The organism is Streptomyces sp. NPDC058691, assembly GCF_042714775.1.
Classification (GTDB): domain Bacteria; phylum Actinomycetota; class Actinomycetes; order Streptomycetales; family Streptomycetaceae; genus Actinacidiphila.
The window spans coordinates 1-43,830 of the sequence record NZ_JBHXSO010000063.1 but is presented as its reverse complement, the minus strand read 5'-3'; the positions used below and the strand labels follow the sequence as shown (position 1 = coordinate 43,830).

Genomic DNA, 43,830 nt, shown 5'->3' with positions numbered 1-43,830 from the left:
AGCGTTAGGGAAACGCCCGGTTACATTTCGAACCCGGAAGCTAAGCCTTTCAGCGCCGATGGTACTGCAGGGGGGACCCTGTGGGAGAGTAGGACACCGCCGAACAATCTTTCTGGACCCTCGGTCCTGGCCAAGCGCTGGGACCGGGGGTCCTTTTGTTTTTCACGGCGGTGCGCAGTCTCCGGACGGTACGGGAGACTGGCACTACAGCAGTACGAACGACAGGAGTCATGTCGATGTCCAACACGCCCGAAGAAAGGCCGGATCGGCCGGAGCGGCGCGCGCCGCGTCAGGGCGGCGACCGGGGTGGTTTCCGCAGCAGCGGTCCCCGCCGCGAAGGCGACCGGGCCGGCGGTGGATTCCGCCGCGACGATCGCCCCCGTTATGACCGGCCCCGTGAGGACCGGCGGGACGATCGAGGTGGCTTCCGTCGCGATGACCGTCCTGGTGGCGACCGTCCCCGTGAGGATCGTCCGCGTCAGGACCGTCCCGGCGGCGACCGCGGCGGTTTCCGCCGTGACGACCGTCCGCGTCAGGATCGTCCTGGTGGGGACCGTGGTGGTTTCCGTCGTGACGATCGGCGTGATGAGCGTCCGCGTTTCGACCGTCCCCGTGACGACCGTCCTCGTGAGGATCGTCCGCGTCAGGACCGGCCCGGTGGTGACCGTGGTGGTTTCCGTCGTGATGACCGTCGTGATGAGCGTCCGCGCTATGACAGGCCGCGCGAGGACCGTCCTGGTGGGGACCGTGGCGGTTTCCGTCGTGACGATCGGCGTGATGAGCGTCCGCGTTTCGACCGTCCTCGTGAGGATCGTCCGCGTCAGGACCGGCCCGGTGGTGACCGTGGCGGTTTCCGTCGTGATGACCGTCGTGATGAGCGTCCGCGCTACGACAGGCCGCGTGAGGACCGTCCTGGTGGGGACCGTGGTGGTTTCCGTCGTGACGACCGTCGTGATGAGCGTCCGCGCTACGACAGGCCGCGTGACGACCGTCCCCGTGAGGACCGTCCGCGTCAGGACCGGCCCGGTGGTGACCGTGGTGGTTTCCGCCGTGACGACCGTCGTGATGAGCGTCCGCGCTATGACAGGCCGCGTGAGGACCGTCCCCGTGAGGACCGTCCGCGTGATGACCGTGGTGGTTTCCGTCGGGACGAGCGTCCCCGTGAGGACCGGCCGCGCTACGACCGCCCCCGTGAGGACCGGCCGCGTCAGGACCGGCCCGGTGACGACCGTGGCGGCTTCCGCAGGGACGACCGGCGGGACGACCGCCCGCGTGGCCCGCGCAGGGACGACGATCGCGGTGGCCGGCGTCCGTATGTGCAGGGGCGCGGCCGTTTCGCGGACACGCGGGGCCGTGACGACCGTCGGGAGGAGCGGGAGCCGATCAAGCGGCTGCCGATCCCGGATGACGTGACGGGGCAGGAGATCGACCCGAGTGTGCGGCAGGAGCTCATGAGCCTGCCGAAGACTCTGGCCGAAGACGTGGCGCGCAACCTCGTGATGGTGGCCCGGCTGCTCGACGAGGACCCGGACGCGGCCTACGGGTACTCCCGTGTCGCGCTGCGGCTCGCGTCGCGCGTCGCCGCCGTTCGTGAGGCGGCCGGTTTCGCGTCGTACGCGACGGAGCGGTACTCCGAGGCGCTGGCCGAGTTCCGGACCTGCCGCCGGATGACGGGCACGGTCGACCTGTGGCCGGTCATGGCGGACTGCGAGCGCGGCATGGGCCGCCCGGAGCGGGCACTGGAGATGGCGGGCGCCCCCGAGGTGCACAAGCTGGACCGCGCCGGCCAGGTGGAGATGCGCCTGGTGGCCGCCGGGGCCCGGCGCGACATGGGCCAGAACGAGGCCGCGGTCGTCACGCTGCAGAGCTCGGAGCTGGCGTCGAACGCGGTGCACCCGTGGACCGCGCGGCTGCGCTACGCGTACGCCGACGCCCTGCTCGCGGTGGACCGTGAGGACGAGGCCCGCGAGTGGTTCGCCAAGGCAGTGGAGGCCGACCACACCGGCAGCACGGATGCCTCCGACCGTCTGGCGCAGCTGGACGGCGTGGCCTTCGTGGACGCGCTGGACGATGACGACGACTCTGCCGTCCCCGGGGACGACGTGGAGGAGTCTTCCGGCGCCGTCGCGGACGATGAAGACGATGAAGACGACGAAGAGGACGAGGACGACGACGAGGAGGAGGGTGACGAGGACGAAGAGGACGACGAAGAGCCTGAGGCGAAGGCGACGGCGGACGAGCGTCACGCCGCCCCCGCCGAGGAGCCCGAGGTCGACCTGACCGACGAGGCCGATCCTTCCGCCTTCCTCGAGAACCCGTTCAAGGAGCCCTCGCGCGACACCGAGGACTGACCCCCGCGAACGAAAAGGGCGGCACCCGCATCGCGCGGGTGCCGCCCTTCGTCGTTTTTCCGTCAGACCGGTGTCAGGCCGGTGTGCCGTCCGGCTCCAGGCTGCGCAGCACCAGGCCGGAGGCCGGCTTGGGCCCGAACGAGGTCGACTTGCGGGGCATCGTGACGCCCTGGCGGGCGAGTTCGTGGACGACGCTCTCGCGCACCGGGTGGATGAGCACGGCGGTGCCGCCCAGCCGCTCGGCGTGCGACACGGCCGCCTCCGTGTCGTGGATGTACTGGATGTGCTCGGGGTCGTCCGGGATCTCCCAGACGCGGTCCAGCAGCAGGCTGTGCAGCACGGTCGCGTCGAGCCGCCGCCATTCCTCGGGGCGGTCGTGCGGGACGGTGAGGGCGGTCAGGTCGGGATCGGGCCGGTCCAGGAGGTGGAAGCGGTTGTCGCCGCTCAGGACGAAGGCGTTGCCCTCGGCCGTGGCGTCCTCCAGGGCTGCCAGGGCCTGGGGGAGTGCGCCCGGCAGCTCGCGTACCCGGAAGGCCTTGCTCGCGGCTTCCAGGGCCAGGGCGACGGGAAGCTGAGGCAGTACGCGGTGGATGGCGCGGACCCGCAGCGGATAGCGGGCGGTGTCGACGAGCAGGACGAGGCCGTAGTCCCAGGGGCTCGGTCCGGCGTGCTCGGCCTGCAGTCGCAGATAGGTGGCCCAGCGGTGGTGGCCGTCGGCGATCAGCGCCTGATGGCGCGACAGATCGGCGCCGACGGCCGCGATGGCGTCCTCGTCGGTGATCGCCCACAGGCGGTGCCGGATGCCGTCCTCGGTGGTCGTGGCGAGCAGCGGGGCGTCCTGGACGGTGCGCTCGACGAGCCGGCCGGCGGGGCCGTCGTCGCCGCGGTACGAGAGCAGCAGCGGCTCGAGGTTCGCGGCCGTGGCGCGCATGAGGGCGGCGCGGTCGGCGACCGGTCCGGGCATGACGTCCTCATGGGGGAGGACCACGCGCTCCTCGGGCGGGGTCAGCCGCAGGGCGCCGATGAGTCCGCGCTGCAGATGGCCGCCGTCGCGCTGCTCGTAGACGTACAGCGCGGGGGCGGGGTCCAGGGCGAGGACGCCGTCCTTCTGCCACTGGGACAGCGTGCAGGCCGCCTTGAGGTGCCGGCCGTCGGGGGGCTCGGCGCTGGGCAGGATGAGCCGCACGACATTGTGCGGGTCGGCGGTCTCCAGGTGCCGCTGTCCCTCGGGCCGGACGACGACGTCGTACGGTGGCGAGGTGACCGCGGCCAGGCTGCCGACCCGCTCGGGGACGTAGCGGAGCGCGCGGAACGGCGCGAGCCGCAAACCACCCGGTGCAGCGGGTCCGGAAATGCTCATCCGGGAATGCTACGCGGGTCATGCGCGCGGGGAGTGCCGAGTGATCGACAACATACGAGGAGCGACAGGCCGATGACGACCCACCGGATCGTGCCGGACCGCAGCGAGCGGCCCTTGGACCAGGAGTACGACACGGCGCTGCTCGACCTCGACGGGGTCGTCTACGCCGGCGGCGACGCGATCGCGCACGCGGTCGACTCGCTCGGAGCGGCGCGCGGGCACGGTATGCATCTGGCGTACGTCACCAACAACGCGGCCCGCACGCCGCAGGCCGTGGCGGAGCACCTGACCCGGCTGGGCGTGCCCGCGGAGGCGTCGGAGGTCATCACCTCGGCGCAGGCGGTGGCCCGGCTGATCGCCGACCAGGTGCCCGCCGGGGCGCGGGTGCTGGCGGTCGGCGGCGAGGGGCTGGTGGAGGCGCTGCGCGAGCGCGGACTGCGGCCCGTGGACTCCGCCGACGACGACCCCGCGGCGGTCGTCCAGGGCTACTCGCCCAAGGTCGGCTGGGAGCAGCTCGCGGAGGCCGCGTACGCGGTCAACCGGGGCGCGCCCTGGTTCGCGTCGAACACCGACCTGACCATTCCGACCGCCCGCGGCACGGCGCCCGGCAACGGCGCGCTCGTGGAGGTCGTGCGGATCGCGACCGGGGCGACGCCGCAGATCGCCGGCAAGCCGTTGCCTCCGATGCACCGCGAGACCGTCATCCGGACGGGGGCCGAGCGGCCCTTGGTGGTGGGCGACCGGCTCGACACCGACATCGAGGGCGCGCACGCGGGCGGCGTGGACTCCCTGCTGGTGCTGACCGGGGTCACCACGGCGGCGCAGCTGCTCGCCGCGCCGCCCGAGCACCGGCCGACGTACGTGGACGCGGACCTGCGCGGGCTGCTCACGCCGCAGCCCGAGGTGACGGCGGCGGGCGGCGAGGGGGCGTACCGCTGCGGCGACTGGACGGCGCTCGCGGGCGAGGGCGCGCTGCTGCTGGACGGGCAGGGCGAACCCATGGACGGGCTGCGGGCGCTGTGCGCGGCGGCCTGGACGGCGGCGGGGAGCGGGACGTGCACCCTTGACGCGGAGAAGGCCCTGGCCCGGCTGGGCCTGAGTTAGCCGGGCGGGGTCCCGGGCCCGGCCCGGGACCCCGGCTGGAGCCTCGGGAGGCTTCCCGGGCTCAGTGGGGGCTCAGAGGGCTCAGAGGAGCTTGCGCAGCCGCAGGACGTCGCGCAGGGCCGCCTCCAGCTTCACCCGGCCGCTGCCCCACGCCTTCGCGAAGTGCAGTCTGCCGTCGACGAGCGCCACCAGGTCGTCACCGGCCATGGTGAGCCGTATCTGCGCGCGCTCGTCCGGCGTGCCGGGCACGGTGACGACATCCTGGATGCGGCCGCCGGCGAGGCGGCCGACGAAGGTGATGTCGAGGTCGGTGATGCGGCAGCTCAGCGAGCGGTCGAGGGCGGCCGCGCTGTGCACGTCGCCCTCCGCCTTGGCGAGGTTGTCCGACAGCCGGTCGAGTGCGCTGCGGCACTCCTCGATGGTCGCCATCGGTTGTGCGTCTCCCGTTCGGATGCTGACGTGTGCTGATCGACGGTACCGCAGCGGACCCTTGGCAAGGTGCGGGCCGCTACGGGGTAGCGTCATGACCAACGAGAAGCACGGTGACCGGTGAACCCGAAGGTGAGGAGTGAGGGCGATGCGGGACGCGCTGCGGACCTGCCTGCAGATTGCGGGCGGCCTGACCGAGGCCACCCGGCGACGGGCGGTGGGAGCGGCGAGAGAGCTCCTGGACCAGGCGGGGATAGACGTCGAGGAAGTCCAGCGTTCGATCGGCCGGCGCATCCCGGCGGAGGTCCAGACGCTCGCCGACGAGCTGATGACGGCCGGGCGCGCCAACCGGGACCTGCTCGTCGGGCTCATCCGTGAGGAGATCGACAAGGCGATGACCCGGGTCAGCCGACTGGCGGACGACGTCACGCGGGTCGGGGTCGTGCTGGAGACGCTGGAGCGGCGCATCCGCAACCTGGAGGGCGACGGGCGCGGCAAGGCGGCCGCCGGCGCCTCCGGCACGGCGGACCTGGCGGACTCGGTGGACTTGGCGGACACGGTCGACCTGGACGGCGTGGAGGCCGAACCGGGGCTGTACGTGCCGCCGCAGCCGCCCGTGGAGCACGTGCGGGTCGAGGGGGAGGAGCCGTCGGCCGGGGCCGCCGCGCCCACCGCGCGCAAGAACGCGGCCCCCGCGACGTCCCCGGCCGCCCCCAAGGAGGCGGCCGCGCCGTCCAAGACCCCCGTCGCCGCGCCCACCGCGCGCAAGAACGCCGCCCCCGGCGCGGCGCCCGCGGCGCCGAAGCCTGCGGCTCCTGCGGCTGCTGCCGCGAAGAAGGCGGCTCCGGCCGGCAAGACCGCGCCGGCGGCGAAGAAGGCCGCGGCCAAGAAGACGGCTCCCGCCAAGAAGAGTGCCGCGGCCGCCAAGGCCACGCCGGCGGCCACCAAGGCCACCCCCGCGGCCAAGAAGGCCGCCTCTGCGGCCGGTGGCACGTCCGCGGCCAAGGCGGCACCGGCGAAGACCGTTCCGGTCGGCAAGACCGCGCCTGCGGCGAAGAAGGCTGCCGCCAAGAAGACCGCTCCCGCCAAGAAAGCCGCTCCCGCCGCCAAGACGGCTTCCGCCGTGAAGACGCCGGCGAAGAAGACCGCCACGGCGAGTACTCCGGCGAAGAAGACCGCCACCGCGGGCACGGCGGCGAAGACGACCGCCACCGCGGGCACGGCGGCCAAGAAGACCACCGCCAGGAAGACCGCGGCGAAGAAGACCACTGGGACGCGGGAGGCGGGCCGTGACTGAGGCGGGTGCGGTGCAGGCGACGGCTGAGCCGACGGCCGAGGCGGCGTCCGGGCCCGCGTCCGGGCCGGAGGGCCCGCAGCCCCTGGGGGTCGTGGTGGAGGCGACGGGGAATACCGAGGTGGACGGCGTGCTTGTCCGCCTGGAGGACGCCGATGCGCTGCCCACCGAGGACCACATCGAGGTGTACGAGGATGTACACCGTGGGCTGCGTGACGCCCTCACGAGACTCGACGACAACAGGAGCTGAACCTCACGTGGCACGACGCCGACTCGACGCCGAGCTGGTGCGCCGGAATCTCGCCCGCTCTCGGGAGCACGCCGGGCAGCTGATCGCCGCCGGCCGGGTGACCGTGGGCGGGGCCACCGCGACCAAGTCCGCCACACAGGTGGAGACCAGTGCCGCGGTGGTCGTGGCCGAGGACGGCTCGGACCCGGACTACGTCTCCCGCGGCGGGCACAAGCTCGCCGGGGCGCTGGCGGCCTTCGTGCCGCTGGGGCTGGCCGTGGCGGGCCGCCGGGCGCTGGACGCCGGGGCGTCGACGGGCGGGTTCACGGACGTACTGCTCCGCAACGGCGCCGCGCACGTCGTCGCGGTGGACGTCGGCTACGGCCAACTCGCGTGGTCGCTGCAGAGCGATGAACGCGTCACCGTCAAGGACCGTACCAACGTACGCGAGTTGACGCTCGAGCAGATCGACGGACAGCCGGCCGACATCGTCGTGGGCGACCTGTCCTTCATTCCGCTCGGGCTCGTGCTGCCCGCCCTCGTCCGCTGTTCCGCGCCCGACGCGGACCTTGTCCTCATGGTCAAGCCGCAGTTCGAGGTCGGGAAGGAACGGCTGGGCAGCGGCGGCGTCGTGCGCAGCACTCAACTGCGCGCCGAAGCCGTACGCCAGGTCGCCGGACAGGCGGCCGGACTGGGACTGGGGGTGCTGGGCGTGACCGCGAGCCCGTTGCCGGGACCGTCGGGGAATGTGGAGTACTTTCTTTGGCTGCGTGCCGGGGCACCCGAGCTGGACCCGGCCGACGTCGACCGCGCCGTGGCGGAGGGGCCCCGTTGAGCGAGACACTTCAGACGCAGGAGCGCACCGTCTTCCTGCTGGCGCACACCGGCCGGCCGGCCGCCATCCGCAGTGCGGAGCGGGTCGTGCAGGGCCTGCGGCGCTGCGGCATCGGCGTGCGGGTGCTGGCCGAGGAGGCCGAGGACCTCACTCTGCCGGACAGCGGCGCGGTGCAGCGGGTGCAGGAGATCGGTCCGGAGACCGTCGAGGACTGCGAGTTGATCATCGTCCTCGGCGGTGACGGCACCCTGCTGCGCGGCGCGGAGTTCGCCCGCGCCTCGGGCGTGCCGATGCTGGGCGTCAACCTGGGCCGCGTCGGTTTCCTCGCGGAGGCGGAGCGGGACGACCTGGACAAGGTCGTCGACCGGGTCGTCACGCGCGACTACGAGGTCGAGGAGCGCATGACGATCGACGTCCTGGTGCGCAACGACGGCCGCGTCGTGCACACCGACTGGGCGCTCAACGAGGCGTCGGTGGAGAAGCAGGCGCGCGAGCGGCTGCTGGAGGTCGTCACGGAGGTGGACGGCCGTCCGGTCTCCCGGTTCGGCGGCGACGGAGTGGTCATGGCGACCCCGACCGGATCGACGGCGTACGCCTTCTCGGCGGGCGGCCCGGTGGTCTGGCCGGAGGTCGAGGCGCTGCTCATGGTGCCGATCAGCGCGCACGCGCTGTTCGCCAAGCCGCTGGTCACCTCGCCGAGGTCGGTGCTCGCCGTCGAGGTGCAGCCCAAGACGCCCCACGGGGTCCTGTGGTGCGACGGGCGGCGGTCGGTGGACCTGCCCGCGGGGGCGCGCGTCGAGGTCCGGCGGGGCGCCGTACCGGTGCGGCTGGCGCGGCTGCACCACGCCTCGTTCACCGACCGGCTGGTCGCGAAGTTCGCCCTTCCGGTGGCGGGCTGGCGGGGCGCGCCGCACTGAGGAGTGAGGCCCGTCGCGCGGCGGGCCGTAAACCTCGTATGGTCGTATCCGTGTTGGAGGAAATGCGGATCAGGTCGCTGGGAGTCATCGAGGACGCCGTGGTGCAGTTGTCGCCCGGCTTCACGGCGGTGACCGGCGAGACCGGCGCGGGCAAGACCATGGTCGTCACGAGCCTCGGGCTGCTCCTGGGCGGCCGTGCCGACCCCGGTTTGGTCCGGATCGGCACGAAATCGGCGTCCGTCGAGGGACGGATCACGCTGAGTGCCGACGCGCCCGCCGCGGTGCGGGCCGAGGAGGCCGGTGCCGAGCTGGACGACGGCGCGCTGCTCATCAGCCGTACGGTCTCGGCGGAGGGCCGCTCCAGGGCGTACGTGGGCGGCCGTGCGGTGCCCGTGGGGCTGCTGGGCGAGCTGGCGGACGAGCTGGTCGCCGTGCACGGCCAGACGGACCAGCAGGGGCTGCTGCGGCCCGCGCGCCAGCGCGAGGCGCTGGACCGTTACGCGGGTGACGCCGTCGCCGTGCCGCTGGCCAAGTACGGCGCCGCCTACCGGCGGCTGCGCGAGGTCGCGGGCGAGCTGGACGAGCTGACCACCCGGGCCCGGGAGCGGGCCCAGGAGGCCGACATGCTGCGCTTCGGCCTCGACGAGGTCGCGGCCGCCGAGCCGCTGCCGGGCGAGGACGCGGAGCTGGCCGCCGAGGCGGAGCGGCTTGGCCACGCCGAGGCGCTCGCCTCGGCCGCCACCCAGGCGCACGCCGCCCTGGCGGGGAACCCCGAGGACCCCGAGGGCGTCGACGCCGGGATGCTCGTCGCGGGCGCCCAGCGCGCCCTGGAGGCCGTGCGCTCGCACGACCCGGAGCTCGCCGTGCTGTCCGACCGGATCGGCGAGATCGGCATCCTGCTCGGCGACGTCGCCGGGGAGCTGGCCGGTTACGCCGACAACCTGGACGCCGATCCGCGGCGGCTGGCCGTCGTGGAGGACCGGCGCGCCGTCCTCGCGCACCTGACGCGCAAGTACGGGGAGAACATCGACGCCGTCCTGGCGTGGGCGGCGGCCGGCGGCGCGCGCCTCGGCGAGCTGGAGGGCGACGACGACCGGATCACGGAGCTGACCGTCGAGCGGGACGCCCTGCGGGCCGAACTCGGCGACCTGGCGCAGGCGCTCAGCGACGCCCGCGCGGAGGCGGCGGACCGTTTCGCCGGGGCCGTGACAGCGGAGCTCGCCCAGCTCGCCATGCCGCACGCCCGGGTCACGGTCGCCTTGCGGCAGACCGAGGACCCCGAGGGCGTCGTGGTGGGCGGGCGTCCGGTCGCCTTCGGCGCGACCGGCGCCGACGAGGTGGAACTGCAGCTCGCGCCGCACCCGGGCGCACCGCCCCGGCCGATCTCCAAGGGCGCCTCCGGCGGTGAGCTCTCCCGCGTGATGCTCGCGGTCGAGGTCGTCTTCGCGGGGTCCGACCCCGTGCCCACGTACCTCTTCGACGAGGTCGACGCCGGCGTCGGCGGCAAGGCGGCCGTCGAGGTCGGCCGCCGCCTGGCCAAGCTGGCGCGGACCGCGCAGGTCGTGGTCGTCACACACCTGCCGCAGGTGGCGGCGTTCGCCGATCGCCAACTGCTCGTCGAGAAGACCAACGACGGCTCCGTGACGCGCAGCGGGGTGCGCGTGCTGGAGGGCGAGGAGCGCGTGCGCGAGCTGTCGCGCATGCTCGCCGGCCTGGAGGACTCCGAGCTGGGGCGCGCCCACGCGGAGGAACTGCTCGCGGCGGCCCGCGAGGCCCGCTGAGCCGCTTCGCGGCGGGACCGGGGCCGGCGGTTCTTTGCCGCCCGGTCTCTGGCGGCTGGGGTTCTGTCTGCCGCGGCCGTCCCGCTTCGACGGGATGCCGTGGCGGCGCGATCTGCCGGCCGTGCCGGTAGGGGCCTTGGGCGGGGTACCGCGTGCCGCCCTGACGCGGTTTTGCAGGCCGGCGGCGGTTCGGGCGGGTGATGACCGCGCTCGGTGGCGTGCTGCCCGCGCAATGCGCGCGTCGTAGGGCGGCGGCGGGGTGGGCCGTGGGGCTCGGTCGCCCGGTGTGTTCGGTGGTGCGCACTATGTGCCGCCGGTTTCGGCCGGGTCGGTGGTTGGAGTGGCGGCTTCTGGTCGCAGCGAGGGTCTGCGTCGGCCGTCCGGGGCCGGTCCGTGCCTTGGGCGCGGTGCCGCGTGTCGCATGCCGCCCGGGCGCTGCGGAGGCGAGTTCTGCAGGCCGGGGGCCGGGGACGGGTCGGGCGGTGCGGCTTGGTGTGTTCGGCCCGCGGTGTGGTCGATGTGGCGGGGTGGGCCGCGGGGCTCGGTCGCTTGGTGGTGCGCATCATGTGGCGCCGGTTTCGGGCGGGTCGGTGGTTGGCGTGGCGGTTTCTGGTCGCAGCTGGGGTGCGCGTCGGCCGTCCGGAGCCCGTCCGGGCCTTGGTCGATGTGCCGTGCGCCGCATGCCGCCCGGGCGGTCTGCTTCGACGGCGTCGGGCGCTCTGGGGGCGGGTTCTGCAGGCCGGAGGCCGCTGCCCGGTTCGGGCGGGCGACGACCGCACTTGCCGGCGTGCTGCCCCGGCCGGCAGGGGCTGGGTGGGACAAGCCGGGAGGCAGGCGGCGTCCGCCGGTGGCGCCGCCCTGCACGGGGGCTGAACTGACAGAGCTGTGGCCCAGGGGCAGGAAGACTGCGCGCGTCGTCGGCCGCCCGGGGACGGGTGGGGCGGGCGGTGGGGCCCGGTTCGCCTGGTTTGTTCGGGATGGTTTGTTCGGCCCGGGTCCGTGGTTCGACCGCCGGGCGGCGACGGGACAGCGGTGTGTCGCCGCCACGGGGCCGGTTTGGTGTCCGTGGCGTCGGGCGGTGCGGAAGAGCGATCCGGGTGGTAGGCGGCGGGCGGGCTTCCCGAGCCAAGCGGCCCGGTGAGCTGGCCGTTTTCGCGATGGGGCCGGGCCGGCCCGGCACGGGTTGGGGCACGATGACGCACTCGTAAGGGTGGTCCCGCGGACGTGCGACCGGGCGCGCGCTGCCCGGCGCTCCCTGGATGGCGGATCGGCCTGGCATCCTGGAGGGCAGCACACTGCAAACCCCTTCGCCCGATGCCGAGTCAGGAGCCCGACCGCGCGTGAGCAGTACTCCGAGCCCTCTGCATGGGCAGCTGCACGCCGTCCATGTGCTGGGTGAGACGGGGCGGGCCCATGTGGCCTCGGTCGCGGGCGGGTTGGTGGCGCGCGGGGTGCAGGTGACGGTCTGTGGGCCGGGCGCGGCCGAGGAGCGGTACGGATTCGCCGCGGCCGGGGCGCGGTTCGCGCCGGTGGAGGTCACCCGCCGTGCCGCGCCGCGCGCGGACGCGGCGGTGGTGACCGCGCTGCGGGCGGCCTGCGCCGGAGCGGACGTCGTGCACGCGCATGGGCTGCGGGCCGGCCTGCTGGCCACCGTGGCGCTGGGCGGGCGGCGCACCCCGCTGGTGGTGACCTGGCACGGCGCGGTCTTCGCGGAGGGCGCGCGCAAGCCGCTGCTGCGGCTGCTGGAGCGGCGCGTGGCGCGGGCCGCGTCCGTGGTGCTGGGCGCGTCCTCGGACCTGGTGGACCGGGCCCGTGCGGTCGGCGCCCGGGACGCCCGGCTGGCGCCGATCGGCGTGCCGCTGCCGCCGGTGATCGCCGCGACACCCGAGGCGGCCGCCGAGGCGGAGCGGCGCCGCCAGAAGGCGCGGGACGAATTCGGCGCCGGGGAAAGACCGTTGCTGCTCGCGGTCGGCCGCCTGGAGCCGCACAAGGGGTACGGCCAGCTGCTCGACGCCGTGCACGGCTGGACGCGGGTGGACCCGCAGCCGCTGCTGGTGGTCGCGGGTGAGGGGTCGCTGCGTCCGGAGCTCCAGCAGCGGATCGACACCGAGCGGTTGCCGGTGCTGCTGCTCGGCCTCCGCGACGACGTGCCCGAACTGCTGGCCGCCGCCGACGCGGTGGTGCTGCCCTCCCGCTGGGAGGCCCGCTCGGTCATCGCCCAGGAGGCCCTGCACGCGGGGGTCCCGCTGATCGCCACGGCCGTCGGAGGTACGCCCGAACTCGTCGGCGAAGCAGCGGAGTTGGTGCCCTACGGCGACCCGAAGCGGCTCGCCGACACCGTCGTGCGCCTGCTCGGCGATCCGGCGCGGCGGTCCGTGCTGACCGCCGCCGGTCCCATGCAGGCAGGCACCTGGCCGACCGAGGATGACACGGTCGCCCAAGTGCTCAGCATCTACGACGAGTTGTCCTCGCGCTGAACGGGCAGGCGGCGTTCAGCCGCCGTACGCGCCGCTCGCCGTCAGCCGCAGCGCGGTGTCGATCAGCGGGACATGGCTGAACGCCTGCGGGAAGTTGCCGACCTGACGCTGCAGCCGCGGGTCCCACTCCTCCGCCAGCAGGCCGAGGTCGTTGCGCAGGGCCAGCAGCCGCTCGAACAGCCGGCGCGCTTCGTCGACCCGGCCGATCATGGCGAGGTCGTCGGCGAGCCAGAAGGAGCAGGCGAGGAACGCGCCCTCATCGCCGGGGAGGCCGTCGAGGTTCTCGCCACCGGGCGGGGCGTCGGTCGGGTAGCGCAGCACGAAGCCGTCCTCGGTGGACAGCTCCCGCTGGATCGCCTCGATGGTGCCGATGACGCGCTTGTCGTCCGGCGGCAGGAAGCCGACCTGCGGGATGAGCAGCAGCGACGCGTCCAGTTCGCGCGAGCCGTAGGACTGCGTGAAGGTGTTGCGCTCCTTGTCGTAACCCTTCTCGCACACATCCCGGTGGATCTCGTCACGCAGGTCGCGCCAGCGCTCCAGCGGGCCGTCGACCTCGCCGGACTCGATGAGCTTGACAGTGCGGTCGACGGCGACCCAGGCCATGACCTTGGAGTGCACGAAGTGCCGGCGCGGGCCGCGGACCTCCCAGATGCCCTCGTCCGGCTCGTCCCAGTGGTCCTCCAGGTACGTGATGAGCCGGATCTGCAGCAGAGAGGCGTAGTCGTTGCGGGCGAGGCCGGTCATGTGGGCCAGGTGGAGCGCCTCGGTGACCTCGCCGTAGACGTCGAGCTGCAACTGGTGGGCCGCGCCGTTGCCGACCCGGACCGGGGTCGAGCCCTCGTAGCCGGGCAGCCAGTCCAGCTCGGTCTCGCCGAGTTCGCGCTCGCCGGCGATGCCGTACATGATCTGCAGGTTCTCCGGGTCGCCGGCGACCGCGCGCAGCAGCCACTCGCGCCAGGCGCGGGCCTCGTCCCGGTAGCCGGTGCGCAGCAGGGACGACAGGGTGATCGCCGCGTCGCGCAGCCAGGTGAAGCGGTAGTCCCAGTTGCGGACGCCGCCGATGTCCTCCGGCAGGGAGGTGGTCGGCGCGGCCACGATGCCGCCGGTGGGCCCGTACGTCAGCGCCTTGAGGGTGATCAGGGAGCGGACCACGGCGTCCCGGTAGGGGCCGTGGTAGGTGCACTGGGCGACCCACTCGCGCCAGAAGTCCTCGGTGGCCTCCAGCGAGGACTCGGGGTCGGCGAGCGGAGGAGGCTCCTTGTGCGAGGGCTGCCAGCTGATCGTGAAGGCGACCCGGTCGCCGGGCGCCACGGTGAAGTCGGCGTACGTGGTGAGGTGCTCGCCGTAGGTCTCGACATCGGTGTCGATCCAGACCGAGTCCGGGCCGGCGACGCCGACGGTGCGGTCCCCGACCTTGTGCACCCACGGCACGACCCAGCCGTAGCTGAAGCGCATGCGGAGCGCCGAGCGCATCGGCACGCGGCCCCGCACGCCCTCGACGATCCGGATCACCTGGGGGGCGCCGTCACGGGGCGGCATGAAATCGATCACACGGACCGTTCCGCGGGGGGTGTCCCACTCGGACTCCAGCACCAGGGAGTCTCCCCGGTAGCGGCGCCGGGTGGCGGTCGGCGGCTGCGAGCCGTGCGGGAAGGCGGGGCCGAGCCGCCAGTAGCCGTGCTCTTCGGTGCCGAGCAGGCCCGCGAAGATCGCAGGGGAGTCGAAGCGGGGCAGACACAGCCAGTCGACCGTGCCGTCCCGGCACACCAAGGCGGCGGTCTGCATATCGCCGATGAGTGCGTAATCCTCGATACGCCCGGCCACGTAGGTCTCCAGTCGAACGACGGCGGCGCCCCGTGGGACTGGGGCGGTGATTGCGGTCTGTGGATCTTTCGACGAGCTCTTTCCCGGGAGCAGGCGGGGTGGTGCCGTGCCGGTTCACTCGCATCGAATCGATGTGTCCGAGCAGGATACGACGACAACGCGAGCGGTGCGGAAGCCCCGACCGAGCCTGCTGGGCCGGTCGGGTGCATTTTGTCGTACCAATGTCCCGGCGACCTCCCTTTTCGTCAGAGAGCCGCCCCCCGCGACTGGTGCGCGTCACTGATACCCTGGTAGCCCGTGGGCCGGTGGCCTGAACCACTGAACCGCCGCGACGACACCACCCCTCTTCACCGCCATGGTGCCGTCCCGACCACCACCTCGCGACCACGGGAGCCCCCTCTTGGCACTGCCGCCCAAATCCACGACGACCAAGCACCTCTTCGTCACCGGGGGTGTCGCCTCCTCGCTCGGCAAGGGCCTGACGGCCTCCAGCCTGGGGGCGCTGCTCAAGGCCCGGGGCCTGCGGGTCACCATGCAGAAGCTCGACCCGTACCTCAACGTGGACCCGGGCACGATGAACCCCTTCCAGCACGGTGAGGTGTTCGTCACGGACGACGGCGCCGAGACCGACCTGGACATCGGTCACTACGAGCGCTTCCTGGACGTGAACCTCGCGGGCTCGGCCAACGTCACCACCGGCCAGGTCTACTCCTCGGTGATCGCCAAGGAGCGCCGCGGCGAGTACCTCGGCGACACCGTGCAGGTCATCCCGCACATCACCAACGAGATCAAGTCCCGCATCCGGCGCATGGCGACCGAGGACGTGGACGTGGTCATCACCGAGGTCGGCGGCACCGTCGGCGACATCGAGTCGCTGCCCTTCCTGGAGTCCGTCCGCCAGGTCCGGCACGAGGTGGGCCGGGACAACGTCTTCGTGATGCACATCTCGCTGCTGCCCTACATCGGCCCGTCGGGCGAGCTGAAGACCAAGCCGACGCAGCACTCGGTGGCCGCGCTGCGCAGCATCGGCATCCAGCCCGACGCGATCGTGCTGCGCGCCGACCGCGACGTGCCGACCTCCATCAAGCGCAAGATCTCGCTGATGTGCGACGTGGACGAGGAGGCGGTGGTCGCCGCCATCGACGCCCCTTCGATCTACGACATCCCCAAGGTGCTGCACACCGAGGGCCTGGACGCCTATGTCGTCCGCAGGCTGAACCTGCCGTTCCGCGACGTGGACTGGACGCAGTGGGACGACCTGCTCAAGCGGGTCCACGAGCCCGAGCACGACCTGAAGGTCGCGCTGGTCGGCAAGTACATCGACCTGCCCGACGCGTATCTGTCGGTGACCGAGGCGCTGCGCGCCGGCGGCTTCGCCAACAATGCCAAGGTCAACATCAAGTGGGTCACCTCCGACGACTGCAAGACCCCGGCCGGCGCCGCGCGCCAGCTCGGCGACGTCGACGCGATCTGCGTGCCCGGCGGCTTCGGCGACCGCGGCGTGGAGGGCAAGGTCTCGGCGATCACCTACGCACGGGAGAACGGCATCCCGCTGCTCGGGCTGTGCCTGGGCCTGCAGTGCGTGGTCATCGAGGCGGCCCGCAGCCTCGCCGGCATCACGGACGCCAACTCCACGGAGTTCGACCCGGCCACCGCCCACCCCGTGATCTCCACCATGGCCGAGCAGCTCGACATCGTCGCCGGCCAGGGCGACCTGGGCGGCACCATGCGGCTCGGCCTGTACCCGGCCAAGCTCGCCGAGGGCTCCATCGTCCGCGAGGTGTACGGCGGCGAGCCCTACGTCGAGGAGCGCCACCGCCACCGCTACGAGGTCAACAACGCCTACCGGGGCGAGCTGGAGAAGAAGGCCGGTCTGCAGTTCTCCGGCACCTCGCCGGACAACAAGCTGGTCGAGTACGTCGAGTACCCGCGCGAGGTCCACCCCTACCTCGTCGCCACCCAGGCGCACCCCGAACTGAAGTCCCGGCCGACGCGCCCGCACCCCCTGTTCGCGGGTCTGATCGCGGCCGCCGTCAAGCGCCGCCAGGGCTGATCGATACGGTGGCCGTGGTGGGCCGGCAGCCCGGCCCGCCCCGGCACCACGTACGGAGGGCACAGCATGCTGCAGGACACCCCTGAGGAATGGCGGACCACGGCCACCGCCACCCCCTTCACCGGGAACAAGACCGGCGTCCGCACCGACGAGGTCGTCATGCCCGACGGCGGCGTCGCGAAGCGCGACTACCAGGTGCACCCGGGCTCGGTGGCCGTGCTGGCCCTGGACGACGAGGACCGGGTTCTGGTCCTCAAGCAGTACCGGCACCCCGTGCGGATGAAGCTGTGGGAGATCCCCGCCGGACTGCTGGACATCCCCGGCGAGAACCCGCTGCACGCCGCTCAGCGCGAGCTGTACGAGGAGGCGCACGCCAAGGCCGAGGACTGGCGGGTGCTGGTCGACGTCTACCCCTCGCCCGGCGGTTCCGACGAGGCGGTGCGCGTCTTCCTCGCCCGCGGGCTGTCCGAGGTGGAGGGCGAGCGCTACGAGGTGTCGGAGGAAGAGGCCGACATGGAGCTGGCCAGGGTCGCGCTGGCCGATCTCGTGCGCGGCGCCCTCGCCGGCCGTCTGCACAACAACTGCCTGATGATGGGCGCGCTGGCGGTGCAGGCCGCACGCGCCGGGGACGGTCTGGACGCCCTGCGGCCGGCGGAGGCGGAATGGCCCGCGCGGCCGTTCGACGCCTGACATTCCCGGCCCCGGGGCACTCGCGGGACCGCGTGGCCCGGACGATCCGGTAGGACCATCGGATCGTCCGGGAGGGTGATCATTGGGGCCGCCCGCCGCGTCGCGCGCGGGGGCCGGACCCGCCCGGTGAACTAGGCTCATGCCGTTCTCATTCAGAACGGGAGTGGGCCCGTGGCGGATCACGTGCTGGACGCCGACGCATCGGTGGCGGCTTCTGACGACGGCCTCCGGGAGCCGCCGGTACAGACCCCCGCCCCCGGCACGCTCCCGCCCGACGTGCCCCATTTCGTCGGCCGCCGCCGTGAGCTCGAGGAGCTGCGGGCCGACATCGACCGGCCGGGCCTGGCGACCCTGCGCGGCCGGAGCCCCGACGGCAGCCGGGTGCTGCTGGTGGCCGGCCGGCCCGGCTCGGGCCGCACCTCCCTGGCGCTGCGTCTCGCCCACGATGTCGCCGGTCGCTACCCCGACGGGCAGTTCTTCGTCCGGCTCAGCGACAACGAGGGCGAACCCGTGCCCCCCGAGCAGTCCGCGCGGGCCCTGCTGCGGGCGCTGGGGGTGGGCGCGGAGCCGGGCGCGGAGGGCGGGGAACTGTCCGCGGCGCTGCGCACCGCACTGACCGGGCGCCGGGCGGTGCTCGTGCTGGACGACGTGGTCGACCCCCGGCAACTGCTCGACCTCCTCCCCAAGGGCTCCGGCAATCTGTTCGTGGCCACCTCGGAAGGGCCGCTGGCCGGCGTGCCCGACGTACGGCCCTGCACGCTGGGCGGCCTCGACCCGGCCGCCTGCGTGGACCTGCTCGCGCAGGCCGTCGGACGGGTCCGGGTCACCAACGACCCCAAGGCCGCAGAGGCGCTGGCCCACGAGTGCGGCGGCCATCCCGCGGCGCTGCGGCTGATCGGCGCCTGGCTCGCCACCCAGCCCCGCACCTCCGTGGCCGACGCGACCCGCCGCCTGCACGACATCCGGGCCGAGCCTCCGGCCCCGGCCCCGGCCCCGGCCCCGGCCCCGGCCCCTGCCCCGGTCCCGGCCCGCGACTCCGCGCCGGGCGGCCCGACCTCCGGTGACGGGGTGCTGCGCGAGGACGTCGGCCGCCGCGGTGCCGCGGACGCCCTGCCGGTGGACGAGCGGGCCCGGGTGGTGCCCCGCACCGCCCCGACCGCGGCCCCCGCTTCCGCTCCCGCCGGGGCGGTCACGACCGCGGCCGCGCCGCGCGCCACCGCCCCGCCGGAACTGCTGCGCGCCTTCCGCTTCGTGTACGGGGCGCTCGCCCCCGCCGTGGCGCGGATGCTGCGGTTGCTGGCGCTGGCCCCCACGGGTCTGGTGGACGCCCAGATCGCCTCCGCCCTCGCGGGCTGCTCGGTGGGCGACGCCGAGGGGACGCTGGAGAACCTGGCGGGCTGCGGGCTGCTGCACGCGGAGCCGGCCGTGGACCCGCTGCCCCGGCAGTACCGGGTGCCGGGCTGGCTGACCCCGTCCCTGCGCGAGCTGCTGCGCGGCACCGACAAGCCCTCCGAGACGCAGCTCGCGCGCGCCCGGATGCTGGAGCGCACCGTACGGCTGCTGCACGCGTGCCGGCTGAGCCTGGAGGACGCCGGCACCGAACCGGACGGGCTGCCGAAGTCGCTGCGCTTCGCGGACCGCCCGGCCGCCGCCGCGTGGCTGCGCGACCGGCTGCCGGTCCTGCTGGCCGCCGCGCGGCTGGCCGTCGCCGACGGCGAACTCGACACCCTGGCCCGGCGGCTGATGGCCGCTCTCGTACGCGCGCTGGCCGCGGATCCCGGCGGCGGGGAGAACGCGGCGGAGCGCTACCAGTTGCACCACCTCGTCCTGGACGTCGCCGAGCGGCGCGGACTGCATCGCGAGAAGGCCGCGGCGCTGCTCAACATCGGCGACCTCGACGTGGAGGGCGTCCGCCCGCTCGACGCCCTCGACCGCTACCGCGCCGCGCTCGTCGCCGCCCGCGAGGCGTTCGACGGGGACGCCGAGGGCCGTGCCCTGGAGGCCATCGCCGGCACCTACCTGGAGCTGGACGATCCGCAGCGCGCGTCCGACTGGTACGGCAGGGCGCTCGCCCTGCGCCAGGCGCGCGGCGAGCTCGCGCACGCGGCCCGGCTGCACGGCAGGCTCGGCGCGCTGCACACGTACGCCGCCCGGTACGGGCCCGCGCTGCGTGAGTGGCGGGCCGCAGTGGCCGCGCACCGGCGGCTGAAGGACCTGCCGGCCCAGGCCCGGGCACTGACCGAGGTGGCCCGGGTGCAGGAGTACGCGGGGCATCCCGAGGACGCGCTGCGGACCTGCCGCGACGCCCTGTACTGGGCCCGGCAGGCGGGGGAGCAGCGGCTGGAGGGCGCGGTGCTGCTGCGGATGGCCGACACCCTCGACCGGCTGGGCGACCCGGCGGGCGCGCGGCTGCAGCGGGCGGCGGCCCGGCGGCTGCTCCCGGCCTCCGAGATCCCCCGGACACCGGATGCCGAGGAGGGCTGACGTCAACGGGGGCAAGGGTTGACCGGTCGCAACCTACGAAACTGCTAATGCCTTCGGAGAAAGTAGTCACTTTGTAAGGCTGGACAGCGAGTCTTCCTTCACTACACTTGGTCGCACCGTGAACATCGCGGCCAGGTCCGGCGTACCCTGACATCGGCTGGTTTCGGCTGTATTCGACTGCGTTCAGCTGTTATTGCCAGACACGTCAGATGTCGGAGACCTGTGCAGTGGCAAACCCGACGCTCCCCACACAAGGACCGTGATCGACGTGAAGGTCGGCATCCCCCGCGAGGTCAAGAACAACGAGTTCCGGGTGGCCATCACCCCCGCCGGCGTGCACGAGCTCGTCCGAGGCGGCCACCAGGTCTTCGTCGAGCAGGACGCCGGCCTCGGCTCGTCCATCCCGAACGAGGAGTACGTGGCCGCCGGTGCCGCGATCCTCCCCACCGCCGACGAGGTGTGGGCGACCGCCGACCTGCTGCTGAAGGTCAAGGAGCCGATCGCGGAGGAGTACCACCGGCTCCGCAAGGACCAGACGCTCTTCACCTACCTGCACCTGGCCGCCTCCCGCGAGTGCACCGACGCCCTCCTGGAGTCCGGCACCACCGCGATCGCGTACGAGACGGTCGAACTGGCCAACCGCCAGCTGCCGCTGCTCGCCCCGATGTCCGAGGTGGCCGGCCGGCTCGCCCCGCAGGTCGGCGCGTACCACCTGATGCGCTCGGCCGGCGGCCGGGGCGTGCTCCCCGGCGGCGTCCCGGGTGTGGCCCCGGCGAAGGCCGTCGTCATCGGCGGCGGCGTCTCCGGCTGGAACGCCGCGCAGATCGCCATCGGCATGGGCTTCCACGTCACGCTGCTCGACCGCGACATCAACAAGCTGCGCGAGGCGGACAAGGTGTTCGGCACCAGGGTGCAGACCATCGTCTCCAACGCCTTCGAGCTGGAGAAGGCGGTCCTGGACGCGGACCTCGTCATCGGCGCCGTCCTCATCCCGGGCGCCAAGGCGCCCAAGCTGGTCACCAACGAGCTGGTCTCCCGCATGAAGCCGGGTTCCGTGCTCGTCGACATCGCCATCGACCAGGGCGGCTGCTTCGAGGACTCGCGTCCCACCACGCACGCCGAGCCGACCTTCGCGGTGCACAACTCGGTCTTCTACTGCGTGGCCAACATGCCCGGCGCGGTCCCCAACACCTCGACGTACGCGCTCACCAACGCGACGCTGCCCTACATCGTGGAGCTGGCCAACCGCGGCTGGCGCGAGGCGCTGCGCCGGGACGCGGCGCTGGCCAAGGGCCTCAACACCCATGAGGGACAGGTCGTTTACGGCCCGGTCGCCGAGGCGCACGGCATGGAGTCGGTGGACCTGGCGTCGCTGCTGGCGTGATCGTCGGCTGAGTCGACTGATCGACTTTTTGGTCCGGCGTCAACGCGCCGCCCCTTCGGTACTCACGGCCGGGCCTTGCGAGTTCAGGGCCCGGCCGTTGGCGTGGAACCATACCGTTTTGCCGATTCGTCCCTCTGCGAAACATCCGCGACGACCCCGTTACACCCTTGACAGCGGCGCGTTCGGTTGCCGACACATCGTGCCGTGTCCGGTGGATTGTGTTGCTGTGAACCACCGACACGCCATAGAGTCGCCAACCGTCGGCATGCTGCAACGCTGACCTATTGAGAAGTTTCCTGGTCACCAAGGAGGTAAGACGACTTGTGAATGAGTCGACATTTGCTCCCGGGGGTGGTCAGCCAGGAATGACCGTTCAGGCCGAGGGCTCCTCGCGGCTCGAGGCGGTGGGCTCCGTGGCCGTCCGCACCTTCGAGGCGCGCCGGCCCGGACAAGGCAACCAAGGCAACGAGGCACACACCCCGAATCCCATGGCGCACTACGAAGAAGAGCTGCAGGACGGCCAGTTCTACGACCCCGACGCCGAGTACGAGCCCGACCCGGAGTACGCGGCCACCCTCGCGCCCGACGCGGCCCGTCAGCGGCGCGAGCGCGTCGGCCCCACCGGCCGTCCGCTGCCGTACTTCCCGATCCCGGGGCCGCTGACCGACCACGGTCCGGCGAAGATCATCGCCATGTGCAACCAGAAGGGCGGCGTCGGCAAGACGACGTCGACCATCAACCTCGGTGCCGCACTGGCCGAATACGGCCGCCGGGTGCTGCTGGTCGACTTCGACCCGCAGGGCGCGCTGTCCGTCGGACTCGGCGTCAACCCGATGGAACTGGACGTCACCGTCTACAACCTGCTGATGGAGCGGGGGCTCTCGGCCGACGAGGTGCTGCTGAAGACCGCGGTGCCCGGCATGGACCTGTTGCCCAGCAACATCGACCTGTCCGCCGCCGAAGTGCAGTTGGTCAGCGAGGTGGCCCGCGAGTCCTCCCTGCAGCGCGCCCTCAAGCCGCTGCTGCCGGACTACGACTACGTCATCATCGACTGCCAGCCGTCGCTGGGCCTGCTGACCGTCAACGCGCTGACCGCCGCGCACCAGGTGATCGTGCCGCTGGAGTGCGAGTTCTTCGCGCTGCGCGGTGTGGCGCTGCTCACCGAGACCATCGAGAAGGTCAGGGAGCGGCTCAACCCCGAGCTGGAGCTGGACGGCATCCTCGCCACGATGTACGACTCGCGGACCGTGCACAGCCGTGAGGTCCTGGCGCGTGTCGTCGAGGCCTTCGACGATCACGTCTACCACACCGTCATCGGCCGGACCGTGCGCTTCCCGGAGACCACGGTCGCCGGCGAGCCGATCACCACGTACGCGTCCAACTCGGTCGGCGCCGCCGCCTATCGCCAGCTCGCCAGGGAGGTGCTCGCCCGGTGTCACGCCGAGTGAGTCTCCCGGGGGCCGACGAACTGTTCCGGACCACCGGGGGGCGGGGGCTCCAGGCCTCGACGCCGCGGCAGCACGCCAACGGTGAGACTCCCGGCGACAGCGCGGACCGCCCCCTGAGGCCCGTCCCGGCCCCCGCAGGCCCTTCGGCGGCGGAGGAACCGGAGGCCGCCGAGGAGGCGCCGGTACAGGAGTCGGCGGCCCCCGCCGAGGCCGCCGAGCACACCGGCCGGGAGAGCGAGACCGCCCCGGCCGCGCGTCCCGTCCCGGAACAGGCCTCCCCGGCCGGCCAGCCGGGCCGCCGCACCCTCCAGCCGCCCGCGGGGTCCCCCGGGGCGGCCCCGGCCGCCCCGCAGCCCGTGCAGCCGGCCCAGCAGCAGCCGCGCCGCAAGTCCGGGCGGGCCCCACGGCGGCCCAGCGGCCGCGAGCGCCACGACGAGAAGATCACGGTCTACGTCTCCGCCGAGGAGCTCATGGACCTCGAACACGCCCGCCTGGTCCTGCGTGGGGAGCACGGCCTCGCCGTGGACCGGGGCCGCATCGTCCGCGAGGCCGTCGCGGTCGTCCTCGCCGACCTGGAGTCCCGCGGCGACGCGAGCATCCTCGTCCGCCGCCTCCGAGGCCGCTGACACCTCCGGCGCGATACGGTGCCGTCCTCCGCACGGCCCCGCAGCACGACCTGGACCTGAATGCCCTCCGACGACTCCGCCAGCTCCTCCCGCTCCCGCCGCCTCCTGGGCCGCGGTCCCGGTGCCGCACCGCCGCCCCCGGACGCGGAGCCCCTCGCTCCCGTGGCCCCGGCAGCCTCCGACGTATCCGCGGACGCTGCCCCCGCGCCTGCCCCCGCCCCCGCCGTGCCGGCCGCTGTGGAACCCGCGGAGCCGGCCGCCGCGCTCCCGGCGCCCGCCGCGGCCCCTGACGACGCCCCCGAGGCCCTGTCCACCGCTCCGGCGCACCCCGAGCCCGACGTCGCCCCACAGGCCCCCCACAAGGCGCTGGGCGGCTCGCCGGAGGCGCCGCCCGAGGAGGGCGACGGGAAGTTCACCGTGCGGCTGGCGAACTTCGAGGGGCCCTTCGACCTTCTGCTCCAGCTGATCTCGAAGCACAAACTGGACGTGACCGAGGTGGCGCTGTCGAAGGTCACGGACGAGTTCATGGCGCACATCCGCGCCATGGGGCCGGACTGGGACCTGGACCAGACGACGGAGTTCCTGGTCGTCGCCGCGACGCTGCTGGACCTCAAGGCGGCGCGCCTGCTGCCCGCCGCCGAGGTGGAGGACGAGGAGGACCTCGCGCTGCTGGAGGCGCGGGACCTGCTGTTCGCGCGGCTGCTGCAGTACCGCGCGTACAAGCGGATCGCGGAGATCTTCGCGGAGCGCCTGGAGGCGGAGGCACTGCACCATCCCCGGACCGTGGGGCTGGAGCCGCAGCACGCGGAACTGCTCCCCGAAGTGGTGCTGAGCATCGGCCTGGAGCGCTTCGCGCAGCTCGCCGTCAAGGCGATGCAGCCCAAGCCGAAGCCGCAGGTGTACGTGGACCACATCCACGCGCCGCTGGTGAGCGTCCGGGAGCAGGCCGAGCACGTGATCGCGATGCTGCGCGAGCGCGGGGAGGCCAGCTTCCGCGAGCTGACCTTCGACGCGCCGGACACGCTGACGGTGGTCGCGCGCTTCCTGGCGCTGCTGGAGCTGTACCGCGAGAAGGTGGTCGCGCTGGACCAGGAGGAGGCCCTGGGGGCGCTCCAGGTCCGCTGGACCGGCGGCGAGAGCGCACCGGACCAGCCGCTCGTCACCGAAGAATTCGACCAGGACCCCGCGGCGAGGAAGGACGGGAAGGATGACTGACGAATCCGCGGAGGCGGCCGTCCCCGGGGAGCGGACCCGGGAGCAGGCCGGGGAACAGGCTCGGGAGGCGCCCGCCGGGCTGCTCTCGCCGGCCGACCTGGAGCTGCGCCCCGCGCTGGAGGCGGTCCTGATGGTCGTGGACGAGCCGGCCACCGAGGAGACCCTCGCCAAGGTGCTGGACCGCCCGCGCCGCGAGGTCGCCGCCGCGCTGCGCGGGCTGGCCGAGGAGTACACGGAGCAGAACCGCGGCTTCGACCTGCGGCTCGTCGCGGGCGGCTGGCGTTTCTACACCCGTCCCGCCTTCGCGCCGGCCGTGGAGAAGTTCGTCCTGGACGGCCAGCAGGCCCGGCTGACGCAGGCCGCGCTGGAGACCCTGGCGGTCGTCGCGTACCGCCAGCCCGTGTCCCGTTCGCGGGTCTCGGCGGTGCGCGGCGTCAACTGCGACGGCGTGATGCGCACCCTGCTGCAGCGGGGTCTGGTCGAAGAGTGTGGGACGGAACCCGAGACAGGTGCGATCCTGTACAGGACGACGAACTATTTCCTGGAGCGAATGGGCCTGCGCGGCCTGGACGAGTTGCCCGAGCTCGCGCCCTTCCTCCCGGAGGCGGACGCCGTCGAGGCGGACTCCCTGGAGGGCGTCCCCTCATTCGACCCGGACTCGACGACGGAAACTTGATGCGAAGCAGTAGCGGCAGCGGCAGGAACAGCGGTGGCAACCGGAACAACCGGGGCGCCGGTGGTGGCACGCCCGGGTCGAGGTCCGGGGGTGGGCGCGACGACCAGCAGAAGCGCGCGGGCCGGCCGCGTCCGGAGGAGCGCCGCTACGACGTCGGCGGCGGCGCCCCCGGCGAGGCCGGGAAGGGCAGGGGCGGCGCGGGCAGGCCCGGCGGCGCCTCCGGCAAGCCCCGCAAGTCCGTTCCGGCGCGCCCGCGGGAGCTCGACGCGCAGATCGAGGAGCGGAACCGGGCCCGGCACGACAAGCCCAAGCTGAACCTGCCCAAGACCTTCCCCGGCGCCGAGCAGGAGGGCGAGCGGCTGCAGAAGGTGCTGGCCCGGGCGGGCATGGGCTCGCGCCGCGCGTGCGAGGAGCTGATCGAGCAGCGCCGGGTCGAGGTCAACGGCACGATCGTCACCGAGCAGGGTCTGCGCGTCGACCCGGAGAAGGACGAGGTGCGCGTCGACGGGCTGACCGTGGCCACGCAGTCGTACCTGTTCTTCGCGCTGAACAAGCCGGCCGGTGTGGTCTCCACGATGGAGGACCCGGACGGCCGCCAGTGCCTCGGCGACTACGTCACCAACCGTGAGACCCGGCTCTTCCATGTCGGACGGCTGGACACCGAGACCGAGGGCATCATCCTGCTCACCAACCACGGCGAGCTGGCCCACCGCCTCACCCACCCCCGCTACGGCGTGCAGAAGACCTACCTCGCCGCGATCAACGGGGTGCTGCCGCGCGACATCGGCAAGCAGCTGAAGAACGGCATCGAGCTGGAGGACGGCTACGCCCGCGCCGACAACTTCCGCGTCGTGCAGCAGACCGGCAAGAACTACCTCGTCGAGGTGACCCTGCACGAGGGCCGCAAGCACATCGTGCGCCGCATGCTGGCCGAGGCCGGCTTCCCGGTGGACAAGCTGGTGCGCACCAGCTTCGGCCCGATCGCGCTCGGCGACCAGAAGTCCGGCTGGCTGCGGCGGCTGACCAACACCGAGGTCGGCATGCTCATGCGCGAGGTCGATCTCTGATCCTGGCCCCGGCCCCGGGATGCGTCGTCGGATCCTCTGATCGACTGCTCATCCCATAAAGACTTTCCCGCAGGCCCCGCCTCCGGGAAGGATGGGGCGATGACCATCCACGCCGAGCGGCTGCGCGAGGCCGGGCTGCCCGAACTCACCCCGGTACTCGCCCGGCAGGGGCACCAGCTGCTGTTCGCCACCGTCTCCGGGGCGCATCTGTACGGCTTCCCCTCCGACGACTCGGACGTGGACGTGCGCGGCGTCCACCTCCTGCCGTTGGCCGAACTCATAGGGCTGCGGGAGGGGGAGGAGACACAGACCCGCATGTGGGAGCAGGACGGCCTCGAACTCGACCTGGTCACCCACGACCTGCTGAAGTTCGCGCGCCTGATGCTGCGCCGCAACGGCTACGTACTGGAGCAGCTGCTGTCCCCGCTGGTGGTGCACACCAGCGGGGTCCACGCGCAACTGGTCGACCTCGCGCCCGGCGTCATCACCAGCCGGCACGCGCACCACTACCGCGGCTTCGGCCGCACGCAGTGGGAGCTGTACGAGAAGACCGGCGAACTCAAGCCGCTGCTCTACACGTTCCGCGTCCTGCTCACCGGCATCCACCTCATGCGCACCGGCGTGGTCGAGGCCCATCTGCCGACGCTGCTGGACCACCTTGACGCGCCGGAGTACGTCCGCGACCTCATCAGGGACAAGTCCTACGCCGAGCACGGCCTCGCCATGGACCTCGACCCGCGCCGCGTGCGTGCCGACGTCGAGGCCCTGCAGGCCACCCTGGACGACGCCGAGCAGGCCTCCCGTCTGCCCGCGGAGCCGGCCGCGTACGACGCGCTGCACGACCTGGTGGTCCGCACCCGGCTGGCGGCGGCGTGAGGCGGCCGGCCGCCGGGGCGATGGCGGGACTCGCCATCGGCGACGCGCTGGGCTTCCCGACCGAGTTCAACACCGTTCCCGCGATCCTCGCCAAGTGCGGGCCTTGGCGCTCCATGGAGCTGCCCCGCCCGGCCTTCGTCACCGACGACACGCAGATGACGCTGGCCTTCGGGCGCGGCCTGCGCACCGCGATGGACCGCGGCCCGCTGACCCCGTCCCGGCTCGCCCGGCCGGTGCGGGAGGAGTACGTCGACTGGTACCACTCGCCCGACAACAACCGGGCCCCCGGCCGCACTGCCTGGTCGCCTGCGAGAAGCTGAACCACCAGGACCTGCGCTGGCAGGAGGCCAGCCAGACCGGATCCAAGGGCTGCGGGGCCAACATGCGGGTCGCCCCCGCGGGTCTGGTTCCAGGACTCACGCCGGGCGAGCGGGCCGGCGCCGCCCAGTTGCAGGCCGCGCTGACCCACGGGCACCCCACCGCGCTCGCGGCGAGTGACCTGACCGCGTACGCCGTGCACGTGCTCGCCCAGGGCGCGGCGCCCGGCGAACTGCCCGCGCTGCTGCGGGCGTACGCGAGCGAGAACCGCGGGACGTACCAGGAGTGGTGGCTCGGCGACCTGTGGCGGTTCGCGCACGACCACACCCCCACCGACTTCGCCCGCCGTGGCTGGGACGAGTGCCTGGGGGTCCTGGACCGCCTGGACGCGGCGCTCGCGGCGCCCGACCCGGAGGCGGACCCGTGCCTGGCCACGGGGGCGGGCTGGATCGCCGAGGAGGCCATGGCGACCGGACTGCTGTGCTTCCTGCTCTTCCCTGAGGAGCCGCTGACGGCGGTGCGCCGGGCCGCGTGCACCTCCGGGGACTCGGACTCGATCGCGTGCCTCACGGGGGCGTTCGCGGGCGCCCACCTCGGCCTGGCGGCGTGGCCCCCGGAATGGGTGGCGCGGATCGAGTACCGCGAGGAGCTAATGGCGCTCGGTGACCTCTGGGACGGCGGCACCGGCTGACGTCCGGCGGACGCGGACGAGGAAGTCCTCGACGCGGGCACGGTCAGGCTCGGCGGGCAGCGGGGAGCGCGCCGCCGCGGCGGCCGCCTCCTCGTGGAGGCGGTTCATCCAGGACTCGGCCTCCGGCCAGGGGACGTCACCGCGCTTGACGTCCAGCAGGCGTGCCCGCAAGTCGCCGACGTCGACGCGCAGTTCGCCGGTGCGCAGCAGGTCGCGCGCGGAGACCAGCAGGCGCAGCAGGTGCATCACGTGCTTCCACCGCGGCGCGCCGTGGTTGCGCAGGTCCGCCTCCAGCTTCCCGCGCTGGCCCAGGGCGTAGCGGGTGAACGTCTCGTGGACCTGCCGGGAGAGGAACGCGCCGCGCAGGTCCAGCAGTTCGCGCCCGGTGGCGTCGGCGTGCTCGACGAGCGGGGAGTGCAGGCACTCCAGGACGTTGGGGTTGGCGCGCAGGGCCAGTTCGCAGAAGCGCTCCAGCTCCCAGGAGAACTGCTCCGGCGCGGGGCCGTCGACGTGCGTCGGGGGCTTGGCGAAGCGCCAGAACAGTTCGGTGGGCGCGACGAAGACCCCGCGGCGGTCGGTGTCGCTGCCGTCGGTGGCCAGGCCGAAGGCCCGGGAGCCCATGACGCAGGCGTAGACGGTGTGGTGGCGTACGAGGTCGTGGTCGCGCATGGGGCGCGATCGTACGCGTCAGGCGAGCCGGACCTCACCCGCTTTCACGGTGACCTGCCGGGGATCGAGCGGCCGCGGGGCGGGACCGGCGGCCACCGAGGCGTCGGCAACCTTGAACCTGCTGCCGTGGCAGGGGCAGTTGATCGTGCCGCCGGAGACGTCCTTCACGACGCAGCCCTGGTGCGTGCAGACCGCGGAGAACGCCTTGAACTCACCTGCGGCCGGCTGCGTCACCACGATCTTCCGGTCGGCGAGGACCGTGCCGCCGCCGACGGGCACCTCGGACGCGCGCACCAGTACCTCGCCCCCGCCCCCGCCTCCGGCCGATGCCGCCGGCGGCGACCCGGCGGCGTCGGCCGGCGTGTTCTCGTCGCCGTACTTGGCGCACCCCGCCAGGGCCGCCAGGGACAGCAGCAGAGCGCGCCGCCTCATGTCGTGATTCCGTTGGTGCGGAAGAACCAGAGCGCGGAGGTCAGCCACAGCACGGTCAGCACGGTGAAGACCAGCCCGCCGACGACCGGCAGCAGCCACCCCGGCAGCCGTTCGGCGCGCAGCAGCAGCATCTTGGCGCTGAAGGCACCGAAGAAGAAGCAGCCCAGCAGCGAGTGCCACAGCACGCGGGCGCTGTAGGTCTGGTAGCCCAGCGCGTAAAGGCAGTGCACGGCGACGGGGACCGACAGCAGGAACGCGATCCGCCCCGACCAGCGGTGCAGCGCCCCGGTCCAGGAGGGCGCGCGCAGGCCCGGCACCTTGCCGTACATCGCCAGCGCGGAGCCCAGCTGGACGAGGGCGAAGGCGAAGGCCGAGGTGGCCAGCCACGACTTGACCGCGCCCGTGCTGGAGAAGCCCGCAAGGTTGAAGGCGGTGCCCGCGGGATCGTGCAGTCTGCCGTAAGCGCCCAGCCCGACCGCCACCGCGGCGGCGGTGAGGGCGGGCACGAGGTACACGGCTGCGGCACGGAGACCCGCGCCGCGTTGCGGTGGCACCGGGAAGGACGTGGTGGCGGCGTTCGGGTCCACGCTCATGGGACGCTCCTGCTCCTGCCTGCGGTCAGGGGATGGGCCGTGCGGTGAGCCGCTCGCCGTCGACGGTCACCGCGCCCGACCCGGTGTCGATACGAGGCGCGGCGGACGGCTCGCCGTCGCGCGAGACGATCCCGACCTGTGCGCCGCCCTGGAGCACGATCCAGCCGCCGACGACCTTGGCGCCGCGCACGGAGGCCGTCGCCCGGTACAGGCCGGAGGGCTTGACCGCCTTCCGCGCCTCGAAGGGCTGCCGCAGGCCGGTCAGCCTGACGTCACCGCTGATCGTGGCGCCCCGCAGGGTGCCCTCCAGGCGGGCGCCGTGGCCGTCGGTCAGCCGCAGGGCGCCGTCGTCTCCGACGTCGCCGCGCAGCCACGCCTCCTTGGTGCGGCCGTCGCAGACATAGGCGACCGCCTTGCCCATGCGCAGGGCGACCGCGACGCTCGCCGCGCCGTCCGCGGTGCGGCCGGCGTAGTCGGCGTCGGGCGGCGCGCTGCGGGGGGAGGCAGTTGAGGGTGTCGAGGGAGTCGGCGCCGAGGGCGACGGCGTGGACGACACAGGGGGCGTGCGGGACGCCCTGGGTGACGGTGCGGGCGCGGGTGAGGACGACGTGGAGGGTGCCGAGGAGGCCACGTCCCCCGTCGTCGCGTTGAGCGACAGCATGATCAGCGCCAGGGCCAGCCCGGCGAGAAGCGTGTAGAGCGGTCCGGAACGCTGCATGTCCGCCTCCCCCGCGGCCGTGCGGCCAAGGCACCATGCAAGCGGACATCACGCCCCGCGTCCAGGGCGTATTCGGACATAACGGCGCCTACGACCACACCGCGAGCGCCACCGCCCGGCCCTCCTCGTCCCGGCGCACCTCCAGCATCCCGACCACCGCGCTGCGGTTGACGCGCCCGTACACATGAGGGAAGCGCGTCTCCGTCGGTACACCCGGCGGCGGCACCGGTTCCGCCTCCTCCCACAGCACGCGGGCCTCCAGTGCCTGCTCGTCGATCAGCAGCACCATCAGCGGGCCCGGCGTGCCCCGGTAGAAGGCGTCGGCGACCGCGAGCGCCACGTCCTCGTCGGGCGAGCAGTGGACGAAGCCGTCCTCGGCGAGCGACGAGGGGGCGTACGGCCGGTCCGGGTCGCGCAGCCAGTCGTCCAGGGGAACGAGGTGGTAGATCATGCCCAAGTTGTACCGCGCCCGTCTCGCGGGACGGGCGTGTCCACCGCGTCCGGGCCGCCCCGACTACGCTGACGAGGTACGCGCGGGGTCGAGGACACAGGGAGCAGGGACGTGGCGGTACGAGCGGTCCGCGGGGCCGTCCAGCTGGAGCGGGACGACGCGGAGCACATGCACGGACAGGTGGCGGAACTGCTCACCGCGATCCTGGAACGCAACGACATCGCGGTGGACGACCTGATCAGCGTCTGGTTCACGGCCACCCCCGACCTGCACAGCGACTTCCCGGCGGTCGCCGCGCGCAAGCTCGGCATCACCGATGTGCCGCTGATCTGCGCGCAGGAACTCGACATCACCGGCGCGATGCCCCGGGTCGTCCGGATCCTCGCGCACGTCGAGAGCGATCTCACCAAGGGCGAGATCTCCCACGTCTACCTCGGCGCCGCCGCCGCCCTGCGCAAGGACATCGCCCAGTGAGGACCGCTCTCGTCATCGGCACCGGCCTCATCGGCACCTCCGCCGCGCTCGCGCTGGCCGCGCGCGGTGTGGAGGTGCACCTGGAGGACCACGACCCGCACGCCGCCCGCACCGCGGCCGCCCTCGGCGCCGGCACCGACGAGCCGCCCGCCGGCCCGGTCGACCTGGCCATCGTCGCCGTGCCGCCGGCCCATGTGGCCACGACCGTCGCCGAGGCGCAGCGCCGCGGCCTGGCCCGCGGCTACCTCGACGTCGCCAGCGTCAAGGCCGGGCCGCGGCGCGACCTGGAAGCCCTCGGCTGCGACCTGGCCTCGTACATCGGCACCCACCCCATGTCCGGCCGCGAGCGCTCCGGCCCGCTCGCCGCCACCGCCGACCTCTTCGAGGGCCGCCCCTGGGTGCTCACCCCGACCCCGCGGACCGACACCGAGGTCCTCAACCTGGCCCTGGAACTGGTGGCCCTCTGCCGCGCCGTGCCGGTGGTCATGGACGCCGAGGCGCACGACCGCGCCGTCGCGCTCGTCTCGCACACCCCGCACCTGGTCTCCAACATGGTCGCCGCGCGCCTCCAGCACGCCGAGGACAGCGCGGTGCGGCTGTGCGGCCAGGGCATCCGCGACGTCACCCGCATCGCCGGCTCCGAGCCCGGCATGTGGATCGACATCCTCTCGGCCAACCCCGGGCCGGTCGCCGACGTCCTCGCCGAGATCGCCGCCGATCTGACCGACACCGTCGAGTCGCTCCGGGCCCTGCAGTCCGCGGACGACGCCAAGCGCCGGGACGGCGCGGGCGGCATCGAGGACCTGCTGCGCCGCGGCAACGCGGGCCAGGCCAAGGTCCCCGGCAAGCACGGCTCCGCCCCCAAGGCCTACGAGGTCGTCGCCGTCCTCATCGGCGACCAGCCGGGCGAGCTGGCCCGTCTCTTCGCCGACGCCGGGCGCGCGGGCGTCAACATCGAGGACGTCCGCATCGAGCACTCCACCGGCCAGCAGGCCGGCCTCGTCCAGCTCATGGTCGAGCCCGCGGCCGCGGCCCGGCTGTCCGCCGCACTCCGCGAGAAGGGCTGGAATCTGCGGGCCTGAGCCCGGCCCGCGCGGGCGGTCCCGGTGGCCGGGGGACAAACGTGGTACGGAGCCGAATGGGTGGCCCGGTAACCTTGTGGGGATGGCGTTCGCCAGCAGCACCCGCTCCGCGTACAAGGAAGGTCCCCCGACTGTGTCGAATCCGGTGATCGTCGCGATCGACGGCCCCTCGGGCACTGGCAAGTCCAGCACTTCGAAGGCGGTCGCGGCCCGGCTCGGGCTGAGCTACCTCGACACCGGTGCCCAGTACCGGGCGATGACCTGGTGGATGCTGAGCAACGGTGTGGACGTGGACGACTCCGCGGCGGTGGCCACGGCCGCCGAGAAGCCGGTGATCATCTCGGGGACGGACCCGTCCGGGCCGTCGATCACGGTGGACGGCGTGGACGCGTCGGGCCCGATCCGCACGCAGGAGGTCACCGGTGCGGTGAGTTCCGTGAGCGCGGTGCCGGAGGTGCGGACCCGGCTGGTGGAACTGCAGCGCTCGGCGGCCTCGGGCGCGCCGGCCGGCATCGTCGTCGAGGGCCGGGACATCGGCACCACGGTGCTGCCGGACGCCACCCTCAAGATCTTCCTCACCGCGTCCCCGGAGGCCCGTGCCGCCCGCCGCGGCGGCGAGCTGACGGCCGCCGGCAACACGGTGGACCTCGCGGCCACCCAGGCCGCCCTCGTCCGCCGGGACGCGGCCGACTCCGGCCGCAAGACCTCCCCGCTGACGAAGGCGGAGGACGCCGTCGAGGTCGACACCAGCGACCTCACCCTCGACCAGGTCATCGATCGCATCGTCGCCCTGATCGGGGAGAAGCGGGACGCTTCGTGAGTGGCACATCCGCGGTTCCGGGGCCGAAGGGCGTGGCCGTCGGCCGCCGCCTCGGCATCGGGATCATCAACGGCCTGTGGCGCCCCCGGGTGCTCGGCGCCTGGCAGGTGCCCGCCTCGGGCCCGGTGATCCTCGCCGTGAACCACGCGCACTACGTGGACGGTCCGGTGCTCATGGGGACCTCCCCGCGACCGGTGCACTTCCTGATCAAGAAGGAGGCGTTCATCGGGCCGCTGGACCCGTTCCTGCGCGGGATCGGCCAGCTTCCGGTGGACCGGCACAGCACCGACCGTACCGCCGTGACGGCCGCCCTCGGCGTGCTGGAGCGCGGCGGGGTGCTCGGGATCTTCCCGGAGGGCACCCGGGGCGAGGGCGACTTCGCCGAGCTGCGAGCGGGCCTGGCCTACTTCGCGGTGCGCTCCGGCGCGCCCATAGTGCCGGTCGCGGTGCTCGGCACGACCCGGCCGGGCCGGCTGATCCGCGGCCTGCCGCCGCTGCGCGCCAAGGTGGACATCGTCTTCGGCGAGCCCTTCGAGGCCGGGGACGGCAGCGGACGGCGCACCCGCACCGCACTGGACGCCGCCACCGTGCGCATCCAGAAGCACCTGACCGCCCATCTCGACCACGCCCGGCGCAGTACGGGCCGCGTGTCGTAGCGCCGCCCTGATCCACACTGGGGCAGACGGCCCCCGCCGGGCCCCGCACATTTGACGATCGACGGAGAAGCTTTCATGGACATCGAGAACGAGTACGGCGAAGTCGGCGCGCTCGGCGACGCCGAGTACGCCGAGTTCATGGAGCTCGCCGCCGAGGAGGGCTTCGACCTCGACGACGTCGCCGGCGACCTCGCGGCGGCGGGCCACGGCCCGCTGCCGGTGCTCGCCGTCGTCGGCCGCCCGAATGTCGGCAAGTCGACTCTGGTGAACCGGATCATCGGCCGCCGCGAGGCGGTCGTCGAGGACCGCCCCGGCGTCACCCGCGACCGCGTCTCCTATGAGGCCACCTGGAACGGCCGCCGCTTCAAGGTCGTCGACACCGGCGGCTGGGAGCAGGACGTGCTCGGCATCGACGCGTCCGTCGCGGCGCAGGCCGAGTTCGCGATCGAGGCTGCCGACGCGGTGGTCTTCGTCGTGGACTCCACGGTCGGCGCCACCGACACCGACGAGGCCGTCGTCAAGCTGCTGCGCCGGGCCGGCAAGCCGGTCGTGCTGTGCGCCAACAAGGTGGACGGCCCCTCCGGCGAGGCGGACGCGGCGATGCTGTGGAACCTGGGCCTGGGTGAGCCGTTCGCGGTCTCCTCGCTGCACGGCCGCGGCACCGGCGACCTGCTGGACGCCGTCCTGGAGGCGCTGCCGGAGGCGCCGATGCAGACCTTCGGGAACGCGCTGGGCGGCCCGCGCCGGGTCGCGCTCATCGGGCGCCCGAATGTCGGCAAGTCGTCACTGCTCAACAAGGTGGCGGGCGAGGAGCGCGTCGTCGTCAACGAGATGGCCGGCACGACCCGCGACCCGGTCGACGAGCTGATCGAGCTCGGCGGCAAGACCTGGAAGTTCGTGGACACCGCCGGTATCCGGCGCCGGGTCCACCTCCAGGAAGGCGCGGACTACTACGCCTCACTGCGCACGGCCGCGGCCCTGGAGAAGGCCGAGGTCGCCGTCGTCCTGATCGACGCCAGCGAGACGCTGGCGGAGCAGGACACCCGGATCATCTCGCTGGCCGTCGAGGCCGGCCGCGCCATCGTCATCGCCTACAACAAGTGGGACATGATGGACGAGGAGCGCCGCTACTACCTGGAGCGCGAGATCGAGAAGGATCTCGTCCAGATCCAGTGGGCGCCGCGGGTGAACGTCTCCGCCCTGACCGGGCGGCACATGGAGAAGCTCGTCCCGGCCATCGAGACCGCCCTCGCCGGCTGGGAGACCCGGGTCCCCACCGGCCGTCTCAACGCCTTCCTGGGCGAGCTGGTCGCCGCCCACCCCCACCCGATCCGGGGCGGCAAGCAGCCGCGCATCCTCTTCGGCACCCAGGCCGGCACCAAGCCCCCGCGGTTCGTGCTCTTCGCCTCGGGCTTCCTGGAGGCCGGTTACCGCCGCTTCGTCGAGCGGCGGCTGCGCGAGGAGTACGGCTTCGAGGGGACGCCGATCCAGGTGTCGGTCCGGGTCCGCGAGAAGCGCGGCCGCAAGAAGTGACCTCAGAGCCCGGGGGCCTGGCTCACAGGCCCCCGAGGCGGTTGTTCGCCGCGCCCGGGGGGAGGGCCGCCGGCCCCTGCAGGTTCGTGCGGTGCCGTCCCGCCCGGTAGGCGGCGGATGACGGCAGGTGGCGCGGGCCGAAGCCGTTGAACTGCAGTTCCTCCTCGCCCGTGCGGTCGCCGGGGAGGGTACGGAAAAGCCTGCGGTACTCGGAGTAGAGCGCGTCGTAGATCGGCGTGCCCTCACTCGTGGACGCCTCCTGCGCGGTGCGCATGGGGGGGATCGGGCTGCGGTACGGGGCTCGTGAGGAAGCGTCAAAGGTGTGCACGTCGTGCCAACGATGAGGAAATGTCGCGGGATGCGGTTCGTACGGATGAATCACGCATATGCACCCGCACAGGCCAAAGGCGCGTACGGACTTCCGTACGCGCCTTGACGGGGGGCCGGTTGGCTCAGGTGCCGGAGAGGGGCATCGTCGCCGCGACGAGGACCCCGCGCCCGCACGCCCGTTCCAGTGCCTCGCGCAGCAGGTCCTCGCGCGGCTGCTGGCCGATGGTGCCGTGCGGGGCGGCGTAGACGTACACCTCGTTGGACTTGTTGACGGCCGCGCGCCACCCCTCGCTCACCGCGAGCGGCTGGTGCGCCTGCCACCACGCGCCGGCCGTGCCGGGCTGGAGGATCGCGTGCAGCTGGCCCATGGCGAGCAGCACGGACCAGCCGGGCAGCGGGGCGGGCGGTGTGGTGAGGCCGCCGACGGGCATGAAGCCCTGCTCGATCAGGATCGGCAGGAAATCGTCGCCGAGGCCGTTCTCGCCGGGCCGGGCGATCGGGCCGGTGGGCTCGATGACCAGGGCCGGGCAGACCTGGTCCTTGACCAGGATCAGGCCGCAGGTGATGCCGAGCACCGCCTGGCGCGGCGTGGCGCCGGCCTCCGCGGCCCCGGGCGCCTCACTGCCGGAGATGCTCTGCACGGCGCCCTGCAGTTGCTCCTCCGAGACCGGGACGACCTGGGAGGGGATGCAGGTGGCGTGCGCGAAGGCGAGCACCGCGGTCTCCTCGCCGACGAAGAGCACGGTGCTGGTGCGCTCCGTCGAGGTGTCGCCGGGCGTGCGGCAGGAGGTGCAGTCATACGTGCCCGGCGCGCCGGCGCCTGCCAGCAGGCGAGCCGCCTCCTCATCGCCGATCTCGGCTCGTACCTCGTCGCTGACGTCGAGCATGGGCGGCACGAAAGCCTCCTTGGAATGTACGGCTACGGGCTCCTCTGCCGGGCTTCGCCCGGCACATAGTGACAACGGCCGATCTGTGGCGGGAGTCACGGCTTACCTCGCTCGCACTCCTCTTGCTGCGTGCACAGGGTGAACGGCCGTGCGGAGCCGGTCACTCCTTGTCCAACGATGGCCCTTCCCGGGCCCCGTGTGCATGTGAAAGACGTCACACGGCGCGTATTCCCTGTGCTGACATGCACTGATAAAGACGGATCAATCAGGTGTCCTGAATGCGCTCTTACTCCAGGTAACCGTCAACTGGCCTGCAGGAAAGGGGATTTGTTTGGTGGCAGGGGGTTGCGCTGCCTAGATTTGCCCGCCGTGTGCAGAGAGCACCACCCGGGAGAGCTCGCACGGAGGGTGACGGCGGATCAGCAAGCCGCCGTTCAGCGAGCGCGGGGGACGGGGCACCGCGTCCAATGCGCGGGGTCGTTCGTCCGCCGAGGCGCCGTACGTCATGTACGGAGCCATGGGGGAACCCCGGGTCCGTGGAGAGGGATTCCATGGCCGTAAACGCCAAGTACCGACAGACCGCACTGCTCGCCGGCGCCGCCGCGCTGACCCCGCTGGCCCTCCTGGCCGCCGCGGGGCCCGCCAAGGCCGCCGACAGCGGGGTCTGGGACCGCATCGCGAGCTGCGAGAGCGGCGGGAACTGGCACATCAACACCGGCAACGGGTACTACGGAGGGCTCCAGTTCTCCGCCGGTACCTGGCGCGCCTACGGCGGCACCGCTTACGCGGCGACCGCGGCAGGGGCGAGCCGGGAGCAGCAGATAGCCGTCGCCACCAAGGTGCAGCGGTCGCAGGGCTGGGGAGCCTGGCCGACCTGCTCCGCCCGCGCTGGGGCGTACGGCAGCGCGCCGGGCGGCGGTTCGGCCCCGGCGGCCCCCGCGGCGCCCCAGGCCCGGCCCAAGGCCGCCACGGCGCCCGAGCACTCCGCCCCGCGGCACAGCGACCGCGGGCACCAGCGGGCCGAGGGGCACGGCAACTACCGTGTCCGGCCCGGTGACACGCTCAGCCGCATCGCGGCCGAGCACGGCATCGGCTGGAAGAAGCTGTACGCGGTCAACGCGTCGGTGATCGGCGCCGATCCGAACCTGATCTACCCCGGTCAGCGGCTCTCCGTCTGAGGCCGCGGATCCCGTAAGCGCCACGCCCACCCGGTCGTGCTCCGACCGGGTGGGCGTCGTGCCCACCGGGCGCGGCGGACGACGGCCCCCGCCGGGCTGTCCCTAGCGTGCCCCCCATGTCCCCCACGTCCCCCCGTCGCCGCGCCGTGGTCGGCGCTCTCACCCTGCTTTTCCTGTGGCCCGCCCTGGTGACCGGGCGGGCTTTCGCGTATCCGGTCGCGCACGCCCCGGTCTGGCAGGACGTGGCGCAGTGCGAGTCGGGCGGCCGCTGGGACACCAACAGCGGCAACGGCTTCTACGGCGGCCTGCAGATCTACCAGCCCACCTGGGTCTCGTTCGGCGGGCTGGACTTCGCCGACCGGGCCGATCTGGCCTCCGCCGACGACCAGATCACCGTCGCCGAGGCGATCCTGCGCAGCCAGGGCTGGCAGGCCTGGCCGAACTGCTCGCGCCGGCTCGGGCTCTACGGCCGTGCCCACGCCGTCCAGCCCGGGGACACCCTGCAGAGCGTCGCGGAGCGCTTCTCCGTCCCCGGCGGTGCCGCCGAGCTGATCCGTCTCAACGGGACCGCCGTCACACCCGACCCGCTGTCCCCGCTCTCCCCGGGGATGCTGGTCCGCCTGCCCTGAACCCGGCCGTGCCCGCCCGCGGCCGCCTTACCGCCCTGGGTACTCGAGGAGAACAAAAGGTTGCGCCGAGCCGTCTACCAGATTCGTCACGGCTCTGGAACAAAGATGTGATGACGGACAACTCGGCACCCCGGATCACGGTCTTGTTGCACACGGCGGGCGGACTGTCCGCCGCAGCCGCGACGACGACGGGGACGCATGCGCATCTCATTCCTGATCCACAACGCGTACGGCATCGGCGGGACGATCCGCACGACCTTCAACCTGGCGGCCGCCCTGGCCGAGCAGCACGAGGTGGAGATCGTCTCGGTCTTCCGGCACCGGGCGAAGCCGACGCTGGAACTGGACCCCGCCGTGCCGCTGCGCCACCTGGTCGACCTGCGGAAGAAGAGCGAGACGTACGACGGCGAACACCCGCTCGCCCAGCGGCCCGCCGTCGTCTTCCCGCCCTCGGAGGCCCGCCACCGGCAGTACAGCGCGCTCACCGACGAGCGGATCGGCGCCCACCTCGCGCGGCTCGACGCGGACGCCGTGATCGGCACCAGGCCCGGCCTGAACGCCCACATCGCCCGGCAGGCGCCGCGCCGGGTGGTGCGGGTCGCCCAGGAGCATCTGACCCTGGACACCCACTCCGTGCGGCTGCGGCTCGCACTGCGCCGCCTCTACCCGCGCCTGGACGCCGTCATCACCACCACCGAGGCCGACGCGGACGCCTACCGGCGCAGACTCGTGCTCCCCGGGGTGGTGGTGCGGGGCATCCCCAACAGCGTCCCCGACCCCGGGATCGCCCCCGCGGCGCTGGACGCCAAGCACGTGGTCGCCGCGGGCCGGCTCGCGGCGGTGAAGCGCTACGAGGACCTGATCCGCGCCTTCGACAAGGTCAGGGCGGAGCGCCCCGACTGGAGCCTGCGCCTGTACGGCGGCGGTGACCGGCGCGAGTCGCTCGCCCGGCTCGTCGAGGAGCTGGAACTGGGCGGGCACGTCACGATGATGGGACCGGTCTCACCGATCGAGCCCGAGATGGCCAAGGGCTCCGTCCTCGCCGTCTCCTCCGCGATGGAGTCCTTCGGCATGACCATCGTCGAGGCCATGCGGGTCGGCCTTCCCGTGGTCAGCACCGACTGCCCGCTCGGCCCAGGGGAGATCATCGAGCACGGGGTGGACGGCCTGCTGGTGCCGCCCCGCGACACCGACGCCATGGCCGCCGCACTGCTCCGGCTGATCAACGACGACGAGGCCCGCAAGCGCATGGGCCGCGCCGCCCTGGTCAAGGGCGGCCACTACGATCCGCACCGCATCGCCGGGATGTACACCGACCTGCTTCAGCGACTGCTGGACCGCCGGGCCGGCGCCGCGGGCCGGGTGCGCGGCGCCGGCCGGCACGCCGGCGGCCTGGCGCTGGCCGCGGCGTACGCGGGCAACGACGTCGCCAGGGGCACGGCCCGGCGGGCCCGTACGCTCGCGAAGCGGGCGGCGGGACGTGCGGGACGGGCGGCGGCGAAGTAGCGCCCCCGTCACCGCGGGCCGGGCTGCGCGTCCCGCTCCCGGACCGCCGGGTGGTGGAGGTCGAAGGCGGGGGACTCGGAGCGGATCCGGGGGAGCGCCGTGAAGTTGTGCCGCGGCGGCGGGCAGGAGGTCGCCCATTCCAGGGAGCGGCCGAAGCCCCACGGGTCGTCGGCCTCCACCTTTGTGCCGTGCCGCGCGGTGTGCCAGACGTTGTAGAGGAACGGCAGCGTCGAGATGCCCAGCAGGAACGCCCCGATCGTCGAGACCGTGTTGAGCGCGGTGAAGCCGTCCGCCGCCAGGTAGTCGGCGTACCGCCGGGGCATCCCCGCCACCCCCAGCCAGTGCTGGACCAGGAAGGTGGTGTGGAAGCCAACGAACAGCGTCCAGAAGTGGATCCGCCCCAGCCGCTCGTCGAGCATCTTCCCGGTGAACTTGGGCCACCAGAAGGAGAAGCCGGCGAACATCGCGAACACCACGGTCCCGAAGACCACGTAGTGGAAGTGGGCGACGACGAAGTACGAGTCGCTGACCTGGAAGTCCAGCGGCGGCGAGGCCAGGATCACGCCTGTCAGGCCGCCGAACAGAAAGCTCACGAGGAAGCCCACCGCCCACAGCATCGGCGTCTCGAAGGAGAGCGAGCCGCCGACCATCGTGCCGATCCAGTTGAAGAACTTCACCCCGGTCGGCACCGCGATCAGGAACGAGGTGAAGGAGAAGAACGGCAGCAGCACCGCGCCCGTGACGAACATGTGGTGCGCCCACACCACCATCGACAGACCGGTGATGGCCATCGTCGCGCCGATCAGGGTGGCGTAGCCGAAGACCGGCTTGCGCGAGAAGACCGGGAGGATCTCGGTGATGATGCCGAAGAACGGCAGCGCGATGATGTAGACCTCCGGATGCCCGAAGAACCAGAACAGGTGCTGCCACAGCAGCGCCCCGCCGTTCGCGGGCTCGAAGACCAGTGACCCGAAGCGCCGGTCCGCCTCCAGCACGAGCAGCGAGGCCGCCAGCACGGGGAAGGCCATCAGGACCAGTACCGAGGTGAAGAGCACGTTCCAGGTGAAGACCGGCATCCGGAACATCGTCATGCCCGGTGCCCGCATCCCGACGATCGTCGCCACGAAGTTGACGGCGCCCAGGATCGTCCCGAAGCCCGCCAGCGCGAGTCCCATGATCCACATGTCGGCGCCGATCCCGGGCGAGCGGGTCAGGCTGTTCAGCGGCGCGTAGGCGAACCACCCGAACGACGCGCCGCCGGTGGGGGTGAGCAGGCCGCCCACCACGATCAGCCCGCCGAAGAGGAACAGCCAGTACGACAGCATGTTCAGCCGGGGGAAGGCGACGTCGGGGGAGCCGATCTGCAGCGGCATGATCTCGTTCGCGAATCCCGCGAAGGTGGGGGTCGCGAAGAGCAGCAGCATGATCGTGCCGTGCATCGTGAACAGCTGGTTGAACTGGTCGTTCGTGATCAGCTGCAGTCCCGGGCGGGCCAGTTCGGCGCGCATCAGCAGGGCCATGGCGCCCGCCGCGAGGAAGAAGCCGAACGAGGTGATCAGGTAGAGGTGCCCGATCTTCTTGTGGTCGGTGGTGGTCAGCCAGTCCACCAGGAGGCGCCCCGGGCGCCGCGGCGTCCGCACCCGCTCGTCGGTGGCCGGCGCCGCGTACGTCCCCATCCGCGCGCTCCCTCGTGGTCGGAGTTGCTGCCGGTGTGTGCACGGTAGCCCGGGGTAAGCGTCATGGTGGCGCGCCTCGCCCACCCGCCCCGGACGCAACCGCCGGGGCGTGCCGAGGCCGGCGGGTGACCGTGGCGGACCGTTTTCGGGCGGCTTCACGGCACCGTTGAGCACGAGGTCGAACGAAAGTACGATAAAGGTGTCATGCCGTAGCGCAGCGAGGGGGGCACCCCGTGACGCACCCGGACTTCCACCGCGCGCTCGCCTGCGCGCTCGCGGCCGCCCGGCGCGGCTTCCCGGTCATCCCGCTGTCCCGCACCAAACTGCCCGCCGTACGGTCGCCGCACCGCGGTGAGACCGGCGGCGGGATGTGCCGACGCCAGTGCGGTCGGTTCGGCCACGGGGTGCACGACGCCTCCACCGACCCCGTGCGGATCGGCGAGCTGTTCGCGGCGGCCCCCTGGGCCTCGGGGTACGGGATCGCCTGCGGTCGCGCGCCGCACTATCTGATCGGCCTCGACCTGGACCGCAAGGGCGGGGCGGACGGCTTCGCCGACCTGGTGGACCTGGCGGCGCGCCAGGGCTTCGCGGTGCCGTGGACGCGAACGGTGCTCACCCCGAGCGGCGGACGGCATCTGTGGCTCACCGGCCCGGCGGAGGTCGTCGTCCCCAACTCCGTGAGCCGGCTCGGCCGTGGCATCGACGTGCGGGGCAGCGGCGGCTATCTGGTGGGACCGGGCTCGGTCACCGTCGCCGGCCGCTACCGATGGGACCCGCCGACGGCGTCCATGCCGCCCGCCGCCGTGCCGCGGCGGCTGCTGCGGCTGCTCATGACGCCCTCGCCGAAGCCGTGGGCGGCGCGCGCGGGGGCCGCGAGGGCCGGGAGGGCGCGGGGCGCGGGCGCGGACACCGCGGGCCCGCTGATCCGCTTCGTCCTCGGCTCGCTGGAGGGGGAGCGCAACGAACGGCTGTTCTGGGCCGCCTGCCGGGCCTACGAGAACGGCCACGGTGAGGACGTGGCGGCCGAGATGGTCGGCGCGGCCGTCCGTACCGGCCTCCCGGAGCGCGAGGCGGCCGCCACGGTGGGCTCGGCGCGCAGACATGTCCTGCGGGGGTCTGGCGGCTCAGGCGCCGCGGGAGCACGCTGACGGCATGACCTCCACCGTATCGAGTGCCGGCCGGGTCGCGATCACCGAGGACGCCGCGGGGCTGCTGCGGCGCCTGGCGGACGAGCACGGCCCGTTGATGTTCCATCAGTCCGGCGGCTGCTGCGACGGCAGTTCGCCGATGTGCTATCCGCAGGGCGAGTTCCTCACGGGGGACTCCGACGTGCATTTGGGCGACCTCGGCGTCCCCGGCATCGACCCGGTGCCGGTGTGGATGTCACGGGACCAGTTCGCGTACTGGAGCCACACTCATCTGACGATCGACGTGGTGCCGGGGCGCGGCAGCGGCTTCTCGCTCGAGGCGCCCACCGGCAACCGGTTTCTCATTCGGTCGCGGTTGCTGACGGACGATGAGCTGGCCGCCCTGGGGATGTGATGTGAGGGAAGTGTGAGGGCCGTTTCCGGTAATTCCGGGATCTCCGGACGCGGTGATATCGGCGGCGGATGGCGTGAATTCAAGAGGCGATTGGAAAAGCGGGTGCGGATCGCATGAACGGTGCACGCCAAACGGGACTCGGCATTCTGTGACAGAAGTGTGACGATGGCGCGTCGGCGTGTCTTCCGTCACGGCTCGTATGCGCCTACGGTGGCTCACATGGCTACCGATCCGGGCGGCACGCCCCACGCATCGCATCCCCAGGACCCGCCGGACGCCTATGTAGGCCTCGCGGCGGACGAGGCCGAGCGCCGTGCCACGGAGCGTGGCTGGACCTCCGTCCGCTCCCTGCCGCCGGGCGCGATCATCACCATGGAGTACCGCGCGGGGCGGCTGAACTTCACCGTCGACGGCGGCCGGGTCACCCGCTGCTGGTCAGGCTGACGCGCGCCGGCGACCCCGCGTACGGCGATGGCCCCGGCCCCCTGAAAGGGTTGCGGGGGCAATCGCCGTACAGGCCGGGGG

41 protein-coding genes, 1 rRNA gene and 1 pseudogene are annotated in these 43,830 nt (G+C 72.9%); 32 read left to right on the top strand and 11 right to left on the bottom strand.

Going from position 1 to position 43,830, the window contains the following annotated elements:
* From rrf to ACFWVC_RS32565, 3 genes are all read left to right on the top strand, one after another.
* Positions 1-105: ribosomal RNA gene (rrf, locus tag ACFWVC_RS32575) — 5S ribosomal RNA — on the top strand; the annotation flags it as partial.
* A gap of 279 nt (positions 106-384) precedes the next feature.
* On the top strand, positions 385-1,413 hold the full coding sequence (locus ACFWVC_RS32570; RefSeq protein WP_384295998.1) for a hypothetical protein: 1,029 nt from the start codon (positions 385-387) through the stop codon (positions 1,411-1,413).
* Positions 1,392-2,351, top strand: a complete 960-nt coding sequence (locus ACFWVC_RS32565; protein WP_384296005.1) for a hypothetical protein — start codon at positions 1,392-1,394, stop codon at positions 2,349-2,351. The genes ACFWVC_RS32570 and ACFWVC_RS32565 overlap by 22 nt, the downstream gene beginning before the upstream one ends.
* Positions 2,352-2,424: 73 nt before the next feature.
* Here ACFWVC_RS32565 and ACFWVC_RS32560 read toward each other — a convergent pair whose 3' ends face one another.
* Positions 2,425-3,711, bottom strand: a complete 1,287-nt coding sequence (locus ACFWVC_RS32560) for a DUF1015 domain-containing protein (RefSeq protein WP_384295996.1) — start codon at positions 3,709-3,711, stop codon at positions 2,425-2,427.
* Positions 3,712-3,783: 72 nt separating this feature from the next.
* Here ACFWVC_RS32560 and ACFWVC_RS32555 point away from each other — a divergent pair, with 72 nt between their 5' ends.
* On the top strand, positions 3,784-4,815 hold the full coding sequence (locus ACFWVC_RS32555; RefSeq protein ID WP_384295992.1) for an HAD-IIA family hydrolase: 1,032 nt from the start codon (positions 3,784-3,786) through the stop codon (positions 4,813-4,815).
* 81 nt (positions 4,816-4,896) lie between these two features.
* Here ACFWVC_RS32555 and ACFWVC_RS32550 read toward each other — a convergent pair whose 3' ends face one another.
* Positions 4,897-5,244 carry a sterol-binding protein gene (locus ACFWVC_RS32550; protein ID WP_384295990.1) on the bottom strand — a complete coding sequence of 116 codons (348 nt, stop codon included), beginning with the start codon at positions 5,242-5,244 and terminating at the stop codon, positions 4,897-4,899.
* Positions 5,245-5,392: 148 nt separating this feature from the next.
* Between ACFWVC_RS32550 and ACFWVC_RS32545 the strand changes: the two genes are divergently transcribed.
* From ACFWVC_RS32545 to ACFWVC_RS32520, 6 genes are all read left to right on the top strand, one after another.
* The gene (locus ACFWVC_RS32545) at positions 5,393-6,541 is read left to right on the top strand and encodes a histone (protein ID WP_384295988.1); all 1,149 of its coding nucleotides are present in this window, start codon (positions 5,393-5,395) and stop codon (positions 6,539-6,541) included.
* Positions 6,534-6,788 carry a hypothetical protein gene (locus tag ACFWVC_RS32540; protein ID WP_384295985.1) on the top strand — a complete coding sequence of 85 codons (255 nt, stop codon included), beginning with the start codon at positions 6,534-6,536 and terminating at the stop codon, positions 6,786-6,788. The genes ACFWVC_RS32545 and ACFWVC_RS32540 overlap by 8 nt, the downstream gene beginning before the upstream one ends.
* 7 nt (positions 6,789-6,795) lie before the next feature.
* Positions 6,796-7,602: a TlyA family RNA methyltransferase gene (locus tag ACFWVC_RS32535; RefSeq protein ID WP_384295982.1), complete on the top strand. Its 807-nt coding sequence runs from the start codon at positions 6,796-6,798 to the stop codon at positions 7,600-7,602.
* Positions 7,599-8,519 carry an NAD kinase gene (locus tag ACFWVC_RS32530; protein ID WP_384295980.1) on the top strand — a complete coding sequence of 307 codons (921 nt, stop codon included), beginning with the start codon at positions 7,599-7,601 and terminating at the stop codon, positions 8,517-8,519. Before ACFWVC_RS32535 ends, ACFWVC_RS32530 begins: the two co-directional genes overlap by 4 nt.
* Positions 8,520-8,557: 38 nt before the next feature.
* Positions 8,558-10,300 (top strand): DNA repair protein RecN, encoded by a 1,743-nt coding sequence (gene recN / locus ACFWVC_RS32525; RefSeq protein ID WP_384295977.1) that lies wholly within the window; start codon positions 8,558-8,560, stop codon positions 10,298-10,300.
* A gap of 1,340 nt (positions 10,301-11,640) precedes the next feature.
* A complete protein-coding gene (locus ACFWVC_RS32520; RefSeq protein ID WP_384295974.1) occupies positions 11,641-12,777 on the top strand; it encodes a glycosyltransferase family 4 protein in 1,137 nt (378 codons plus the stop codon).
* A gap of 15 nt (positions 12,778-12,792) precedes the next feature.
* Here the strand turns inward: ACFWVC_RS32520 and ACFWVC_RS32515 are convergent, their stop codons facing one another.
* Positions 12,793-14,601, bottom strand: a complete 1,809-nt coding sequence (locus ACFWVC_RS32515; RefSeq protein WP_384295970.1) for a glycoside hydrolase family 15 protein — start codon at positions 14,599-14,601, stop codon at positions 12,793-12,795.
* A gap of 406 nt (positions 14,602-15,007) precedes the next feature.
* Between ACFWVC_RS32515 and ACFWVC_RS32510 the strand changes: the two genes are divergently transcribed.
* The 11 genes and pseudogenes from ACFWVC_RS32510 to ACFWVC_RS32460 all read left to right on the top strand — a co-directional run bounded on the left by ACFWVC_RS32510 (position 15,008) and on the right by ACFWVC_RS32460 (position 28,129).
* Positions 15,008-16,654, top strand: a complete 1,647-nt coding sequence (locus ACFWVC_RS32510; RefSeq protein WP_384296001.1) for a CTP synthase — start codon at positions 15,008-15,010, stop codon at positions 16,652-16,654.
* A gap of 66 nt (positions 16,655-16,720) precedes the next feature.
* Positions 16,721-17,344: an NUDIX domain-containing protein gene (locus ACFWVC_RS32505; RefSeq protein WP_384295967.1), complete on the top strand. Its 624-nt coding sequence runs from the start codon at positions 16,721-16,723 to the stop codon at positions 17,342-17,344.
* A 171-nt stretch (positions 17,345-17,515) separates the two neighbouring features.
* A complete protein-coding gene (locus ACFWVC_RS32500) occupies positions 17,516-19,828 on the top strand; it encodes an NB-ARC domain-containing protein (protein ID WP_384295965.1) in 2,313 nt (770 codons plus the stop codon).
* A 268-nt stretch (positions 19,829-20,096) separates the two neighbouring features.
* Entirely contained in the window at positions 20,097-21,212 is a 1,116-nt protein-coding gene (ald, locus tag ACFWVC_RS32495) for an alanine dehydrogenase (protein ID WP_384296000.1), read from the top strand.
* Positions 21,213-21,577: 365 nt separating this feature from the next.
* Positions 21,578-22,660 (top strand): ParA family protein, encoded by a 1,083-nt coding sequence (locus ACFWVC_RS32490; RefSeq protein ID WP_384295963.1) that lies wholly within the window; start codon positions 21,578-21,580, stop codon positions 22,658-22,660.
* Positions 22,645-23,286 carry a hypothetical protein gene (locus tag ACFWVC_RS32485; RefSeq protein WP_384295961.1) on the top strand — a complete coding sequence of 214 codons (642 nt, stop codon included), beginning with the start codon at positions 22,645-22,647 and terminating at the stop codon, positions 23,284-23,286. The genes ACFWVC_RS32490 and ACFWVC_RS32485 overlap by 16 nt, the downstream gene beginning before the upstream one ends.
* A 60-nt stretch (positions 23,287-23,346) precedes the next feature.
* Entirely contained in the window at positions 23,347-24,501 is a 1,155-nt protein-coding gene (locus ACFWVC_RS32480; RefSeq protein ID WP_384295959.1) for a segregation and condensation protein A, read from the top strand.
* Positions 24,494-25,177 (top strand): SMC-Scp complex subunit ScpB, encoded by a 684-nt coding sequence (scpB, locus tag ACFWVC_RS32475; RefSeq protein ID WP_384295957.1) that lies wholly within the window; start codon positions 24,494-24,496, stop codon positions 25,175-25,177. The genes ACFWVC_RS32480 and scpB overlap by 8 nt, the downstream gene beginning before the upstream one ends.
* Positions 25,177-26,244 (top strand): pseudouridine synthase, encoded by a 1,068-nt coding sequence (locus ACFWVC_RS32470; protein ID WP_384295955.1) that lies wholly within the window; start codon positions 25,177-25,179, stop codon positions 26,242-26,244. Before scpB ends, ACFWVC_RS32470 begins: the two co-directional genes overlap by 1 nt.
* A 99-nt stretch (positions 26,245-26,343) precedes the next feature.
* The gene (locus ACFWVC_RS32465; RefSeq protein ID WP_384295952.1) at positions 26,344-27,120 is read left to right on the top strand and encodes a DNA polymerase beta superfamily protein; all 777 of its coding nucleotides are present in this window, start codon (positions 26,344-26,346) and stop codon (positions 27,118-27,120) included.
* A gap of 20 nt (positions 27,121-27,140) precedes the next feature.
* Positions 27,141-28,129, top strand: a pseudogene (locus ACFWVC_RS32460) (ADP-ribosylglycohydrolase family protein).
* Here the strand turns inward: ACFWVC_RS32460 and ACFWVC_RS32455 are convergent.
* The 5 genes from ACFWVC_RS32455 to ACFWVC_RS32435 all read right to left on the bottom strand — a co-directional run bounded on the left by ACFWVC_RS32455 (position 28,088) and on the right by ACFWVC_RS32435 (position 30,992).
* Positions 28,088-28,798, bottom strand: a complete 711-nt coding sequence (locus tag ACFWVC_RS32455) for a DNA polymerase beta superfamily protein (RefSeq protein WP_384295950.1) — start codon at positions 28,796-28,798, stop codon at positions 28,088-28,090. The pseudogene ACFWVC_RS32460 and the gene ACFWVC_RS32455 overlap by 42 nt on opposite strands.
* An 18-nt stretch (positions 28,799-28,816) precedes the next feature.
* Positions 28,817-29,230 carry a Rieske (2Fe-2S) protein gene (locus ACFWVC_RS32450; protein ID WP_384295948.1) on the bottom strand — a complete coding sequence of 138 codons (414 nt, stop codon included), beginning with the start codon at positions 29,228-29,230 and terminating at the stop codon, positions 28,817-28,819.
* The gene (locus tag ACFWVC_RS32445) at positions 29,227-29,823 is read right to left on the bottom strand and encodes a DUF6529 family protein (protein WP_384295945.1); all 597 of its coding nucleotides are present in this window, start codon (positions 29,821-29,823) and stop codon (positions 29,227-29,229) included. The genes ACFWVC_RS32450 and ACFWVC_RS32445 overlap by 4 nt, the downstream gene beginning before the upstream one ends.
* 25 nt (positions 29,824-29,848) lie before the next feature.
* Positions 29,849-30,541 carry a hypothetical protein gene (locus tag ACFWVC_RS32440; RefSeq protein WP_384295942.1) on the bottom strand — a complete coding sequence of 231 codons (693 nt, stop codon included), beginning with the start codon at positions 30,539-30,541 and terminating at the stop codon, positions 29,849-29,851.
* A gap of 88 nt (positions 30,542-30,629) precedes the next feature.
* Positions 30,630-30,992 carry a DUF952 domain-containing protein gene (locus ACFWVC_RS32435; protein ID WP_384295939.1) on the bottom strand — a complete coding sequence of 121 codons (363 nt, stop codon included), beginning with the start codon at positions 30,990-30,992 and terminating at the stop codon, positions 30,630-30,632.
* 111 nt (positions 30,993-31,103) lie between these two features.
* On the opposite strand from ACFWVC_RS32435, the gene aroH reads away from it, so the two are divergent.
* The 5 genes from aroH to der all read left to right on the top strand — a co-directional run bounded on the left by aroH (position 31,104) and on the right by der (position 35,557).
* Positions 31,104-31,466 carry a chorismate mutase gene (gene aroH, locus ACFWVC_RS32430; protein WP_384295936.1) on the top strand — a complete coding sequence of 121 codons (363 nt, stop codon included), beginning with the start codon at positions 31,104-31,106 and terminating at the stop codon, positions 31,464-31,466.
* A complete protein-coding gene (locus ACFWVC_RS32425; protein ID WP_384295932.1) occupies positions 31,463-32,548 on the top strand; it encodes a prephenate dehydrogenase in 1,086 nt (361 codons plus the stop codon). Before aroH ends, ACFWVC_RS32425 begins: the two co-directional genes overlap by 4 nt.
* A gap of 82 nt (positions 32,549-32,630) precedes the next feature.
* Positions 32,631-33,368 (top strand): (d)CMP kinase, encoded by a 738-nt coding sequence (gene cmk, locus ACFWVC_RS32420; RefSeq protein WP_384295928.1) that lies wholly within the window; start codon positions 32,631-32,633, stop codon positions 33,366-33,368.
* Positions 33,365-34,024, top strand: coding sequence for a lysophospholipid acyltransferase family protein (locus ACFWVC_RS32415; RefSeq protein WP_384295924.1), 660 nt, complete (start codon positions 33,365-33,367; stop codon positions 34,022-34,024). The genes cmk and ACFWVC_RS32415 overlap by 4 nt, the downstream gene beginning before the upstream one ends.
* 75 nt (positions 34,025-34,099) lie before the next feature.
* On the top strand, positions 34,100-35,557 hold the full coding sequence (gene der / locus ACFWVC_RS32410) for a ribosome biogenesis GTPase Der (RefSeq protein WP_384295919.1): 1,458 nt from the start codon (positions 34,100-34,102) through the stop codon (positions 35,555-35,557).
* A 22-nt stretch (positions 35,558-35,579) separates the two neighbouring features.
* On the opposite strand, the gene ACFWVC_RS32405 is transcribed toward der, so the two are convergent.
* Positions 35,580-35,831, bottom strand: a complete 252-nt coding sequence (locus tag ACFWVC_RS32405) for a hypothetical protein (protein WP_384295915.1) — start codon at positions 35,829-35,831, stop codon at positions 35,580-35,582.
* Between the two features lie 178 nt (positions 35,832-36,009).
* On the bottom strand, positions 36,010-36,783 hold the full coding sequence (locus ACFWVC_RS32400) for a hypothetical protein (protein WP_384295913.1): 774 nt from the start codon (positions 36,781-36,783) through the stop codon (positions 36,010-36,012).
* Between the two features lie 542 nt (positions 36,784-37,325).
* On the opposite strand from ACFWVC_RS32400, the gene ACFWVC_RS32395 reads away from it, so the two are divergent.
* The 3 genes from ACFWVC_RS32395 (at position 37,326) to ACFWVC_RS32385 (ending at position 40,087) form a co-directional block, all read left to right on the top strand.
* On the top strand, positions 37,326-37,952 hold the full coding sequence (locus tag ACFWVC_RS32395) for a transglycosylase family protein (RefSeq protein ID WP_384295909.1): 627 nt from the start codon (positions 37,326-37,328) through the stop codon (positions 37,950-37,952).
* A gap of 116 nt (positions 37,953-38,068) precedes the next feature.
* Entirely contained in the window at positions 38,069-38,581 is a 513-nt protein-coding gene (locus ACFWVC_RS32390) for a transglycosylase family protein (protein WP_384295906.1), read from the top strand.
* Positions 38,582-38,779: 198 nt separating this feature from the next.
* Positions 38,780-40,087 carry a glycosyltransferase family 4 protein gene (locus tag ACFWVC_RS32385; RefSeq protein ID WP_384295903.1) on the top strand — a complete coding sequence of 436 codons (1,308 nt, stop codon included), beginning with the start codon at positions 38,780-38,782 and terminating at the stop codon, positions 40,085-40,087.
* A gap of 8 nt (positions 40,088-40,095) precedes the next feature.
* Here ACFWVC_RS32385 and ctaD read toward each other — a convergent pair whose 3' ends face one another.
* Positions 40,096-41,763, bottom strand: coding sequence for a cytochrome c oxidase subunit I (gene ctaD, locus ACFWVC_RS32380; protein ID WP_384295900.1), 1,668 nt, complete (start codon positions 41,761-41,763; stop codon positions 40,096-40,098).
* A gap of 233 nt (positions 41,764-41,996) precedes the next feature.
* Between ctaD and ACFWVC_RS32375 the strand changes: the two genes are divergently transcribed.
* The 3 genes from ACFWVC_RS32375 to ACFWVC_RS32365 all read left to right on the top strand — a co-directional run bounded on the left by ACFWVC_RS32375 (position 41,997) and on the right by ACFWVC_RS32365 (position 43,749).
* A complete protein-coding gene (locus tag ACFWVC_RS32375) occupies positions 41,997-42,911 on the top strand; it encodes a bifunctional DNA primase/polymerase (protein ID WP_384295896.1) in 915 nt (304 codons plus the stop codon).
* Positions 42,912-42,915: 4 nt separating this feature from the next.
* Positions 42,916-43,305 (top strand): DUF779 domain-containing protein, encoded by a 390-nt coding sequence (locus tag ACFWVC_RS32370; protein WP_384295893.1) that lies wholly within the window; start codon positions 42,916-42,918, stop codon positions 43,303-43,305.
* 219 nt (positions 43,306-43,524) lie between these two features.
* Entirely contained in the window at positions 43,525-43,749 is a 225-nt protein-coding gene (locus ACFWVC_RS32365; RefSeq protein WP_384295889.1) for an I78 family peptidase inhibitor, read from the top strand.
* Positions 43,750-43,830: the final 81 nt, after the last annotated feature.

Excerpts from the sequence above, each read along its gene's own strand:
- ACFWVC_RS32570 (WP_384295998.1), top strand. The coding sequence starts at position 385 with ATGACCGGCCCCGTGAGGACCGGCGGGACGATCGAGGTGGCTTCCGTC.
- ACFWVC_RS32560 (WP_384295996.1), bottom strand. The coding sequence starts at position 3,711 with ATGAGCATTTCCGGACCCGCTGCACCGGGTGGTTTGCGGCTCGCGCCG.
- ACFWVC_RS32555 (WP_384295992.1), top strand. The coding sequence starts at position 3,784 with ATGACGACCCACCGGATCGTGCCGGACCGCAGCGAGCGGCCCTTGGAC.
- ACFWVC_RS32550 (WP_384295990.1), bottom strand. The coding sequence starts at position 5,244 with ATGGCGACCATCGAGGAGTGCCGCAGCGCACTCGACCGGCTGTCGGAC.
- ACFWVC_RS32545 (WP_384295988.1), top strand. The coding sequence starts at position 5,393 with ATGCGGGACGCGCTGCGGACCTGCCTGCAGATTGCGGGCGGCCTGACC.
- recN (WP_384295977.1), top strand. The coding sequence starts at position 8,558 with ATGGTCGTATCCGTGTTGGAGGAAATGCGGATCAGGTCGCTGGGAGTC.
- ACFWVC_RS32505 (WP_384295967.1), top strand. The coding sequence starts at position 16,721 with ATGCTGCAGGACACCCCTGAGGAATGGCGGACCACGGCCACCGCCACC.
- ACFWVC_RS32490 (WP_384295963.1), top strand. The coding sequence starts at position 21,578 with ATGACCGTTCAGGCCGAGGGCTCCTCGCGGCTCGAGGCGGTGGGCTCC.
- ACFWVC_RS32480 (WP_384295959.1), top strand. The coding sequence starts at position 23,347 with ATGCCCTCCGACGACTCCGCCAGCTCCTCCCGCTCCCGCCGCCTCCTG.
- scpB (WP_384295957.1), top strand. The coding sequence starts at position 24,494 with ATGACTGACGAATCCGCGGAGGCGGCCGTCCCCGGGGAGCGGACCCGG.
- ACFWVC_RS32470 (WP_384295955.1), top strand. The coding sequence starts at position 25,177 with ATGCGAAGCAGTAGCGGCAGCGGCAGGAACAGCGGTGGCAACCGGAAC.
- ACFWVC_RS32465 (WP_384295952.1), top strand. The coding sequence starts at position 26,344 with ATGACCATCCACGCCGAGCGGCTGCGCGAGGCCGGGCTGCCCGAACTC.
- ACFWVC_RS32455 (WP_384295950.1), bottom strand. The coding sequence starts at position 28,798 with ATGCGCGACCACGACCTCGTACGCCACCACACCGTCTACGCCTGCGTC.
- ACFWVC_RS32450 (WP_384295948.1), bottom strand. The coding sequence starts at position 29,230 with ATGAGGCGGCGCGCTCTGCTGCTGTCCCTGGCGGCCCTGGCGGGGTGC.
- ACFWVC_RS32445 (WP_384295945.1), bottom strand. The coding sequence starts at position 29,823 with ATGAGCGTGGACCCGAACGCCGCCACCACGTCCTTCCCGGTGCCACCG.
- ACFWVC_RS32440 (WP_384295942.1), bottom strand. The coding sequence starts at position 30,541 with ATGCAGCGTTCCGGACCGCTCTACACGCTTCTCGCCGGGCTGGCCCTG.
- ACFWVC_RS32435 (WP_384295939.1), bottom strand. The coding sequence starts at position 30,992 with ATGATCTACCACCTCGTTCCCCTGGACGACTGGCTGCGCGACCCGGAC.
- cmk (WP_384295928.1), top strand. The coding sequence starts at position 32,631 with ATGGCGTTCGCCAGCAGCACCCGCTCCGCGTACAAGGAAGGTCCCCCG.
- der (WP_384295919.1), top strand. The coding sequence starts at position 34,100 with ATGGACATCGAGAACGAGTACGGCGAAGTCGGCGCGCTCGGCGACGCC.
- ACFWVC_RS32405 (WP_384295915.1), bottom strand. The coding sequence starts at position 35,831 with ATGCGCACCGCGCAGGAGGCGTCCACGAGTGAGGGCACGCCGATCTAC.
- ACFWVC_RS32395 (WP_384295909.1), top strand. The coding sequence starts at position 37,326 with ATGGCCGTAAACGCCAAGTACCGACAGACCGCACTGCTCGCCGGCGCC.
- ACFWVC_RS32390 (WP_384295906.1), top strand. The coding sequence starts at position 38,069 with ATGTCCCCCACGTCCCCCCGTCGCCGCGCCGTGGTCGGCGCTCTCACC.
- ACFWVC_RS32385 (WP_384295903.1), top strand. The coding sequence starts at position 38,780 with ATGCGCATCTCATTCCTGATCCACAACGCGTACGGCATCGGCGGGACG.
- ctaD (WP_384295900.1), bottom strand. The coding sequence starts at position 41,763 with ATGGGGACGTACGCGGCGCCGGCCACCGACGAGCGGGTGCGGACGCCG.
- ACFWVC_RS32370 (WP_384295893.1), top strand. The coding sequence starts at position 42,916 with ATGACCTCCACCGTATCGAGTGCCGGCCGGGTCGCGATCACCGAGGAC.
- ACFWVC_RS32365 (WP_384295889.1), top strand. The coding sequence starts at position 43,525 with ATGGCTACCGATCCGGGCGGCACGCCCCACGCATCGCATCCCCAGGAC.